Annotated in this window: 39 protein-coding genes and 1 tRNA gene; 21 read left to right on the forward strand and 19 right to left on the reverse strand. The window is 69.8% G+C overall.

Going from position 1 to position 45,323, the window contains the following annotated elements; all coding sequences use genetic code 11:
* Together D1J51_RS16485 and D1J51_RS18245 are read left to right on the forward strand one after the other, a co-directional pair.
* On the forward strand, positions 1 to 2,021 hold a 2,021-nt coding region (locus D1J51_RS16485), incomplete at its 5' end, for an HtaA domain-containing protein (protein ID WP_205547995.1).
* A gap of 62 nt (positions 2,022 to 2,083) precedes the next feature.
* Positions 2,084 to 2,986, forward strand: coding sequence for an HtaA domain-containing protein (locus D1J51_RS18245; RefSeq protein ID WP_240423395.1), 903 nt, complete (start codon positions 2,084 to 2,086; stop codon positions 2,984 to 2,986).
* Positions 2,987 to 3,089: 103 nt separating this feature from the next.
* Here D1J51_RS18245 and D1J51_RS16495 read toward each other — a convergent pair whose 3' ends face one another.
* On the reverse strand, positions 3,090 to 3,905 hold the full coding sequence (locus tag D1J51_RS16495; protein ID WP_205548004.1) for a heme ABC transporter ATP-binding protein: 816 nt from the start codon (positions 3,903 to 3,905) through the stop codon (positions 3,090 to 3,092).
* Complete coding sequence (locus tag D1J51_RS16500; protein WP_119077001.1) at positions 3,905 to 4,972, reverse strand: FecCD family ABC transporter permease; 1,068 nt, start codon at positions 4,970 to 4,972, stop codon at positions 3,905 to 3,907. Before D1J51_RS16500 ends, D1J51_RS16495 begins: the two co-directional genes overlap by 1 nt.
* A 152-nt stretch (positions 4,973 to 5,124) precedes the next feature.
* Here D1J51_RS16500 and D1J51_RS16505 point away from each other — a divergent pair, with 152 nt between their 5' ends.
* From D1J51_RS16505 to groL, 3 genes are all read left to right on the forward strand, one after another.
* Positions 5,125 to 6,243, forward strand: coding sequence for a heme/hemin ABC transporter substrate-binding protein (locus tag D1J51_RS16505; RefSeq protein ID WP_119077003.1), 1,119 nt, complete (start codon positions 5,125 to 5,127; stop codon positions 6,241 to 6,243).
* A 194-nt stretch (positions 6,244 to 6,437) separates the two neighbouring features.
* Positions 6,438 to 7,271 (forward strand): LytR C-terminal domain-containing protein, encoded by an 834-nt coding sequence (locus tag D1J51_RS16510; protein WP_240423397.1) that lies wholly within the window; start codon positions 6,438 to 6,440, stop codon positions 7,269 to 7,271.
* 180 nt (positions 7,272 to 7,451) lie between these two features.
* Positions 7,452 to 9,074, forward strand: a complete 1,623-nt coding sequence (groL, locus tag D1J51_RS16515; RefSeq protein ID WP_119077006.1) for a chaperonin GroEL — start codon at positions 7,452 to 7,454, stop codon at positions 9,072 to 9,074.
* Between the two features lie 63 nt (positions 9,075 to 9,137).
* Here groL and D1J51_RS18085 read toward each other — a convergent pair whose 3' ends face one another.
* A complete protein-coding gene (locus tag D1J51_RS18085) occupies positions 9,138 to 9,329 on the reverse strand; it encodes a hypothetical protein (RefSeq protein WP_162903903.1) in 192 nt (63 codons plus the stop codon).
* Between the two features lie 25 nt (positions 9,330 to 9,354).
* On the opposite strand from D1J51_RS18085, the gene D1J51_RS16520 reads away from it, so the two are divergent.
* A complete protein-coding gene (locus D1J51_RS16520; RefSeq protein WP_119077008.1) occupies positions 9,355 to 9,717 on the forward strand; it encodes a hypothetical protein in 363 nt (120 codons plus the stop codon).
* 154 nt (positions 9,718 to 9,871) lie between these two features.
* Here the strand turns inward: D1J51_RS16520 and D1J51_RS16525 are convergent, their stop codons facing one another.
* A complete protein-coding gene (locus D1J51_RS16525) occupies positions 9,872 to 10,657 on the reverse strand; it encodes an ABC transporter permease (protein ID WP_240423399.1) in 786 nt (261 codons plus the stop codon).
* Positions 10,654 to 11,433, reverse strand: coding sequence for an ABC transporter ATP-binding protein (locus D1J51_RS16530; RefSeq protein ID WP_119077012.1), 780 nt, complete (start codon positions 11,431 to 11,433; stop codon positions 10,654 to 10,656). The genes D1J51_RS16525 and D1J51_RS16530 overlap by 4 nt, the downstream gene beginning before the upstream one ends.
* 111 nt (positions 11,434 to 11,544) lie before the next feature.
* Here D1J51_RS16530 and D1J51_RS16535 point away from each other — a divergent pair, with 111 nt between their 5' ends.
* Positions 11,545 to 12,666, forward strand: coding sequence for a sensor histidine kinase (locus tag D1J51_RS16535; protein WP_240423401.1), 1,122 nt, complete (start codon positions 11,545 to 11,547; stop codon positions 12,664 to 12,666).
* Entirely contained in the window at positions 12,663 to 13,307 is a 645-nt protein-coding gene (locus D1J51_RS16540) for a response regulator (protein WP_119077013.1), read from the forward strand. The genes D1J51_RS16535 and D1J51_RS16540 overlap by 4 nt, the downstream gene beginning before the upstream one ends.
* Before the next feature lie 20 nt (positions 13,308 to 13,327).
* Here D1J51_RS16540 and D1J51_RS16545 read toward each other — a convergent pair whose 3' ends face one another.
* The 11 genes from D1J51_RS16545 to D1J51_RS16595 all read right to left on the reverse strand — a co-directional run bounded on the left by D1J51_RS16545 (position 13,328) and on the right by D1J51_RS16595 (position 27,133).
* Positions 13,328 to 14,857 (reverse strand): sensor histidine kinase, encoded by a 1,530-nt coding sequence (locus tag D1J51_RS16545; protein WP_119077015.1) that lies wholly within the window; start codon positions 14,855 to 14,857, stop codon positions 13,328 to 13,330.
* Position 14,858: 1 nt separating this feature from the next.
* Positions 14,859 to 15,560 (reverse strand): response regulator transcription factor, encoded by a 702-nt coding sequence (locus D1J51_RS16550; protein WP_119077017.1) that lies wholly within the window; start codon positions 15,558 to 15,560, stop codon positions 14,859 to 14,861.
* On the reverse strand, positions 15,557 to 16,534 hold the full coding sequence (locus tag D1J51_RS16555; RefSeq protein WP_162903905.1) for a carbohydrate kinase family protein: 978 nt from the start codon (positions 16,532 to 16,534) through the stop codon (positions 15,557 to 15,559). The genes D1J51_RS16550 and D1J51_RS16555 overlap by 4 nt, the downstream gene beginning before the upstream one ends.
* A gap of 131 nt (positions 16,535 to 16,665) precedes the next feature.
* The gene (locus tag D1J51_RS16560) at positions 16,666 to 17,907 is read right to left on the reverse strand and encodes an AGE family epimerase/isomerase (RefSeq protein WP_119077021.1); all 1,242 of its coding nucleotides are present in this window, start codon (positions 17,905 to 17,907) and stop codon (positions 16,666 to 16,668) included.
* 88 nt (positions 17,908 to 17,995) lie between these two features.
* On the reverse strand, positions 17,996 to 19,123 hold the full coding sequence (locus D1J51_RS16565; protein WP_119077023.1) for a substrate-binding domain-containing protein: 1,128 nt from the start codon (positions 19,121 to 19,123) through the stop codon (positions 17,996 to 17,998).
* A 45-nt stretch (positions 19,124 to 19,168) separates the two neighbouring features.
* Positions 19,169 to 20,575 (reverse strand): multiple monosaccharide ABC transporter permease, encoded by a 1,407-nt coding sequence (gene mmsB / locus D1J51_RS16570; protein ID WP_119077025.1) that lies wholly within the window; start codon positions 20,573 to 20,575, stop codon positions 19,169 to 19,171.
* Positions 20,572 to 22,092, reverse strand: a complete 1,521-nt coding sequence (gene mmsA, locus D1J51_RS16575; protein ID WP_119077057.1) for a multiple monosaccharide ABC transporter ATP-binding protein — start codon at positions 22,090 to 22,092, stop codon at positions 20,572 to 20,574. The genes mmsB and mmsA overlap by 4 nt, the downstream gene beginning before the upstream one ends.
* 149 nt (positions 22,093 to 22,241) lie before the next feature.
* Positions 22,242 to 23,270 (reverse strand): LacI family DNA-binding transcriptional regulator, encoded by a 1,029-nt coding sequence (locus D1J51_RS16580; RefSeq protein WP_119077026.1) that lies wholly within the window; start codon positions 23,268 to 23,270, stop codon positions 22,242 to 22,244.
* A gap of 94 nt (positions 23,271 to 23,364) precedes the next feature.
* Positions 23,365 to 25,023 carry a DNA repair helicase XPB gene (locus tag D1J51_RS16585; protein WP_119077028.1) on the reverse strand — a complete coding sequence of 553 codons (1,659 nt, stop codon included), beginning with the start codon at positions 25,021 to 25,023 and terminating at the stop codon, positions 23,365 to 23,367.
* A 57-nt stretch (positions 25,024 to 25,080) separates the two neighbouring features.
* Complete coding sequence (locus tag D1J51_RS16590; protein WP_119077029.1) at positions 25,081 to 26,853, reverse strand: helicase-associated domain-containing protein; 1,773 nt, start codon at positions 26,851 to 26,853, stop codon at positions 25,081 to 25,083.
* Positions 26,854 to 26,866: 13 nt separating this feature from the next.
* Positions 26,867 to 27,133 carry a hypothetical protein gene (locus D1J51_RS16595; RefSeq protein ID WP_240423403.1) on the reverse strand — a complete coding sequence of 89 codons (267 nt, stop codon included), beginning with the start codon at positions 27,131 to 27,133 and terminating at the stop codon, positions 26,867 to 26,869.
* Between the two features lie 130 nt (positions 27,134 to 27,263).
* Here D1J51_RS16595 and D1J51_RS16600 point away from each other — a divergent pair, with 130 nt between their 5' ends.
* The 5 genes from D1J51_RS16600 to D1J51_RS16620 all read left to right on the forward strand — a co-directional run bounded on the left by D1J51_RS16600 (position 27,264) and on the right by D1J51_RS16620 (position 34,373).
* Positions 27,264 to 27,641 carry a cold-shock protein gene (locus D1J51_RS16600; RefSeq protein WP_119077033.1) on the forward strand — a complete coding sequence of 126 codons (378 nt, stop codon included), beginning with the start codon at positions 27,264 to 27,266 and terminating at the stop codon, positions 27,639 to 27,641.
* A complete protein-coding gene (locus D1J51_RS16605; RefSeq protein WP_119077034.1) occupies positions 27,634 to 28,371 on the forward strand; it encodes a DUF3027 domain-containing protein in 738 nt (245 codons plus the stop codon). The genes D1J51_RS16600 and D1J51_RS16605 overlap by 8 nt, the downstream gene beginning before the upstream one ends.
* Before the next feature lie 267 nt (positions 28,372 to 28,638).
* Positions 28,639 to 31,752 (forward strand): SpaA isopeptide-forming pilin-related protein, encoded by a 3,114-nt coding sequence (locus tag D1J51_RS18600; RefSeq protein WP_119077036.1) that lies wholly within the window; start codon positions 28,639 to 28,641, stop codon positions 31,750 to 31,752.
* 125 nt (positions 31,753 to 31,877) lie between these two features.
* On the forward strand, positions 31,878 to 33,347 hold the full coding sequence (locus D1J51_RS16615; protein ID WP_119077038.1) for a SpaH/EbpB family LPXTG-anchored major pilin: 1,470 nt from the start codon (positions 31,878 to 31,880) through the stop codon (positions 33,345 to 33,347).
* A 72-nt stretch (positions 33,348 to 33,419) separates the two neighbouring features.
* Positions 33,420 to 34,373, forward strand: a complete 954-nt coding sequence (locus D1J51_RS16620; RefSeq protein WP_305773788.1) for a class C sortase — start codon at positions 33,420 to 33,422, stop codon at positions 34,371 to 34,373.
* Between the two features lie 145 nt (positions 34,374 to 34,518).
* On the opposite strand, the gene serC is transcribed toward D1J51_RS16620, so the two are convergent.
* Positions 34,519 to 35,637: a phosphoserine transaminase gene (serC, locus tag D1J51_RS16625; protein WP_119077040.1), complete on the reverse strand. Its 1,119-nt coding sequence runs from the start codon at positions 35,635 to 35,637 to the stop codon at positions 34,519 to 34,521.
* A 100-nt stretch (positions 35,638 to 35,737) separates the two neighbouring features.
* On the opposite strand from serC, the gene D1J51_RS16630 reads away from it, so the two are divergent.
* From D1J51_RS16630 to D1J51_RS16665, 8 genes are all read left to right on the forward strand, one after another.
* Complete coding sequence (locus D1J51_RS16630) at positions 35,738 to 36,436, forward strand: metal-dependent transcriptional regulator (RefSeq protein WP_119077042.1); 699 nt, start codon at positions 35,738 to 35,740, stop codon at positions 36,434 to 36,436.
* 85 nt (positions 36,437 to 36,521) lie between these two features.
* Complete coding sequence (gene gdhA, locus D1J51_RS16635) at positions 36,522 to 37,874, forward strand: NADP-specific glutamate dehydrogenase (RefSeq protein ID WP_119077044.1); 1,353 nt, start codon at positions 36,522 to 36,524, stop codon at positions 37,872 to 37,874.
* A 441-nt stretch (positions 37,875 to 38,315) separates the two neighbouring features.
* Positions 38,316 to 38,963 (forward strand): NlpC/P60 family protein, encoded by a 648-nt coding sequence (locus tag D1J51_RS16640; protein ID WP_205547997.1) that lies wholly within the window; start codon positions 38,316 to 38,318, stop codon positions 38,961 to 38,963.
* A 164-nt stretch (positions 38,964 to 39,127) separates the two neighbouring features.
* A tRNA-Arg gene (locus D1J51_RS16645) sits at positions 39,128 to 39,200 on the forward strand.
* 302 nt (positions 39,201 to 39,502) lie between these two features.
* Complete coding sequence (locus D1J51_RS16650) at positions 39,503 to 39,856, forward strand: helix-turn-helix domain-containing protein (RefSeq protein ID WP_119077045.1); 354 nt, start codon at positions 39,503 to 39,505, stop codon at positions 39,854 to 39,856.
* Between the two features lie 11 nt (positions 39,857 to 39,867).
* The gene (locus D1J51_RS16655) at positions 39,868 to 40,299 is read left to right on the forward strand and encodes a PIN domain-containing protein (protein ID WP_240423405.1); all 432 of its coding nucleotides are present in this window, start codon (positions 39,868 to 39,870) and stop codon (positions 40,297 to 40,299) included.
* 491 nt (positions 40,300 to 40,790) lie between these two features.
* A complete protein-coding gene (locus tag D1J51_RS16660) occupies positions 40,791 to 41,900 on the forward strand; it encodes a fatty acid desaturase family protein (protein WP_119077049.1) in 1,110 nt (369 codons plus the stop codon).
* A gap of 68 nt (positions 41,901 to 41,968) precedes the next feature.
* On the forward strand, positions 41,969 to 42,829 hold the full coding sequence (locus D1J51_RS16665) for an NmrA family NAD(P)-binding protein (protein WP_119077051.1): 861 nt from the start codon (positions 41,969 to 41,971) through the stop codon (positions 42,827 to 42,829).
* Between the two features lie 42 nt (positions 42,830 to 42,871).
* On the opposite strand, the gene D1J51_RS16670 is transcribed toward D1J51_RS16665, so the two are convergent.
* Together D1J51_RS16670 and D1J51_RS16675 are read right to left on the reverse strand one after the other, a co-directional pair.
* Positions 42,872 to 43,663, reverse strand: a complete 792-nt coding sequence (locus D1J51_RS16670) for an ABC transporter ATP-binding protein (protein WP_119077052.1) — start codon at positions 43,661 to 43,663, stop codon at positions 42,872 to 42,874.
* A 69-nt stretch (positions 43,664 to 43,732) separates the two neighbouring features.
* A partial coding sequence (locus D1J51_RS16675) for a dipeptide/oligopeptide/nickel ABC transporter permease/ATP-binding protein (RefSeq protein WP_205547999.1) occupies positions 43,733 to 45,323 on the reverse strand: 1,591 nt, incomplete at its 5' end.

Genomic DNA, 45,323 nt, shown 5'->3' on the forward strand with positions numbered 1-45,323 from the left:
ATCCCGCGGGATCGGCCACCGACCCCGTCACCTTCGGGATCAACACGGAGGCGCCCGAGCTGACGCGCACCGCGACGACGCTCAGCGCCTCGACGACGACCGCCTATCGGGGAGAACGGGTCACCCTGACGGCTTCTGCGACGGATGCCGGCTCCGGTGCGGCAGTGTCCGGCGAGATCGCCTTCACAGCCGGCAGCAGGGTGCTGGGAACGGTGGCGACCGACAGCAATGGGACGGCGTCGCTCGCCGTCTCGGACCTCCCCGTGGGCGAGCACGGCATAGCTGCTTCCCTGACCCCGTCGGATCCCCGGTACTCCGGTTCGTCCTCCTCCCCGTTGACGGTCTCGATCATCGAGAAGACCGACGGCCGCGCCGTCGTCGGGAGCATGCAGTGGGGAGTGAAGGAGAGCTTCCGCAACTACGTGGTGGGACCCGTCGCGAATGGGAAGATCAGCGCGTCGAAGGGCGCGAGCCAGGCGAAGGACAACGGAGTCTTCACCTATCTCCAGGCCAAGAGCGGCACGCGCTGGAACGGCGAGACCGGCTCGGTGCAGTACGCGGGCAACGTGAATTTCCGGGGGCACGACGGCGTCATGGACGTGAATATCGCCAATCCCACGATCCGGGTGCTGAGCGCGTCGAAAGCCGAGATCCTCGTCCCCTCCGGCTCGCGGGGGTCCTCCGTCGCGCTCGCCACGATCGACCTCGCCTCGGCGAAGAGGGAGCGGCTCGCGGGCGACGCGGTCCGCTTCGCAGGCGCCGACGTCACGCTCACGTCGGACGGCGCCACGAAGATCTTCGCCAATGACAGCGGCCAGGGCCCCGCCGGAACGTTCTACAACCCCGGCGACGCGCTGGACCGGATCAGCTTCACGATCGGCGAGCCCAGCGGGTACGACATCGCGGATCCGCCGGCGCCTGCGCCGACGCCGAAGCCGGCTCCCGAGCCGAGACCCGCGCCGGCGCCGGTCTTGAGCGGACCGGCCGCCGGCTCGCTCAGCTGGGGCGTCTCCGCCCGTTTCGCGGCCTACACGACCTGCGAGGGCAAGGAGGGCTTCGGCATTTCCCACTGCGCCAAGGGCTCGATCTCCACGAGCGGAGTGGGAGCCGGATATCTCTTCCCGCAGGCGGCGGGATCCAGCTGGGATCGGAGCACCCAGACCGGCACCGTCAACTACTCGGGCACCGTGTCGTTCAGCGGCTACGGCATGACGATGTTCAACGTCACCAACCCGTCCATCACGGTCACCGGGCCCACGAGCGCGGTCCTGAACACGGGCAACTCGACCGCCTACGGCTCGACGTCGTACCAGCTCGACCTGGCGTCGGGCGGCAAGTCGGTCGGAGCCAACGGCGAGGTCACCTGGAGCAACGTGCCGGTGCTGGGCTCGCTCAGCAGCGGCGGGGCCGGAGGCAGCGGCAACCAGAGCATCGGGTTCGACGCGCTCACCTTCACGGTCGGTTCGGAGGCCAGGGTGAACTACGGCTCTACCCGGGCCGGCGCCGACACGAAGCCGAAGCGCACGCCGGCTGCCACGCCCCCCGCGACGACGGGCATCACCGTGCTCACCGACGCGGACAAGATCACCGCCGGCGGCCGCATCGAGATCGAGGCCTCGGGCTTCGACGCGGACGACGAGGGCGTGCTCGTGGTCCTCTACGGGGACGGCGGAGAGCCGATGGTGCTCGACGAAGAGGCCGGGGCCGATGCCGGCGGCGTCGTGCGCTGGTCGGGAACGCTGCCCCGGGACATCGAGGGACCGCACACGATCACGCTGCAGGGCAGCATCGACGCCGGAGCGGCGATCGACGTCACGGACGGGACGAAGAAGCCGGCCGCGCGGGCCGGGCTGGCCGCGAACGGCGTCGCGGACGATCGGCTCTCGGCCGCGGGCGTGCTGCCCGCGCCCGGTCCGGCCGGCACGGCGCTCTGGGAGTGGTGGGCCGGCGCACTGGGCCTCGCCGCGATCGCCGCCTGTACGACCCTGCTGGCTGTGCGCCAGCGCCGCGCCGCCGAGTGAGCCGGAGCCCCCGTGCAGCGCCCGACCCGTCAACTCGCCCGACCCATCGAGGAGGACACCCCGTGACACCCCGCATCTTCCGCCGTTCCGCCGCGATCCTGGGGGCGGCGGCTCTCGCAGGGCCGCTGCTGCTCATGCCGGCCGCGCCGGCCGCCCCGGCTGCGGCCGCGACCGGCCCCTGCGCGGTGACCGGCGGCACGCTCACCTGGGGCGTCAAGGAGAGCTTCCGCTCGTACATCAGCGGCAGCATCGCCAACGGATCCTGGGAGCCGAGCGGGGGCGCCACGTATGACACCCCGAACTTCCAGTGGAGCGGAGCGACGGGTGAGATCGACCCCCGCACCGGCACGGGTGCCGTCAGCTTCGTCGGGACCGTCAGCTTCACCGGTCATGACGGCGTGCTCTCCCTCACGCTCTCCAACCCGACCGTCGAGTTCGGGGGCGACGGCAAGGCCGCGCTGATGCTCGACACCCGCAGCAACGACGCCACCGGCAAACTCGTGGTCGATGCGCAGCAGGAGTGGGTGGGCGACGTGACGGTCGAGGATCCGGTCGCGCCCCAGGCGTCGAAGCTCGAGCTCAGCAAGATGCCGGCCGTGCTGACGAACTCCGGAGCGAAGGCCTTCGCCGGCTTCTACGAGGCGGGAGTCGATCTCGACCCCGTCAGCGTGGCGCTCGACTTCGAGGGCTGCGATGCCGCGCCGGCGCCCGCGAACGGGGCGGGCGGGAGCAAGGCTCCGACGGCCGCACAGGCCGAGGAGCCCGCCGGCGCCGCACCCGCCGCGTCGGCGCCGGTGCCCTGGCTGCCGATCGGAATCGGCGCAGCCGCGCTGCTGGTGATCGGCGTCACGGTGGGCATGCTCGTCGGCGGACGCAAGCGCCCCGCACCGCCCGCGGCCGAGCCCTCCGACGAGTCGCGGGCCGGTGGCGCCGAGGGCGCCGAAGGGTCTGCCCCCGAACGGTAGGCCGGAGCGCGTGGGCGCCGGGCCGCCTCCCTCGGCCGCGACCTCGAGCGGGGGAGCGCTCGGCGCGCGCCGATAGTCCGGCAGCGCAGTCGATTCGCCGGCTTCAGCTCCGCACGGGCATCACGATGCCCCTGCCGTTCACGGGGTGCGGGATCACCTCTACCGGGGTGCGGTACACCTCGCTGATGATCTCGGCGGTGAGCACCCGCTCGGGGGCGTCGCACGCGACGATGCGCCCTTCCTGCAGCAGCGCGATGCGATCCGCGAAGGCGCCCGCGAGGTTGAGGTCGTGCAGCACGACGATCACGGCGTCACCGGCGCGGGCGCAATCCTGAGCGATCCCCAGCACCGCCTCCTGATGCCCCAGATCCAGCGCCGCCGTCGGCTCGTCGAGCATCAGCACGCCCGTGCGCCCGGCCATCACGCGGGCGAAGGCGACGCGCGCCCGCTCGCCGCCCGAGAGCGACGGCACGCGTCTGTTGCCGAGGTGCGCGATGTCGGCGGAGCGGATCGATTCCGAGACGGCCTCCGTGTCGGCGTCCTCGAGCGGGGTACGGCGCCACGGCGCGCGACCCATCTCGACCACCTGATGCACGGTGAACGGGAACAGCAGGTGGTTGTCCTGCAGCAGCACTCCGCGTCGCCGCGACAGGTCTGCGAGCGACCACTCGGAGATGCCGCGACCGCCGAACGTCACCTCGCCCCGATCCGGAGCCAGGTCGCCGGAGAGCACGCTCAGCAGCGTCGATTTGCCGGCGCCGTTCGGTCCGAGCAGCGCGAGCACCTCACCGGCGCGCACCTCGAGAGACACGTCGTCGAGGAGCTTGCGCCCGCCGCGCTCGATCATCACCGAAGCGGTGCTGCAGACCACCTCGCCCGCCGCGGGGCGCTCGGGGAGACTGAAGCGCCCGCGGGCCATCACCCCCACCCCCCGGAGCGTTTGCGGGTGCGCCGCAGCAACCAGAAGAAGAACGGCCCGCCCACCAGTGCCGTGAGCATGCCGATGGGCATGTCGGCGTTCGGAACCACCGTGCGCGCGGCCAGGTCGGCGAGCGTCAGCAGCAGCGCGCCGCCCAGCGCAGAGGCCGTGATGAGGGGCAGGTGGGCGGGGCCGAGAATCATGCGCATGAGATGCGGGATCACGAGACCCACGAACGCGATGATGCCGGCGAAGGCCACCGCCGCCCCGGTGAGCAGGGCCACGACGAAGATCATGGTGACGCGCAGCACCTCCACGTTCACTCCGAGGTGTCGCGCGTTGCGCTCGCCGAGCGAGAGCAGATCGAGCTTGCGCGCGGCGAAATAGGCCGCCAGCAGGCCGAGCGCCACGATGGGTGCGACGATGAGCGCCTGCGACCAGCGGCTCCCCGCCAGGCTCCCGAGCTGCCAGAAGACGATCTGCTCGCGCGATTGCGTGTCGCCGAGAAAGGTGAGCAGCGCGATGCCCGCGCCCGCCACGGCGTTGATCGCGATGCCCGTGAGCACCAGCGTCACGACCTCCGTGCGGCCCTCCGCTCGGCTCATCGCGTAGACGAGCAGGGTCGCGACCAGTCCGGCGGCGAAGGCGAAGACGGCGGTGGTCCACTCGCCGAACACGGTGAGGCCGAATACGATGCACAGGCCGGCGCCGACCGCCGCGCCGGACGAGACGCCGATCACCCCCGGCTCGGCGAGCGGATTGCCGAATATGGCCTGCATGAGCAGACCCGCTACCGCGAGCCCGGCGCCCACCAGCGCCGCCATCGCCACGCGCGGGAAGCGGATCGCCCACAGCGTGGCATCGCCGGCCGGGTGCGCCGGCATCGGCAGCCAGTCGATCCCCACCCGCTGCAGCAGCGATCCGAGCACCTCCTGGGGCGGGATTCCCAGCTGCCCCGTGCCGGCCGACACGATGATCGAGACGACGAGCGAGACCGCGAGCGCCGCGAAGAGCAGGGTCCTCGTCGTCGTGCGCCGGGAGATCGCGACGGTCCGGGGGTGGGTCATACGAGTTGGGGGTCGCCTTCATGCAGACGCGCCGCGAGCGGCAGCTCGATCGGCGCGGCGATGTGCTGGATCTTCGAAGTCCGCTCATCATCCTACCTGCGTTGGGATAGTCTGGGTGGGTTAAACATCTGATGAAGAGGGGTCTGCTTCACATGGCACAGGCACGCGTGCGAAGAGGGTTGGTGCTGGCCGTGCTTGCGCTCGTCGGCGTTGGACTGGCGGGGTGCCAGACCGGGGCGGACCGGGGAAGCGCGCAGGCGGCCGAAGCGGTGGAGCTGCCGCCGCTGAGCGAGCTGACACCGCTCGAGGATCCCACCGCCTACCAGGGGCCGACGACCGCGGTCGTCGGCGGCCCGAGCATCCCGCCGCTCGCCGAAGCGCCCGAACCCGAGCTGCCCGCGACCGTCGTCTCGAAGGACAGCACGGGCGACACCGAGGTGACCGTCGAAGACATCTCGCGCATCGTGCCGCTGTCGCTGAGCGGCTCCGTCGGCGAACTCGTGTACTCGTTCGGCCTCTCCGACAACATCGTGGGGCGCGACGTCTCGACCAACTTCCCGGGCTCCGAGAACATTCCGGTCATCACCAAGGAGGGCCACTCCATCGACGCCGAGGGCGTCCTCGCGCTCAACCCCTCGGTCATCGTCACCGACGGCAGCATCGGCCCCACCGACGTGATCCTGCAGCTGCGCGACGCCGGGATCCCGGTCGTCACGGTCGGCCGGGCCATCGACCCCGAGACGAGCTACGCGACCGCGCAGCAGGTCGCCGATGCGCTGGGCGTGGGATCGGTCGCCCCCGCGATCATCGAAACGCTCGGGCAGGCCATCGCCGACAAGGAGGCCGAGGTGCGGCGGCTGCTGCCCGCCGACGAGTCCAAACGGCCGCGCGTCGCCTTCCTGTACGTACGGGGCACGGCGGGCATCTTCTACCTGTTCGGAAAGGGCAGCGGCGCGGACAGCCTGATCCGCTCCATCGGCGCCATCGATGCGGCAGAGGAGATCGGCTGGGTCGGGGAGAAGCCCATGACCGAGGAGGCGCTCGTCGGCATGAATCCCGACATCATCCTCGTGATGACGAAGGGTCTCGAGAGCGCCGGAGGCGTCGACGGGCTGCTCGCGGCCCAGCCGAGCATCGCCCTCACGACGGCGGGCAAGAACAAGCGCATCATCGACGTGGACGACGCCGTGCTCTTCGCGGGGGGCACGCGCATTCCCGACGTGATCGACGGCCTCGCCCGCGCGGTGTACGCACCGGATTCGCTGAAGTAACGCGCCGGCGTTACACGATCCGGTGCTGGCCCGCAGGCCGGCCGATGCGCGGAGCACGGAGGGCGACTCGCTGAAGTGATGCGCCGCGTCGCGCGCAGCGCGGCCCGGTTGTCACCGTTCTGGCAGCCGCATCGATGTACCCTGGTGGCGAATCGCCGGGCGGGCGGTCCTCGAGCAGACCCAGGGAGACGAGCGTGACGCAGACGAGCGAGCACACGGCCGAGCGTCGTGACGCACGCCGCGATCACCCCCAGGATCGCTTCGACCTCGTCCGGCGCAGCGGCAGGGTGGGCGCGCACCGCATCACGGCCCGGCCGCGCTACGTCTGGCAGTACCTCGTCGCGGCGCTGCTCGGGTTCGCGCTGCTGACGACCCTCGGCATCATCGCGGTGCAGAACATCGGCGGATCCGGGAGTCTTCCGGGCGCCCGGCCGACGACCGGCTCGACCCCGTCCCAGACGGCGCAGGCCAAACTGAACCCCGATGCCACGGTCGCCGTGCTCAACGGCACCGAGACGCCCAACCTCGCCGCCGCCGTCGACCAGATCATTACGGCGAAGCAGTGGGGCCAGATCCGGTTCTCGGGCGCCGCGGCCGCCTCCGATGTGACGATCTCGGCCGTCTTCTACACGGATCCCGCCGACGCGTCGGCGGCCGCCGGGCTGGCGGCGGAACTGGGCGGGCTCTCCACCTACGTCACGGAGGACTACGCGAGCTACGAGGTGCAGCTCGTCGTGCTGCTCGGCTCGGACTACGCCGGTCCCGGCCTCAAGGAGGCGCAGCAGATCACCGACGGCAGCGGGGAGGGGGCGGGTTCCTCGGGGCCGGGGGTCAATCCCGAGACCGGGAACCAGATCAACCCGGAGACGGGCAACGACATCAACCCCGCGACGGGCAACGACATCAACCCCGCGACGGGCAATGACATCGACCCCGCCACCGGTTGGGACATCGACCCGGCGAGCGGATGGCCCATCGATCCCGCGACGGGGGCGCCGACCGACCCCGCGACGCTCCCGGCGCCCTGACCGCGGTGCGATCGTTCATGGACTGTTCGCTCCTCGCGAGCAGAGCTGCTTGCACTCGCGGGGTGTGAGTGCCAAGATTGGTTTAGCAGTCGAATCGACTGAGTGCTAACCATCCGTGCAGGTCGCCAGGCGCCGGCACGGTGCTGACCACTACGAGAACGTCCGGGAGGGGCGAAGTACATGGCAAAGATCATTGCGTTTGATGAGGAAGCGCGTCGTGGGCTCGAGCGGGGTCTGAACATCCTCGCCGACACGGTGAAGGTGACGCTCGGCCCGCGCGGCCGCAACGTCGTGCTGGAGAAGAAGTGGGGCGCCCCCACCATCACCAACGACGGCGTCTCCATCGCCAAGGAGATCGAGCTCGACGATCCCTACGAGAAGATCGGCGCCGAGCTGGTCAAGGAGGTCGCCAAGAAGACCGATGACGTCGCGGGCGACGGTACCACCACCGCCACCGTGCTCGCCCAGGCGCTCGTGCGCGAGGGCCTGCGCAACGTCGCGGCGGGCAGCGACCCGATCGCGATCAAGAAGGGCATCGAGAAGGCTGTCGAGGCGGTCTCCGCGAAGCTCCTCGAGAACGCGAAGGAGGTCGAGACCACCGAGCAGATCGCCGCGACCGCGTCGATCTCGGCCGCCGACGATCAGATCGGCGCGATCATCGCCGAGGCGATCGACAAGGTCGGCAAGGAGGGCGTGGTCACCGTCGAGGAGTCGAACACCTTCGGCACCGAGCTCGAGCTGACCGAGGGCATGCGCTTCGACAAGGGCTACCTGTCGGCCTACTTCGTCACCGACGCCGACCGCCAGGAGGCCGTCTTCGAGGATCCCTACATCCTCATCGTCAACAGCAAGGTCTCCGCGATCAAGGACCTGCTCCCCGTCGTCGATCCCGTGATCCAGTCGGGCAAGCAGCTCCTCATCATCGCCGAGGACGTGGAGGGCGAGGCGCTCGCCACCCTCGTGCTCAACAAGATCCGCGGCATCTTCAAGTCGGCCGCTGTCAAGGCCCCCGGCTTCGGCGACCGCCGCAAGGCCATGCTGCAGGACATCGCGATCCTCACCGGCGGCACCGTGATCAGCGAGGAGGTCGGCCTCAAGCTCGAGAACGCGACCCTCGACATGCTCGGCACCGCCCGCAAGGTCATCATCACCAAGGACGAGACCACCATCATCCAGGGCGGCGGCGAAGAGGAGCAGATCCAGGGTCGCGTGCAGCAGATCCGCCGCGAGATCGACACGACCGACAGCGACTACGACCGTGAGAAGCTCCAGGAGCGCCTCGCGAAGCTGGCGGGCGGAGTGGCCGTCATCAAGGCGGGCGCGGCCACCGAGGTCGAGCTCAAGGAGCGCAAGCACCGCATCGAGGACGCCGTTCGCAACGCGAAGGCCGCCGTCGAGGAGGGCGTGCTGCCGGGCGGCGGCGTCGCTCTGATTCAGGCGGGCAAGGACGTCTTCGACGGCCTCGGCCTCCAGGGCGACGAGGCCGTAGGTGCGAAGATCGTGCAGACCGCCATCGAAGCCCCGCTGCGCCAGATCGCGCAGAACGCCGGCCTCGAGCCGGGCGTGGTCGCCGATCGCGTCGCCGGTCTGCCGCTGGGTCAGGGTCTCAACGCCGCCACCGGCGAGTACGGCGACCTGGCCGCGCAGGGCATTCTCGATCCCGCCAAGGTGACCCGATCGGCGCTGCAGAACGCCGCCTCGATCGCCGGTCTCTTCCTCACGACCGAGGCCGTCGTCGCCGACAAGCCCGAGCCGGCCTCCCCGGCTCCGGCGGGCGACCCGACCGGCGGCATGGACTTCTAAGAGTCCCGCCCCTCAGCGGGGGTCGCGCCTTCGGGCGCGGCCCCCGCTTTCGTGTGCGCGGTGCTACGCCTCGAGCGCATCGATGCCGGGGAGATACGCCCACTTAACCGTGTCGGCGATCGAGGTCGTCTCGCTGGAGGCGACTCCGGGGGTCGAACGTTCGTATCGATCTCCCAATACGCCGGAGTCTGGCTCGCCAATGTCGAACAGCTGCTGCTCTGCACCAGCGCGTTCGCCGCAGCTCTGGCGTTCCACAACCCGCGTCGAGAATCACTTCACGATGAGGCGCGAAGGACTGCTGCCGGCCCGCGTCGGGGCGGTCGGTGCCAGACACGGGTCGCCCGTCGGCGGAGCCGGGGGGCTCGGGATTCTCCTGCTCGAGGTGCCGACGGCGATCGCGATCGTGTCTTTCTTCTGGAAAGACAGGAGGGGCTTCTCGCTCGCGCGGGTGATCATCGCTCCCGCGATCTCTGCCGTCGGACTGGCCGTGCCGATCGCACTGGCGATGAGTCAGATGGATCTGCCGACTGCGGCGCCCGGCCCCGTCAACGCAGCTCTGCTCCTGCCCATCCTGATCGCATTGGTGCACGGCCTCTTGGTCGCGCTTCGCCTGAGACGGCGACTTATCGGAGTCTCAACATGATCGCCGTCGAACAGGCGGATCTCACGGAGCTCGCGTCGCCGAGACGCCATGATTCTTCCGGGACGCCATGAAATTCGCGTGGATACCGTGGTCTCTCGGGAGAATCATGGCGTCTCGGCGGGTTTGGGCGGTCGGGGGCTCCGGGCAGGGCGGGTCACTCCCAGCGGAAGAAGAGGGCGCCGACGCCGGCTCCGACCGCGGCCGAGACCGCGAGGCTCATGAGGTGCGCCGGATCCACCGCGGCGCCCGCCCACGCCGACGTCAGCGCCTGCGCCCCGGCGCCGAACGGCAGCGCCTCGCCGATCGTCGCGAGCCAGTCCGGCAACGCGTCGCGCCCGCCGAACATGCCCCCGAGCGCGCCGAGTCCGAGGAAGCCGATGAGCCCGATCGCGACGGCCGAGTTCGGCGTCGGCGCGAGCGAGGCGACGACCATGCCGACGCCGTACATGGCGAGCATGGTGAGCAGCAGCACGCCGAGTGCCGCCCACGGGTGCACGGGCAGCTGCGTCCCGAAGAACACGGCTGCCACGCCGTAGGCGAGGGCGATGCCGAGCGCCGCCTGCACCAGGCTGACGGTCACCTGCGCCGCGAGCACCATGAGCGGCGAGAGCGGGGTCGTGGCGAGACGACGCAGGATTCCCGAGCGGCGGTAGTAGGCGAGGAAGCTCGGCATGTTGAGCACCCCGATCAGGGTGGCGACCATCACGAAGACGACCGGCAGCACGTAGAGGTCGAGCACGCTGCGCCCGTTCGCCACGATCTCGGTGCTCGTCGAGGCGGCCGACATGAGCATGATGATGAGCGGCAGGCCGAGCGGGATCACGAGTCCAGCGGTGTCCCGGGCCGTCATCCTCGCCTCGCAGGCGCACAGCCGCAGCCATGCCCGCAACCCGGGCCGCCGCGCCGCGCCGGCCGCCCGAGCGGTCGTTGCGGCGCTCACGGCTCCTCCTCCGGCTGCTTCCCGGTGAGCGAGACGAATGCCTCGTCGAGATTCTTCGCCCCCGTCTTCGACACGAGTCCGGCCGGGGTGCCCGTCGCGACGACCCGGCCCCCGTCGAGCAGCGCGACGCGGTCGCACAGCCGCTCGACCTCCTCCATCGCGTGGCTCACCAGCAGGATCGTGCACCCCTCGTCGCGCAGGCGCTCGACGGTCTCCCACATCCGCCTCCTGGCCCGCGGGTCGAGCCCGGTCGTCAGCTCGTCGAGGATCACCACTCTCGGGCGCCCCGCGAGCGCGAGCGCGATCGAGAGGCGCTGCCGCTGCCCGCCGGAGAGCCCGTCGAAGCGCGTGCGCCGCTGCTCATCGAGCCCGACGAGCGCGACGAGTTCTTCGGCCGGACGCGGATCCGGGTAGAACGCCCGGTAGAGCCCGACCAACTCCTCGACCGTGAGCGCCCCGTGCAGCTCCGCCTCCTGCAGTTGCACCCCGAGCACCTGGCGCACGGCCGCGCGGTCGCGCACGGGGTCGAGGCCGAGCACCGCGGCTCGACCCCGATCCGGGCGGCGCAGCCCGGCGATCATCTCGACCGTCGTGGTCTTGCCCGCCCCGTTGGCGCCGAGGATCCCGAAGATCTCGCCGTGCTCCACGCGCAGGCTGACCTCGGCCACGGCGACCCGTCGCCGATAGCTCTTGCGGAGGCGTTCGGCGGTGATCGCGGCGGTCCCGGTGCTCCGGCGCGCCGCGGTGCCGACCTCTTCGCTCTGTCTCGCGTCCATGCCCCTCACGGTAGATTCGCGGAAGCCCGCGCGCCCGTGCCGCCGGTCACGATATCGGAGGTGACTTCCGGCACCTGTACAGCTCCGCCCCGAGGCCCCTAATCTGAGAGGATGCGCCGCTTCGATCCAGAGGTCTGGTCGGGGGTCGCGATGCTCGCGGTCCTGCTGATCGCCGCGGGGCCCTCCCTGTCCGGCGTCGCTCCGACCCGGATACCGCAAGGCTGGTGGATCGCGCTGTTCTGCGCAATGGTGCTCGCGCTGCTGGGGGCCGTCTGGGATGCTCCGCCCGAGCGTCTGCCGTGGCAGCGCGCGGCGTTCGGACTCGGCGTGCTGACGTCGTGGGCGCTGGTGATCACGGGAATGGGGATCGGGCTGCTGCCAGTGGTGCTGGTGGTCGTCGTCTCGGTCGGCCCGTACCTCGCTCCGACGTGGGTCGGCTTCACGCTCACCGCGCTCAATCTCGTGGTCATCGCGGCCTCGTTCGGACCCCGGGCATGGTCCGCGGCCTGGATGACCGAGGTGTCGATCATGCTCGGCTTCTACCTGCTCATCCAGGTGGCCGCTCTGCTCAGCTCGCTCGCGCTGCTGCGCGAGCAGCGGTCCAGGCGGGAGCTGGCAGAGGCCCACGTCGAACTGCAGGCGCAGGCGGAGCTGCTGGCCGAGTCCGCCCGGTCGGGGGAGCGGCTGCGCATCTCCCGGGACCTGCACGATCTGATCGGTCACCAGCTGGCCGTGCTCACGCTCGAGCTCGAGGCCGCGAAGCACCGCGATCCGGGTTCCGCGGCGGCACCCCACATCGAGCGAGCCGGGCACGTGGCGCGCGAGCTGCTCTCCGATGTGCGGACGACGGTCGGAGAGCTCCGGGGCGCGCGCTCGGACCTGCGGGGCACGCTGCAGCGGGTGGTGCAGGATCTCACCCGGCCGAGTGTCGCGCTCGAGGTCGACGACGGGCTCGAACCCGATGAGGAGCGCACCGTGCTGCTGATCCGGGCGGTGCAGGAGATCGTGACCAACACGATCCGCCACGCCGACGCCAGGGAGCTGCGCATCGAGGTGCGCGCCGAGGGCGAGGGGATCGTGCTGCGGGCCCGCGACGACGGGCGCGGCGCGCGGGAGCTGCGACCCGGCAACGGTCTGCGCGGCCTCCGCGAGCGCTTCGAGTCGCTCGGCGGAGACGTGGCGTTCGACGGGTCTCGGGGATTCGGCGTGACGGCGAAGGTTCCCACGGCGTGAGGCGGGTGGTGTTGGTCGACGACCAGGCGCTCGTGCGGTCGGGCATTCGCGCGCTGCTCGAACTCGCCGGGGTCGAGGTCGCGGGCGAGGCGGGCGACGGGGAGGCCGCGCTCGGGGTCATCGCGGCGACCCGCCCCGAGGTCGTGCTCCTCGACCTGCGGATGCCGCGTCGCGACGGGCTCTGGACGCTGCGGCAGCTGCAGGAGCTGGGCGGCGAGGTTCCGGTGCTCGTGCTCACGACCTTCGAGGACGACCGGCTGGTGCTCGAGGCCCTGCACGCGGGCGCGCGCGGCTACCTGCTCAAGGACGTCACCCTGGAGCAGCTCACCCGCGCCGTGGACGTGCTGGCCCACGGGGGAAGCTACATCGCGCCGTCCATCACCGACCGACTGCTGCGCGCGCTCCGGTCGGAGCCGCCGCGTACGGGCACGGACGCCCCTCCGATCGAGGATCTCACCGCGCGAGAACTGGAGGTGCTGCGCCTCATGGCCGAGGGGTACAGCAACCGGGAGATCTCAGAGGCGCTCTTCCTCGCGGAGGGCACGGTGAAGAACCACGTCTCGACGATCCTGACGAAGCTCGGGGTTCGGGATCGCACTCGCGCCGTGCTGCGCGCGCTCCGCGAGGGGATCCTCGACTGAGGAGCTCCGGTCGCGGGTTGCTACTGCAGCCGCGTGATCGGGATCGTGTCGTCCGACGAGGGCGCGCACGGGAGATCGACGCGGAAGGTCGCTCCTCCACCCGGGGTCTCGTGCACGCTCACGGAGCCGCCGTGCGCGTCGACGATCGACTTCACGATGGCGAGCCCGAGGCCGGAGCCGCCCGTCTCGCGGTTGCGGGAGGTGTCGGCCCGCCAGAAGCGGCCGAAGATCTTCTCCCTGATCTGCTCGGGGATGCCCTCGCCGTGGTCGACGATCTCGAAGCGCGCTACCCGCTCCCGGCCCTCGGCAAGGGGCGGCGAGGAGACCACGATCTCGATGGGGCTGCCCGGCGGGGTGTGGCGCATGGCGTTGCCGAGCAGGTTGGTCATAAGCTGCCGCACCCTGTGCTCGTCGCCGATCACCTCGGGTGCCGCGGGGTCCTCGATGACCGACACCTCCCGATCCGGGGCCTGCGCCCGGGCGTCGAGCGCGGCGTCGCGAGCCAGACGGTCCAGCGGCAGCGGTGCGAGCTCGAGGGGCCTCCGCTCGTCGAGCCGTGCGAGGGCGAGCAGATCCTCCACGAGCGAGGTCATGCGGATCGACTCCTTCTCGATGCGCTCCATCGCCTGGGCGATCTGCTCGCCGTCCTGCAGCGCGCCCATGCGGTACAGCTCGGCGTAGCCGCGCACCGAGACGAGGGGCGTGCGCAGTTCGTGGCTCGCATCGCCGATGAAGCGGCGCATGCGCTCGATGGTGCGCGCCCGATCCTCGAGGGATCCGTCGAGGCGGTCCAGCATGACGTTGAGCGACTCGCCGAGGTGCCCCACCTCGGTGTGCGGGCTCGTGACCATGATGCGCTTCGAGTAGTCTCCGCGGGAGATCTCGAGCGCGGTCTTCTCGACCTCGGCCAGCGGCAGCATGGTTGCGGTGACGAGCAGCCGCGTGAGTGCCGCGCCGAGCAGGATCACGGCGATGCCGAAGGCGGTGAAGATGACGATGTAGCTCGCGATGGCCTGTGTGATGAGCGCCGTCGAACTGGCGATGAGCAGCGTGCCGCTGGGCTGTCCCTTGTTGTCGAGGACGGTGGAGACGATGGCGCGCCACTCGGTGCCGTTGGGGCTGGTCAGCGGGATGAACTCGTTCCGCTGCTCCTTCTCCACCACGACGTCGAGCGACAGCGGCTGCGGGGGCAGCCGGGGGCGCGCTCGCTCACGTTCCTTGTTCTCGGCGGCATTCGGCCCGCTGCCGCCGCTGTTGTCGTAGAGCAGGTTGCCCTCGGCGTCGAGTATGGCCACGTAGTACCGCTGGTTCGCGTAGAGCACGTCCTCGCGCATGAGTTTGCCGGAGTCCGCGGTCGGAGCGAGCGCCCGCGTGGGATCGCTGCGCAGCTGGGCCAGCTCCGTCGTCTGATTGTTGATGAGCGTCGGCCGCAGCAGCGCCATCGTTCCGACGCCCGCCACGATGAGTCCGAGGAACAGGATGAAAACCGTGACCCCGGTGATCTTCGCGCGCAGTGAGACGTCGGTCCAGCGATCCGCGAACCGAGGCACCCTACTTCGTCTCGGTCTTGAGCATGTATCCGAAGCCGCGCTTGGTCTGGATCAGCGACTCCTCGGTGAGGGGGTCGAGCTTGCGGCGAAGGTACGAGATGTACGACTCGACGATGCCGGCGTCGCCGTTGAAGTCGTACTCCCAGACGTGGTCGAGGATCTGCGCCTTCGACAGCACGCGATTGGCGTTCTGCATGAGGTAGCGCAGCAGCTTGAACTCGGTGGGGGAGAGTTCGACCGAGGCGTCCTCGACGGTGACCTCGTGGGTGTCCTGGTCCATGGTGATGGGGCCCACGGTCAGCACCGACTCCTCATCCTCCTGGATGGTGCGGCGCAGCACGGCCTTGATGCGGGCGATGATCTCGTCGAGGCTGAACGGCTTGGTCACGTAGTCGTCGCCCCCAACCGTGAGGCCCTCCACCTTGTCCTCGGTGTCGTCCTTCGCGGTGAGGAAGATGATGGGTGCGGTGTAACCGGCCGAGCGCAGGCGCTTGGTCACGCTGAAGCCGTTCATGTCGGGGAGCATGACGTCGAGGATGATGAGGTCGGGTTCTTCCTCGAGCACCGCCGAGATGGTCTGGGCGCCGTTGGCGACGGCGCGAACGCCGAAGCCGGCGAAGCGCAGGCTGGTGCTGAGCAGTTCGCGGATGTTGGGCTCGTCATCGACGATGAGGATCCGGGGTCCTTTGTTCTGCGTAGTCATGATCTCAGTCTCTGATTGTTTGCTATGAAGTTGCTGGAAACAGTTGCGGCGCGTCGGCTCTCCATCTCGTCCGACCTCGGGGGGTTGGATCCCACGCGCGACGACGTGATGCCCGCCGCGTGAGCGGCATACGCGAGAGCGGCGGTGACGTGCGCGGGATCCGGCGGTGCCGCCGAGCGCAGAGCGACGGCGAGCGGCCCGTCAAGTGCGGCTGCGAGCAGCGCCGCCATGAACGAGTCTCCGGCGCCGACCGTGTCGGCGACGACGACGCGCTCGGCGGGGACGGTCACGGTGCGGTGCGCAGTGCCGGCGATGCAGCCCGCGGCGCCACGAGTCAGCACGGCGAGCTTCGCGCCGAGATGCAGCAACCGGTCGAGTACGGCTTCGGGTGCAGCGCCGGGGTAGAGCCATTCGGCGTCTTCGTCGCTCAGCTTCACGATGTGGCTGCGTGAGGCGAGGTGCTCGACCTGCGCGAGCGTCGCCGCGCGGTTGGTCATGAGGTCGGGGCGGATGTTGGGATCGTAACTGCGGAGGAGGTCTCCCGGCGCGTCGAACGCCTGTGCGACGGTCTCGGCTCCGGGAGCGAGCACGGCGCCGAGAGAGCCTGCGTGCACCAGTTCGAAGCCGTCGAGCGGGGTCTCGGGCAGCGCCGAGTCGAGCGTGAAACGGTAACGCGCCTGTCCGGCTTCGTTCAAGAAGACCTCCGCTCGAGACGTCTCGGCGCCGGCGACCGGGGCCGAGAAGCGGACGCGCGATGCTCGAAGGTGCTCGGCGATCTGCTCGCCGTGGGCGTCGTCGCCGAAGCGCGACGCGAGCTGCGTCGGAATGTCGAGGCGGCTCAGGCCGACGGCGACGTTCAAGGGCGACCCGCCGGGAAACGCGACGCCGTCGATCACGTCGACGAGCGCTTCGCCGAGGACGAGGGCTCGAGGTGCCGAGGGGAGGCGGGGCGTGCCCGCGGTTGCAGTGCTCATCAGAGGGCAGTGTACCCGCAGCCCATCGCGATCGGACGCGCCGTCGGGTGCGATGACGCGTCCGGGGCCGGTTCGGGGGAACTGCTTCGTCACGTTCGGCAGGAAGGGATCCGGTGCGGGCGTGCGCGGGCCTACGCCAGCCCGCCCGCGCGGAGCCCGTGGGTGAGGCTGTGCGTGGCGGGGAGGCGCGCGAACAGGGTCGCCTGCAGCGCGTGGTACAGGTCGGGCTTGCCGCTCCACGTGCCGTTCGCCCGAGCCCCGCCCGCGTCGAGTTCGTGGATCCAGCTGCCGTCGGCCTCGATGTGGCGGCTCGCCGCGTACTCCCAGAAGCGGGCGTACCACTCGGCGTACGCCGGGTCGCCGGTCACCCGATAGAGCACCGCCGACGTTCCGACCGCCTCCGCGATCACCCAGTGGAAGCGGTGATCGTTCAAGACCTCACCGCGCCAGTTCGTGCTGAACGCGAAGCCTCCGCGATCCTCGTCCCAGGCATCGGCCACCGCACGGGCGAAGAGACGTTGCGACGCGTCGATCAACCACGGATCCGCCGCGCCGAGCGCCTCCCGCTGAGCGGTCTCGAGCGCGACGAGCAGGCGCGCCCACTCGAGCCAGTGGCCGACGGTCGCGCCGTAGGGCCTGAAATGGCTGTCGGGCGAGTCGGCGCCGTACTCGGGGTCGGGGGTCCAGTCCTCACGGTAGTGCTCGGGCAGGCGCCACCCGTTGCCGGCGGTCACCTCGCCGATGAGCCGACGCGCGACCGCTGTCGACCGCTCGATGTGGCGCGGGTCGCGGTCGGCCTCGTAGGCGAGCAGGCCGGCCTCGACGAGGTGCATGTTCGGGTTGGCGCCGCGGTACGGGTCGAGCACGGTGAACTCGCGGTTCCAGGTGTCGGCGTACATCGCGGGATCCGCCTCCCACCAGCGCTCGAGCTCCGCGAGCACGTCGGCGTACAGGTCGTCGGCGTCGAAGCCCGCGAGCTTGGCCGAGGCCGCGGCGAGCAGCACGAACGCGTGCCCGTAGCTCTCCTTCGTCTCGGAGTTCGACTCCGGGTCGGCGGCTCCCGCAGTGACGAACCAGCCGCCGTGCTCGGCATCGCGCAGCGCACCCGAGCGGAGGAAGGCGAGCCCGTGCTCGACGCGCTCCGCCTGTTCGGGGAAACCGAGCAGGTGCCCGAGTACGGCGCAGTAGGTGTAGCGGCCGGTGAGCCAGAGCTGCGAGCCCTCCGCGGGCACCGGGGCACCGGCGTCGTCGAGCCAGGAGAAGCCACCGGTCGGGTCGAGCGCGGGCTTCGAGAACTCGAGCAGTTTCGCCGTCTGAGTTGCGAGCCACGCGCGGTGCGCGTCGGTATCGATGGAGTACGGGTGGTCGGTCATGCGCGGCCTTTCGAGACGACGCCGCGCCGGGGGCGGAGGGATGGCCCTGCCGCACCCGGCGCAGCTCAGCGCGGGAGATCCGCGACGATTACTGGTATTCCTTCACGATCTCGAGCAGGTTCGGCACGTTCTGGTAGGCCTCGGCGGCGTTCTTCTTCGTGACGATCACCGGGTCGAGGAGGTAGGCCGGCACGACCTTCGCGCCGTTGTCGTACTGCTCGGTGTCGTTGACATCGACCTTCTCGCCCTTCTGCAGCTGGTCGACCATCTTGATGCTCTGCTCGACGAGCAGCGTGGTGTCCTTGTTGATGGTCGAGTACTGCTTGCCCTCCAGGATGGATCGCACCGACTCGACCTCGGAATCCTGGCCGGTGACGACCGGGAGCGGCTTACCGGCCTGCTCCACCGAGGTGAGGACGGCGCGGGCGAGCGTGTCGTTCGGAGAGAGGACTCCGTCGAGATCCTGATTGCTGTACGTCGCGGTCAGCAGCGTGTCCATGCGGCTCTGGGCGTTCTCCGCCTTCCAACCAGCCGTCGCGGTCTGCTGGATATCGGTCTGGCCCGAGCCCACGACCAGCGTGCCGTCGTCGATCTTCGGCTGCAGCACGTCCATCGCGCCGTTGAAGAACACCGCAGAGTTCGCGTCGTCGGTCGAGCCCGAGAACAGCTCGATGTTGTACGGCGCCTTGCCGTCGGAGCGCTCCGCGAGACCGTCGAGCAGGGCCTGACCCTGCAGCTGACCCACCTGGAAGTTGTCGAACGCGACGTAGTAGTCGACCGCTTCGGTGTTCTCGATGAGCCGGTCGTATGCGATGACGGTGGCGCCCGCGTCCTTCGCCGCCTGCACCTGGGTGCCGAGCTGCCTGCCGTCCTTCGCGCCGATGATGATGACCTTGGCGCCGCCCGTCACCATCGCCTGGATCTGGTTCTGCTGCTCGGCGACGGTGTTCGAGGCCGGGGCGTATTGCACGTCGGCCTTGTACCCGGCCTTCTCGAGCCCTTGCTTGAACAGATTGCCCGCGAGCACCCAGTTCTCGCTGGTCTTGTCGGGCAGCGCGACGCCGATGGTCGAGCCCGCCTCGAAACCGGTCGAGGTCGCGGAGGAGCCGGTCGAGTCACCGCTGCCTCCTCCGCCGCGCTCGGAGGAGCAGCCGGACAGTGCCAGGGCCGCAGTGGCGAGCAGCGCGCTCGCCGAGAGGAGCATTCTCTTGTTCATGGATTCCGTTCGCTTTCTGTAGTCGTGATCGTCGGGTGACCCTCGTCAGCGAGAGCCGGGTTCCCTCGTCGCACGGTCGGCGGCGGGAGAAGACTGGGGCGACGCCTCGTTCGGCGACGGTGGGGTGGGGCGTGTCCGCTCCATGGCGCGCGCTCCGATGGGAGTGGTGTCGATGGCCGCGAACTCGCCCGCCGGCCTGCGCCGCTTCGTGAGGAAGCCGAGCACCGACGGGCGGCCCTGCTGCTTGTTGTAGGCGTCGATGCCGACGGCGACCAGCAGCACGGCGCCCTTGACCATCTGCACGGTATCGGCGCCGAAGCTGAGCAACTGCATGCCGTTGTTCAGGAAGGCCATCACGAGACCGCCGATGATCGAGCCGATCACAGTACCGATCCCGCCCGAGACCGCTGCGCCGCCGATGAAGACCGCCGCGATCGCGTCGAGCTCCCAGCCGTTGCCGTCCTGCGGGCCCGAGGCCTGCGAACGGGCGACGAAGATCATCCCAGCGACGGCCGCGAGCACCGACATGTTCATCATCACGAAGAAGTCGACGCGGCGATCCTTCACGCCCGACAGCTTGGCCGCCTGGCGGTTGCCGCCGACCGCGTAGATGTGGCGGCCGAAGACGGTGTGGTTCGTGACGAAGGAGTAGATGATGACGAGGGCGAGGAGGATCAGGCCCGAGACCGGGAAGCTCGTGCCGGGGCGACCGCTGCCGAAGAGCAGCGCGGCGCCGAGGATGACGGCGCACAGCAGCACGACCTTGGTGACGCTGACCCAGAGCGGCGCCCGATCCGTGCCCATCTTCTTCTGCTGGCGGCGCACGCGCCACTCGAAGAACACGAGCCAGGCGGCGGCCAGCACGCCGAGGATCAGGGTCGGCACGTTGTAGGGGATCGGGATCCCGCCGATCTCGGGCAGGTAGCCGGCGCCGATGACGACGAACTCCTTGGGCACGGGCACCGAGATCGAGTCGCCGATCCACTGGTTCGCGCCGCGGAAGAAGAGCATGCCCGCGAGCGTCACGATGAACGCGGGAACCCCCACGTACGCGACCCAGAGCCCCTGCCAGGCGCCGACGAGGGCGCCGAGGCCGAGGCCGAGGACGATGGCGGCCCACCACGGAAGGTTCCACTCCGCCATCGACTTCGCGACGACGATGCCGACGAACGCCGCCACCGAGCCGACCGACAGGTCGATGTGGCCCATGATGATGACCATGACCATGCCGATCGCGAGGATGAGGATGTAGGAGTACTGCTGCATCACGTTGATGACGTTGCCGGGGGAGAGCGTGAGCCCGCCGGAGAAGATCTGGAAGATCAGGATGATGGCGATGAGGCTGCCGAGAATACCGAACTGTCGCAGCGTCGATTGCCCGCCGCCGAACATCTTCCGGATGTCGGAGAATCGGAAGCCGCGCTGCTCCGTCGTCGAGTCGGTCGTCGTCATGCGTGTGCCTTTTCGTTCAGCGACGTCATGCTGCGCATGAGCGTCTCGGGTGTTGCCTGTGCGGCGGGGACGCAGTCGGTGATGCGGCCCTCGAAGACCGTGTAGATGCGGTCGCAGATGCCGAGCAGCTCGGGGAGCTCGCTCGAGATCACGACGACGCCCTTGCCGGCGTCGGCGAGTTCATTGATGATCGAGTAGATCTCGTACTTGGCGCCCACATCGATACCGCGGGTGGGCTCGTCGAGGATCAGCAGGTCGGGATCCGTGAACATCCACTTGGCGAGCACGACCTTCTGCTGGTTGCCGCCTGAGAGGCTCGCGACGCCGTTGTTCACATCGGGGGTCTTGATGCGCAGCGACTTGCGGTAGCGCTCGGCGACGATACGCTCCTCATGCGCATCGACCATGCCGCGATGGGTGATCTTCGAGAGCTTCGCTGCGACGACGGAGCGCTTGATGGAATCGAGGAGATTGAGGCCCAGGGTCTTCCGATCCTCGCTCACATACGCGATGCCGTGGCGGATCGCGGCGGGCACGTCGGGCACGACGATCTCAGCGCCGTCCTTCACAATGCTCCCTGAGACGAAGCGCCCGTACGAGCGGCCGAACACGCTCATGGCGAGCTCGGTGCGACCGGCCCCCATGAGCCCCGCGATGCCGACGACCTCGCCGCGGCGCACGTCGAAGCTCGATCCCTTGACCACGAAGCGCTCGGGCACCGTGGGGTGCTGCACGATCCAGTCGCGGACCTCGAAGAAGACCTCTCCGAGGTTCGGCGTGCGATCCGGGTAGCGATGCTCGAGCGAGCGGCCGACCATGCCGTGGATGATCCGGTCCTCATTGATGCCGCCGTGCTGCACGTCGAGCGTCTCGACGACGCGGCCGTCGCGGATGATCGTGATGTCATCGGCGATCTGCTCGATCTCGTTGAGCTTGTGGCTGATGATGATGGAGGCGATGCCGCGCTCGCGGAGGTCGCGGATGAGGCCGAGCAGGTGCTCGGAGTCGGAATCGTTGAGCGCCGCGGTCGGCTCGTCGAGGATGAGCAGCCGCACGTTCTTGTTCAGCGCCTTCGCGATCTCGATGAGCTGCTGCTTGCCGACGCCGAGCGTCTTGACGGGGGTGTCGGGATCTTCGCGGAGCCCGACGCGATGGAGCAGCTCGGCGGTGCGCGACCGGGCCTCCTGCCAGTCGATGGCGAGGCCGCGGCGGAGCTCGTTGCCGAGGAAGATGTTCTCGGTGATCGACAGCTCGGGGATGAGCGCGAGCTCCTGGTGGATGATGACGATGCCGGCCTCTTCGCTCGCGCGAATGTCCCGGAAGCCCGTCTCTCGGCCCTCGACGATGATGTCGCCCGTGTAGGTGCCGAAGGGGTAGACGCCCGAGAGCACCTTCATGAGGGTGGACTTGCCGGCGCCGTTCTCACCGCAGATGGCATGGATCGTGGCCGGTCGTACCGTGAGCGATACGTTCGAGAGGGCCCTCACGCCGGGAAAGACCTTGGTGATGTCCCGCATCTGCAAGACGGGATCCTGATCCGTCGTGCTCGTCTGGGTATCCACTCGATTGACCTCGCCGTCAGCTCTGTCGTCATTAATGTGACCGTTCACATCGTGGATGATGCGACGCTCGCGTGTCAAGGCGTTGTCGGGTGGTGACAGAATCGTTACGGACGTGTTGCCCGGCGCGTTGTGGACTCCCGCACGATGAGCTCCGGACGGAGCATCTCGAACACCGGCGCGTCCTGCCGGTCGATGATCGCGAGCAGATGGGTGACGGCGCGTCTGCCGAGCTCCGCGAAGTCGACGCGCACGGTCGAGAGCGTCGGCCAGATGTGCGCGGCGACGGGGATGTCGTCGAAGCCGATGACGCACACGTCGTCGGGCACGCGCGCGCCCGCCTCGCGGAAGCCGTGCATGAGGCCGATCGCCATGAGGTCGTTGGCGGCGAAGACGGCCGTGATGTCGCGGCGAGCAGAGAGCTCCCGACCCGCGAAGTGCCCGAAGTCGGCCGTCCAGTCGCCCCGGATCGGAGGGAGCGCCGGGAGGTCGGCCTCGAACATCGCGTCGAGGTAGCCGCGCATGCGCGATTCCGCCTCGATCCAGTCTTGCGGGCCGGCGATGTGCAGGACGTCGGAGTGGCCGAGCCCGATGAGGTGCTCGACGGCCATGCGGGCCCCGAGCATCTGGTCGGCGGCGACGCTCTCGGCGTCGCCGCCGGTCGAGGTCTGCAGGCTCACGACCGGTACGGTGAGGCCCAGGCCCCCGATGACGTTGTAGACGCGCACCTGCGGCGCGAGCACGATGATGCCGTCGACCTGTTCGTGCTGCAGCAGCCTCACGGCCTCGCCGATCGCCGCCGGCGTCGAGTCGGGCAGGTTCAGGGTGCTGATCGAATAGCCGCGTTCGCGCGCCGCCCGCTCGATCGCGACGATCGCCGAGGTCGTGCCGTATTCGCCCACGGTCGCCGAGAGGATGCCGAGGAGGTTCGTTCGGGAGGAGGCCAGCGCGCGGGCCGCGGGGTTCGGCCGATAGTCGAGCGTGCGGATCGCGTCGAGCACCCGCTGGCGCGTCTCCGCGCGGATGCTCGGGTGCTCGTTGAGCACCCGGGAGACGGTCTGATGCGACACGGAGGCGAGGCGCGCGACATCGCGGATGCTGGCCGGCCTGGCCCGCGCCTCTCCGTTTGCGGGCATCAGGGCCTCCGCGTTGAAATTCGAATGTGCACGTTCACATTACTCGACAGGGCCGGGTTTCGGAACCGCGCGGCGCGGAGGCGAAACCGGCGCCCTACACCTGGTCAGCGTCGAGGATCGTATAGCTGTACCCCTGCTCGGCGAGAAACCGCTGGCGGTTCTGCGCGAAGTCCTGGTCGACCGTGTCGCGCGCGATGAGCGTGTAGAAGGAGGCGGTGGTTCCGTTGCTCTTCGGCCGCAGCAGTCTTCCGAGACGCTGCGCCTCCTCCTGCCGGGATCCGAAGGATCCCGAGATCTGAATCGCCACGGACGCGTCCGGGAGGTCCACGGAGAAGTTGGCCACCTTCGAGACGACGAGGATTCGCTCCTCGCCGTCGCGGAAGGCCTGGAACAGCCGCTCGCGCTCGTCGACGGGGGTCTGGCCCGTGATGAGCGGCACCCGCAGGGCTTCGGCCATCGACTCGAGCTGGTCGATGTACTGCCCGATCACCAGCACGCTCTCGTCCGGGTGCTTCTCGACGATGCGGCGCGCCACCGGCTGCTTGACGAGCGTGGACGAGGCGATGCGGTAGCGATCCTGGTCCTCGGCCACCGCGTAGTCCATGCGCTCCGACTCGGCCATGTCGATGCGCACCTCGAAGCAGGCGGCGGGCGCGATGAAGCCCTGCGCCTCGATGTCCTTCCAGGCCGCGTCGTAGCGCTTGGGGCCGATGAGGCTGAACACGTCGCCCTCGCGGCCGTCCTCGCGCACGAGCGTGGCGGTGAGTCCGAGTCGGCGGCGCGCCTGCAGTTCGGCCGTGAGCTTGAACACGGGGGCGGGCAGCAGGTGCACCTCGTCGTAGACGATCACGCCCCAGTCCTGCGCGTCGAGCAGGGAGAGGTGGGCGTACGCGCCCCTCCTGCGGCTCGTGAGGATCTGGTAGGTCGCGATGGTGACGGGCTTGACCTCCTTCACCTGGCCGGAGTACTCGCCGATCTCCTCCTCGGTGAGCGAGGTGCGGCGCAGCAGCTCGCTGCGCCACTGGCGGGCCGAGACCGCGTTGGTGACGAGGATCAGCGCCTTCGCGTCCAGCGCGGCCATCGCCGCCGCCCCGACGATCGTCTTGCCGGCGCCGCAGGGCAGCACGACCACGCCCGAGCCGCCCCTCTGAAACGCCTCGACCGCCTTCGCCTGGTAGTCGCGCAGCTCCCACCCCCGCTGCACGAGCTCGATGTCGTAGGGCTCGCCCGGGCGGTAGCCCGCGAGATCCTCGGCCGGCCATCCGCGCGCCACCAGCTGCTGCTTCAACTCGCCGCGAGCCCATGAGACCACCGGATAGGTGCGGTCGTCGAGCCTGTTGCCGAGCAGCGGGGCGATCTTCTTCGCGCTCACCACCTCGCGCAGGATCGCGGGGTCGTCGCAGCGCAGGATCAGTTCGCCCTCGCGCTCGCCGCCGTACTCCTCGTTGGCCGCCCGCTCGATCGTGAGGCGCCCGTAGCGCCGCATGGTGTCCTCGATCTCGCTCGCGACCCCGGTGGGCACCGGGAACTTCGCGTGGCGGTTCAGGGTGTCGAGGATCTCATCCGCGGTGTGCCCGGCCGCTCGGGCGTTCCAGAGGCCGAGCCGTGTGATGCGATAGGTGTGGATGTGCTCGGGCGCCCGCTCGAGCTCCGCGAAGACCGCGAGCTCGTGGCGGGCGTCCTCCGCGTCGGAGTGCGCGACCTCGAGGAGCACGGTGTGGTCGCTCTGCACGATGAGGGGACCGAGAGTCATAGCGTGCCAGTCTACCCGGACTCGGTGAGGAGCAGGGTCGAGCGCAGCCTGCGGGGATCAGGCGGGCTCGACCGAGGTGATCATGCTCACCGGCAGCGTGCGCTCGACGCCCGCGGCCTGGTCGGTCGCGCGGAGACGGCCCGCGTTGAGCGAGGCCGGCAGCAGCACGAAGGTGCGGGCCTGCCCGCGCGCCTCGGCGGTCACGCGAACGGGGGCGCGGTCGCGGATCGCGAGCTCCAGGCGGCGGGTGAAATCGCCCGTGCCCGGCTCGGAGCGCGCGGCGCTGTGCACGCGCTCGACCAGTTCCTCGAGCGCTTCGGGGAGCCGATCCGGCTGCGAACCCCCGCCCTCGGAGACGTGAGCGGCGGGCGCCGCATCGTCGGTGCGCTCCCTGCGCGGCCCCGATGCGTGGTAGCGCGCGTCGGTGAGCGCGGCGAGCACGTGATCGGCGCGCAGCCGCGAGGTCAGGGTCTCGGCGTCGGAGCGCTGCAGCTGCAGGTGCTGCAGCGCTCGGTCGACGAGCAGCGTGTCGGCGAGCTCGCCGCGGCTGACCGCGATGCGGGTGCGTCCCTCGTCGCCGGTGTGCTCGCTCACCACGATGTTGCCGACGCGCTCGGTGAGCGACCTGAGCAGGTAGTCGAGAGGCTGGGGGATCCCGGTGAGCGAGATCCGCTCGAAGATCTCGCGGGCCCCGGCGGGGGTGACCCCCCGCTCGAGGGCGTCGGCGAGCGACGCCTCCGTGATGCGCCGGGTGGAGGCCACCCCGATGTGCTCGGGCACGGTGAGCGACGTCAGATCGGCCTCGTCGCGCGGTGCGAGCGGGCCGGGCACGATCACGCTGAGATCGGGTTGCACGTAGACGCCGGGCGCGGTGCCGGGCAGCCGCCGCTCGGCGAGCTCGTCCGCCGCGGGGCGATCCCCGGCGTACAGCAGTTCGGAGAGGCGGCTGAGGCGCCCCTCCGCGGCGAGCCCGAGGTAGTCGGCCGCGGCGGCGAAGCGCTCAATGGTCGCGATCTCCGCAGCGGGAAGCAGCGGGAACATCGTCTGCATCGCGGCGGCGGCCGCGGCGAGAGACCCCGAGCGCTCGAACGCCGTGCGCAGCGGTCCCGGCATGGCGTCGAGCGTCTTCGCGGCGAGTTCGAGCCACCGGGAGCGGTGATCGAGGCGCAGCCAGTCGTCGGCGCCACCCGACGCGACGAGCGTCGATTCCGCGGCGGCGACCAGCGCGGCCCGCTCGATCGCGGCGAGGGCCTGGGCCGCCTGCGCGGGCTCCGCACCGATGGTCTCGGCCAGGCCGCGCACGGTCAGCACCGCGACGCCGCCGTTCCGGTTCAGCCGTCCGGGCCGCTCTCGCAGCACGCGCAGGCACTCCGCGGCCTGGGCCACGGCGGTGAGCGCCGCGGTCACCCAGGAGCCGGAGTCGGGTTCGGGGTCCGGTGCCGCCGCAGCGGGCTCGGCGGCGGAGTCCACCGGGCGTCGATCGAGCTCGACGCCCGCCTCTCGAAGCGCCCGCCTCAGCACCTCGGTGACCTCCGGGAGGAGCACGGGGCGCGACTGTTCGACGCCCAGCAGGCCGAGGCTGCGCAACTCGGCGAGCACCGGGCCCTCGGGGTCGGGTGCGCCGCCGAGATCGAGCAGCGTCGAGAGGGCGCGGCGCTCGAGCGACGTGATGGCGCGCAGAATCGCCTCCGGCCGCAGCAACTCGGCCGCGAGGCCGATGGGATCCGACACGTTGGCGGGCGCCTGCGGGCGCCGCAGCCGTACGAGAGACCGGAGCGCGGCCCGGTCCATCTCCGCGATCGCGGAGGCGAGCGCCAGAGTGCCGCTCATAGCGCGCTCGCTCCTATGAGCGCTTGCCGCGCCGGAACTCGGCGCGACGGCGCCGCTGGCTGAGCAGGATCAGCAGGATCAGCAGCACGAATCCAACGGGCAGCCCGATGAGCGAGACGCCGTACACGAACGGCCACAGACCCTGCGCCATCGTCTGGCGATCGTTCAGCCCGATGATGAGCGTGGCGAAGAACGAGAGCAGCGCGACCGCGATGATCGTGAGCGACGCGTAGGCGAGGATCCTCTCGAGGATCGACGGGGTGCTGGGTTCAGAGGACATCCTCGCCATGCTATCGGGTGCACCGCTGAGACGACTGGAGGTTTGCACGGTAGACTTGAGCGGGTATGCGAGCGCTCGGCGCTCGCGAGGACGCGTGGGCGGAGCGAACTCCGCTGGAGAGGGACGAGGCATGCCGAACGGCAAGGTCAGGTTCTACGACGAGGCGAAGGGCTTCGGTTTCATCCAGGGCGATGACGGGGATCAGGTGTACCTGCACGCCTCGGTGATCCCCGAGGGCGCCGATGTGCAGCCCGGCACGCGCTTGGAGTACAGCGTGGCCGACGGCCGCAAGGGCCCGCAAGCGCTCTCCGTGCGCGTGATCGACACGCCCCGCCTGGCGAAGCGCAATCGCAAGTCGGCCGATGAGATGGCGGTCATCATCGAGGATCTGGTCAAGCTGCTCGACGGGCTCGGCGAGCGGTTGAAGCACGGCCAGTACCCCGATCGGCCGCAGTCGCGCAAGGTGGCGACCATGCTCCGTCGGGTCGCGGACGACTTCGATGTCTGAGCAGGCGCAGCCCGATCCGGCGGTCGGCGAGGAGGAGCGGCGCCTCGCCGGTGCGGAGAACGCGCCCGATGAGGTGCTGCTGGCGGCTCGGGATCAGGCGCGCGCTGCGCTCGCCGAGATCACCGACCCTCAGACCATCGGGGCCGATGACGGGCACGAGGTGCACGAAGCGCACGTGCTCACCCTGTTCTTCGAGTGCCGCCTGCCCGGCTACCCGGGGTGGCGGTGGGCGGCGACGCTCACGCGCGTCGACGAGGAGTCTCCGGTGACCGTGCTCGAGGCCGAACTGCTGCCCGGCGCGGGCGCCGTCGTGGCGCCCGAGTGGGTGCCGTGGTCGGTGCGCCTGGCGCAGTACCGCGAGTCCCAGGCGCGCCAGGCCGTGGAGGAGGCCGCCGCCGCCGAGGCCGCCGCTGCCGAGCTCGGCGACGACGACGCGGCCGCCGAGGACGACCTGCTCGCCGGCGACATTCTCGACAACGACTTCAGCGACTTCGACGACGAGATCGACGGCGTCGAGCTCGACGAGGGCGACGCATCGCGCACGGATCCCGCCGACGCGGATGACGCCGACGCGGATGACGCCGACGCGGATGACGAAGACGCCGACGCGGACGACGCCGACGCGGACGAGGATCTCGCCGACGACTCGGACGACACCGAGCTGTTCGACGACGATGAGGACGACTCCGACGACGACGAGGACGAGGAAGACGACTCCGACGACGAGTAGCGCGTCCGGCGTCGAGCGGCATGCCCGGTGCCGTCTGCCCAGCCTCAGGCTCAGGGCGGGCGGCACCGGGCTTTCTTGCGCCCCGGCGCACCCGACCGGTTCCGCCGTGATCGGTTCGATCGGGCGGCGGCGGCCTCGCTGACGCGATCTACGTAATTTTCCCGGATCCGTGTGTTCGCGGGTCTCAATACCGTTTCAAGTGCAGACGGGGAGTGCGGCACGACGTGCAGTGGTGCGTCCTCGATGAACGCTTGAGACGAGGACGCTATGGAGCTACACGGCCATCGGCAACGGGGACGACACCGCGGCGACGGCGCCGCGCCGCGCCGCGCGAGGGCGCGCCGCAGGAGCCGCTCGACGGAGCTGATCGCCGTCGTCGCCGCGTGCGCGATCGCGCTGCTCGGCGCCGCTCCGGCCTTCGCGCAGGAGGACGCGACCGCGGCGGAACGCGTCCAGACGAGCCCGTCAGCCGAAGCGCCCCCGGCCGAGAGCGGTGAGGCGGCCGATCCGGCGCCAGCTCCCGAGAGTCCGACGGGCGAGTCGCCCTCGACGCCGGCCCCCGAGCAGCCGGCCGCAGACCCGGCCCCCGAGCAGCCCTCTGCAACCGCGGCGCAGGATCCGGCGACGGAGTTGCCGCCGAGGATGCGGGCGCCCGAGGCGAAGGCGCTGGAGATTCCGCAGACGGCGAGCGCCGCCGCGGCGCCGAACGGGGCGAGCGCGCCCTACGCGTACTGGAACGTCGTCGACACGGACGGGAACGCGGTCCCCGGCGCCACCTTCTCCCTCGAGCGCCGCAGCGGCCATGGCTGGACCGGCACGAGGAACGTCTCCGACTGCACCGCGGGCACCTGCGCCGCGGTCGACCGGGACGGCGATGCCGGCGACTACCTGGCGAAGTGGATCGGCAGCGACACCCCCGGGGCCAACCCGAGCGGCACCGGCGCTTCCAACGTGATCCAGGCCGACTCGCAGTACCGCATCCGGCCCGGCGAGCCGCCCGCGGGCTACGTCTGGTCCAGCAGCACGGCCTGGGTCGATTCGAACGCCGTCGGCTGGTCCGGGGCGAGCGGCAACCGCACCCTGAGCTTCGGCACCTTCGTGCTGAAGAAGCTCAAGACGCAGCCGACCTGCGAAGCGGGATACGTGTACGCGATCAGCACGACGGGGCAGATGCAGGAGGTCGCGCCAGACGGGAGCGTGAGCGACATCGGCCGGCGGGCGCCGGACGTGTCCGTCTTCAACGGTCTCGGCATCGGCGCCGGCGGTCAACCGGTCTACGGCCTCCTGCGCAGCTCGGGATCCGGAACCTCGCAGAACGGCACCGTCTACTCGTACGACGTGGCGACCGGGGAGTGGGCGTCGACCGGCGCCAGTACGAGCGCCCTCGGCGGCAACACCGGCACCAACCTCATCGGCGGTGCGGTCGACCTGAGCAACGGCCTCTACTACTTCGGCGGTTTCACCAGCGACGGCGACTTCAAGCTCTACGAGTACGACCCGAGCGCCACCCCGCGGATCAAGCTCAAGGGTACGATCGACATCGCCGCCGATTCGAGCGCCAACGGCGACCTCGCCTTCGACGCCGTCGGCAACCTCTTCGTCGTCCACGGGGAGGGCACGACGACGACCGTCTACAGCGTCACCGCGGCGAACGTGGCCGCGGCGAACGGCGGCACGATCCCGTCGTCGATCTCCAGGTCCGTCACCACGATGAGCAACGTCAACGGGGTCTCGTTCGACGCCGGCGGCAAGGCGTATCTGGGCTCGGAGGGGCAGATCCGCTCCTTCAACATGCCGGGCTGGGGGGGATCCTCCACCGTCGTCAGCTCCGGCATCACCAGCACCGATCTCGCGACCTGCTCGTCTCCGCCCACCATCACCGTCGAGAAGTACATCGACGGCCAGCGGGTCAACGCCGGCGATCAGTTCAAGCTGACCCTGAAGCAGGGCGGGCAGACCATCGGCGAGGCGACCACGGAGGGGACGTCCCCCGGTCTGCAGGACAAGCGCATCGGCCCGCTCCCCACCGTGCGCGGCGTCGAGCTGGCCTTCTCCGAGACGGCCTCGGGCAGCACCGACCTCAACCAGTACGTCTCCAGCTACCGGTGCCTCGTCGACGGGGTGCAGACGAGTCAGGCCGAGAACACGACGACGGGAAGGATCACGATCCCCGAGGGCGGCCAGACCGTCGAGTGCCGCTTCTTCAACGCGCCCCTCGTCGCCCAGGTGAGCATCAATAAGAAGGTCACCGACGCTCAGGGAGCGAACCCGGTGCCGCGCCAGGGATGGACGGTCGGCGCGAAGGCCGTCTCCGCCCCGGGGTCCTCGGTGACGTCGGCGCCCGGCACGGCCACGCAGACGACGAACGCGGCCGGGAACGCCGCGTGGGCCTTCACATTCGGAGCCAAGGACCAGACCGCCACGGTGTCGGTCGAGGAGGCGGTGGACGACGGCTTCGTCTTCCAGAGCGGGCAGTGCACCGTGACGAGCCTCGACGGGACGACCTCGTCGACCGCGCTGACGGGGCCCTCGAGCACGCAGCTGCCGGGGATCGTCCCCGGTGACCGGGTGGACTGCAGCTACGTCAACAGGGTCAACGCCGCCTCGCTGACGCTGGTCAAGCGGGTCGAGAACCGCTACGGGGGCACTGGCGGGATCGCCGACTGGACGCTCACCGCGGCCGGGCCGACGCAGGGAGTCGCCGGACGGACCGGGGAGCCCGCGGTGACGGGACGCACGGTGGCGCCGGGCGAGTACACGCTCTCCGAGAGCAGCGGCCCCGGCGGCTACGAGGCGAGCGGCTGGGAGTGCGTGAACACCGGCGCCGGCGGCGCGCCCGCCGTGAACGGCGACCGGGTGGCCGTTCCGCTGGGAGGCGCCGTCACCTGCACGGTCACCAACTCCGACAGCCCGGGTGCGATCGCCTGGTCGAAGGTGGCGAAGGGCACGTCCGACACGCTGCGCGGATCGCAGTGGAGGATCGACGGGCCGGGCTTCACGCCGGCCAACAGAGAGATCTCCGATTGCGTCGAGGCCTCCGCGACCTCGTGCGAGGGGCTCGATAGGGACCCGTCGGCCGGACGGTTCAAGCTCGAGCAGCTGAGGTGGGGGGACTACACCGTCACCGAGACCGTCGCCCCTCCGGGGTACGTCGGGGGCGCCTCCTTCACCTTCGCGGTGAATGCGGGCACCGCCGGGACGACGATCGACCAGGGGCCCATCGAGAACGCGCAGCAGGCGGGCCTCGCGATCCCGTTCACCGGTGGCATCGCCAGCGACCTGTTCACGCTGGGAGGGCTCGGGCTCGGCACCCTCGCTGCGCTCGCGGCGGGACTGCTCGCCTACCGGCAGCGCGTCCGGCGTCAGGTAGCGACCATGTGACGGCGCGAGAGCTGCGGCGCGGCGCCGCCCGCGGCCGGCCCACGACCACCACCCACCCTCCGAGAGAACACAGCAACACATCGAGTACCGGATGCGCGGCAGCATCCAGAAGAAAGGAATCCATCATGAGTCAGCAGAATCGGGGAGCGCTCGTCAGACGCTCACTCGCCGTCATCGGAGCCGCGGCGATCGCGCTCGCCGGCATGGCCGCGGGCGGATCGGCGGCGTACGCGACCGATGCCCCCCAGCCCGGCCCGGGAGACATCACGGGGACGACGGGCACGCTCACGATCCACAAGCACGCGGGCGACCCGGGAGCGCAGGGCAACGGCACGGAGATCACCGATCCCGCCGCGCTCGCCGCGCTCGGGGCCGGCCTCGAGGGCGTCGAGTTCAGCGTTCAGCGCGTCAACTACGACGGTTCCCCGATCGACCTGACCACGGATGCGGGCTGGAACCAGGCGCAGGGCGCGCAGGCGGGGAACGTCTCGTCGGCGCCGTACAGCCTGACGGCCCAGACCACGACGACGACCGGAGCGGGCGGCGACGCCATCGTGCCGAACCTGCCGTACGGCCTCTACCTCGTCACCGAGACGAGCCCGGGGGCGAACCCGGTCGTCTCGCCCGCGCAGCCGTTCCTCGTGTCCGTGCCCTACCCCAACAGCGAGGACAGCACCTGGCTCTACAACGTGCACGTCTACCCGAAGAACAAGCTCAACACCACCACCCCCACCAAGACCGTCTCCGAGCCGGGCAACCCGGTGCTCGGGCAGGAGCTGACCTGGATGATCACGGCGCCGATCCCGCCGCTCGCCGAGGGCGACACCTACCGCAAGTTCGTCGTGACCGACGACCTCGATGAGCGCCTCGACCTGACCGGCGTCGTGGTGAGGCTCGACGGCGCGGAGCTGACCGAGGGCACGGACTACACCCTCGCCCCCGCAGCGCTTCCCGCCGCGGGAGGCCCGAACACGACGATCACGCTGACCGGCGCGCTCGCCGGCCTCGCGGGCAAGGGGAACGTGACCGTCGAGCTGAAGACGAAGGTGACCTCTCTGGGGGCCGACGGCAAGATCTCGAACAAGGGCCTGGTGAACGTCAACGATTCGCTGCGCGAGACCAACGACGAGCAGGTCAACTACGGGCCGCTGAAGATCGTGAAGAAGGCCGCGCAGAACCCGAACTACACCCTCGCTGGCGCCGAGTTCACCCTGCACAAGTCGAAGGACGGCGCCGCCCTCGACGCCCCGGGCACGCTCACCACCAACAGCGCCGGCGAGATCGTGGTCGACGGCCTCTGGACGGGCAGCGGCGCGGACCTCACGGAGACATACTGGCTCAAGGAGACGAAGGCCCCGGCCGGGTACGCGCTGCCCCAGGGCGACGCGGCCTGGACCCAGGTGACGGTCACCGCGGGATCCGCGGCGAGCGTCGTCCCCGTCGCCATCACCAACACCCAGCAGCAGGGACCGAACCTGCCGCTCACCGGCTCGTCCGGGACGGCGATGTTCATGGCGGGCGGACTCGCCCTGCTGCTGACCGCCGGCGGATCCGCTCTGATCGCGGCTCGACGCAAGCAGGCGTCCGCGAGGTAGCCCGCGACACAGCGGGATCAGGGGGCGGGGAGCCGTCGGCTCCCCGCCCCACCACCACCGGAGGGAGAGATCGTGAGCATCGCACGCGTCGATTCGAAGCGAGAGACGCCGCAGCGCGTTTCCGCGCGCCGGTGGCGATTCCCCCGCGCGGCCTTCCTCATCTCACTGCTGGCCCTTGTCGGCGTGCTCGTGCTCCTCTACCCGACCACGGCCGCGTGGTTCTCGCAGTACAACCAGTCCCGTGTGATCGAGATGGTCGAGGGCGCGGTCCAGAAGGGGCCGAGCAGCCGGCTCGAGGCCGAGATCGAGCGGGCGCGCGACTACAACGACGCCCTCGTCGGCGGGGCGCTCGTCGAGCCCAACACCAGTGTCCCGACCGGCACGGGCGCCTCGGGCAGCGCCGACGCGTACGAGAGTCTGCTCCGCGCGGACGCCGAGGGCGCGATGGCCCGGCTGCGCATCCCCGCGATCGGGGTCGACCTGCCGATCTATCACGGCACCTCGGAGCAGACCCTGCAGCGCGGAGTGGGGCACCTGCAGGGAACCTCGCTGCCGGTCGGGGGCGCTTCGCAGCACTCGGTGCTCACCGCGCACCGGGGGCTGGCGAGCGCCGAGCTCTTCACCCAGCTCGACAAGGTGGGCGTCGGCGACACCTTCACCATCGAGGTGTTCGGCGAGGTGCTCACGTACCGCGTGCGAGACACCCGGGTGGTCGATCCCGACCAGACCGAGTCGCTGTACCCCTCGTACGGGGAGGATCTCGTCACCCTCGTCACCTGCACGCCCCTCGGCATCAACACGCATCGCATCCTCGTCACCGGCGAGCGCGTCACGCCGACGCCGGTCGCCGATGTCGAGCGCGCGGGCGACCGCCCCGATATCCCCGGGTTTCCCTGGTGGGCCGTCGGCCTCGGAGCCACACTGCTGCTGCTCTCGGCGTACGTATGGCGCGCGGGCGCGACTCGGAGATCCGAGCAGACAGACTTCACGCGCGACGACCCGGGCGGTGTCCCGACGCGCGCGTGATCGGACCCGGGGCAGCGGCGAGGTCTCCCCGCTTCGCCGCTGTCCCGCGGAATGCGGAGCCGGTCTCCGCGCCGTCGGACCCGGCTCCCTCGCTTCCCCGAGGGGGCCGGGTCCGACGCTTCTCAGCGTCCCAGCGGGCCTCGCGTCAGACGAGACGCCCGAGCACGTAGTCGATCGCGCCCGTGAGCCTGCGCACATCGTCGGGATCGATCGCCGTGAACGTGGCGATGCGCAGCTGGTTGCGGCCCAGCTTGCGGTACGGCTCCGTGTCGACGATCCCGTTCGCGCGCAGCGCCTTCGACACGGCCGAGGCGTCGACGCTGTCGTCGAAGTCGATCGTCACGACGACCTGCGAGCGATGTTCCGGATCCGCCACGAACGGCGCGGCCGCCGCCGTGCGCTCGGCCCAGTCGTAGAGCACGCCCGACGACTCGGCCGTGCGGGCGGCGGCCCAGGTCAGGCCGCCCCGGCCGTTGATCCAGCGCACCTGCTCGTCCATCAGGGCGAGCGTGGCGAGCGCCGGAGTGTTGAGGGTCTGATTCTTGCGCGAGTTCTCGATGGCGCCCGCGAGGTTCAGGGTCTCGGGGATGTAACGGCTCGAGCCCGTCACGCGCTCGATGCGCTCGATCGCGGCGGGGGAGACGAGGGCGAACCAGAGGCCGCCGTCGGAGGCGAAGTTCTTCTGCGGCGAGAAGTAGTAGACGTCGACCTCGTTCGCGTCGAAGTCGATGCCGCCGGCGCCGCTCGTCGCGTCGACGACGGTCAGCGATCCCGCGTCGCCCGCGACTCGCCGCACGGGCGCCATGACGCCCGTCGAGGTCTCGTTGTGCGGGTAGGCATAGACGTCGACGCCAGCGACGGCCTCGGCCCGCGAACGCGAGCCGGCCTCGGCCGTGCGCACGTCGGGATCCTCGAGGAACGGCGCCGCGGCCACCGCTTTCGCGAACTTCGCGCCGAACTCGCCGAACGCCAGATGCTGGCTGCGGCGTTCGACGAGCGAGTGGGCCGCCGCATCCCAGAACGCCGTCGCCCCGCCGTTCGCGAGCAGGATCTCGTAGCCCGCGGGAGCCCGGAACAGAGCCGCGAGACCCTCCCGCAGACTGCCCACGAGGTCCTTCACCGGAGCCTGCCGGTGCGAGGTGCCGAGCACGCCCGGCTGGAGCGACGCCAGGAAGTCGAGCTGCTCGCCCCGCACCTTGGAAGGGCCGCATCCGAAGCGACCGTCGGCGGGCAGGAGTTCGGCGGGGATGATGATGTCGGCCATATGCACGATTCTACCGAGCGCGCGGCCGGGAACGCGGATCCCGGGTTCGCCCCCCGATGCTCTAGGCTGTGAGGCGAGCCTAAGTCAAGAGAGGGCGGCGATGACGGATCTGATCGACACGACCGAGATGTACCTCCGCACGATCCTCGAGCTCGAGGAGGAGGGCATCGTTCCTCTGCGCGCCCGCATTTCGGAGCGCCTCGGACACTCCGGCCCCACCGTCTCCCAGACCGTCGGCCGCATGGAGCGCGACGGCCTTGTCGTCGTCACCGACGATCGCCGACTCGAACTCACCCTCGACGGACGCACCAAAGCCGTGCACGTCATGCGCAAGCATCGCCTCGCCGAGCGCCTGCTCGCCGACGTGATCGGCCTGGAATGGGCGTATGTCCACGAGGAGGCGTGCCGCTGGGAACACGTCATGAGCGAGCGGGTCGAACGCAAACTGCTGGGCATCCTCGACCACCCCACCGAGTCGCCTTACGGCAACCCGATCCCCGGGCTCGACGAGCTCGGCGCGCCGCGCGCCGGGTCGTTCCAGTCCGGTGTCGCGGGCATCTCCGAGTTGCTGATCGACCAGGAGCAGCCGGTGACCGCCCGCATCAAGCGGCTGGCCGAGCCGCTGCAGGTGGATCCCCAGCTGCTCGAGCAGCTGGGGGGCGCGGGCGTGCTGCCCGGCCGCACGGCGACCTTCACCCGACGCGGCAACACGGTGCGCGTCGAGGCCGATGAGTCGAGCGAGGCCCTCGATCTGCCGCTCGATATCGCAGGCCACATCTTCGTCTCCGTGTCACACTGAGACGTGTCCGCGAACGCGGAGGAATCGAGGGGCTGCCCGTCAAGGCCGTCCGCTACATGGAGTTGATAGACCGAGGAGACGAACGTTGTCACTGCCCACCCCTGAAGCCCACCTCCGTTCGGTGGCTGAGGTCGTCGAACATCGCAGCCAGGGCGAGCCCGAGTTCTTGCAGGCCGTTCACGAGGTACTCGAGTCGCTGGAGCCGGTGCTCGCCGAGCACCCCGAGTTCATCGAGGGCGGCATCCTCGAGCGGCTCGTGGAGCCAGAGCGGCAGCTCGTCTTCCGGGTGCCCTGGACCGACGACGAGGGATTCGTGCGGGTCAACCGCGGGTTCCGGGTGCAGTTCAACTCTGCGCTCGGCCCGTACAAGGGCGGTCTGCGCTTCCACCCGTCGGTGAACCTGTCGGTGATCAAGTTCCTCGGCTTCGAGCAGATCTTCAAGAACGCGCTCACCTCGCAGCGCATCGGCGGCGGCAAGGGCGGATCCGATTTCGACCCGAGCGGCCGCAGCGACGCCGAGGTGATGCGGTTCTGCCAGAGCTTCATGACCGAGCTGGTGCACCACATCGGCGAGCACACCGACATCCCCGCCGGTGACATCGGCGTGGGCGGGCGCGAGATCGGCTTCCTGTTCGGGCAGTACCGCCGCATCACGCAGCGCTACGAGGCGGGCGTGCTCACGGGTAAGGGCGTGGGCTGGGGCGGAGCCGAGGTGCGCACCGAGGCCACCGGATACGGCGCCGTGTTCTTCGCGGAGGAGATGCTGCTGCGCGCCGGCGAGGGGATCGAGGGCCGCCGCGCGGTCGTCTCGGGGTCGGGCAACGTCGCCACCTACGCGATCGAGAAGATCCAGCAGCTCGGCGGCAGGGCCATCACGGCGTCCGACTCCGGCGGGTGCATCGTCGACGAGGACGGCATCGACCTGGACCTGCTGAAGCAGATCAAGGGCGTGGAGCGCGCCCGCATCTCGGCGTACGCCGACCGTCGCCCCTCGGCTCGGTTCGTGCCGGGCGGTTCCGTGTGGGACGTGCCGGCCGAGCTCGCATTCCCCTGCGCCACGCAGAACGAGCTAGACGAGGCGCAGGCCCGCACCCTGATCGCGAACGGCGTGCGCGCCGTCGCCGAGGGCGCCAACATGCCCACCACTCCCGGCGCGGTCGAGCTGTTCCAGGAGGCCGGAGTGCTCTTCGGGCCCGGCAAGGCGGCCAACGCCGGCGGTGTGGCCACCTCGGCGCTCGAGATGAGCCAGAACGCGGCGCGCTCGCGCTGGGATCGCGACAAGAGCGAGACGCGCCTGCACGACATCATGCGCGACGTGCACGGCGCCGCTTACGCGGCCTCCGAGCGCTACGGCCGACCGGGCGACTACGTGCTCGGCGCCAACTCCGCCGCGTTCGTCACGGTCGCCCAGGCCATGCTCGAGCAGGGAGTGATCTAGGGTCCTGCGCCGCGGCCTTGCGCCGCCTGGCCGCCCCGGCGCCGCCCGCCCCCGCCCTCCTCGTCATGTCCTACTCGCGTGACGCGTGCGGTCGCCGTGTCCGCGCCGACGGACGACCGCGCGCGTCATCTGCGAGGTGGAGGGCGGACGCCCATCGGGGCGTCCTCGATTTCTCGACGTCGAGAGATCCCGGATCCCGGCCCCGCCGGAGAAAACGCCAAGTTTCGAACCGCGTTGAAGGTTCCGTGACCAGAACGTGACATTATCGTGATCATCGGTTACCCTTGAACGGTCGCGGCCCGCAGGGGTCGTTTCTCGAAGTGGGAACCGTAAGCGAACGTTAGGCAGATTATTCTCGTGATTCAGAACCCCAGCACGGAAGTCGTGGTATCGGGCACCGCCGAGAAGCCGGCTTCGGCAAAGGCGAAGCGAATCGCTCAGATGGCCGGCGCAGCCACGCTGAGTCTCGGTCTCGTGGGTACGTTCAGCATCCCGGCCTATGCCCTCGCACCAGAGCCCGAGGGGGCGCCGGACGGCGTCGCAACCTCGCAGACGCTGCAGACCGTCAGCTTCGAAGAGACCGCGCTCCCGCTCACCGCGCCCGAGGGCGAGGTGGGCGCGGAGATCCTCGCACAGGAGCAGAAGGCGGCCGAGGAGAAGGCGGCGGCCGAGCGAGCGGCGAAGCAGCAGCGGGAGCAGGCCGCGGCGGCTCAGCCTCCCCAGGGCGGCGGCGCGGCCCCCGGGCAGGATGTGCCGGCCGGCGCGGGAGCGCAGGGCATCGTGAACGCGGCGCTCGCCCAGCTCGGTCAGTACCAGGACTGCACGCGCCTGATCGAGCGCGCGCTGCAGGCCATCGGCATTCCCGCGGGCGACCTCGGCACGCAGGTCGCCGAGCACACCGCGCTCGGCGGCGTGCTCGTGACCGACGGCTCGTACGCGCCCGGTGACGTCCTCGTCTGGCCCGGTCAGCACACCGCCATCTACCTCGGCAACGGCCAGGCGGTGCACAGCGGATGGGGCGGCAACCAGACCGTGATCGCCACCTACGCTTCCCCGAGCGCGACTCCGTACGTGGTGCGCTTCGGCTGAATCAGGTGTTCCGAGAGCGGGCGGGGTTTCGACCTCGCCCGCTCTCGTCTTTCGGGGGTGGCGGCACGAGCAGCACCGCCGTGCCGCCTGCGCGAGGCGGCGGCACGGGCGACAGCTGCTAGACTCGATCCTCGGTGCGGCGTTCCCTCCCGTTCGCGCCCCACGCCTCAGTAGCTCAGTGGATAGAGCACCGCTCTCCTAAAGCGGGTGTCGTAGGTTCGATTCCTATCTGGGGCACGAAAAGTCCGTGGTAACCCGACCGCGATGTCTTTGCGCCCGAGCGCGCGTGTGTCGATGACGGGATGGCGCGTTACCCCAAACTGCAAGATCCGCCGCTTGCGAGAGCGCTACCGGTGCTTCAAGAGCCCCGTGGGAGATGATTTCCCGGATATCGCTCGAATGCCTGTCCGCCATGCCCAGATTAGTGACGACGGGCGTGCTGAGATCGCGAATGCCATCCGCTGCGCGGTGCCCGCAAGGCGCGCACCTACCTTCCGGAAGCCGACGCCCGCGAGGAGATCCTCGACTTCGCCGAGTTCATGCGGAAGCTCGAGTCCTTCCCCTCGCAGAACTCTTCCAAGGCCGCGCTCGCTTCCGGTGAGGACATCACGGTCGTGCCGCAGGGCATGACGATGACGACGCAGCAGGCGGCCGACTTCCTCGGCATCAGTCGCCCTACGCTGGTGCGCCTGCTCGAGGCGGGCGAGATCCCGTTCGAGCAGCCCGGCCGCCACCGCCGTGTCCGTCTGGAGGATTTGATCGCGTACCAGTCGACGTCCCGGGCTGAGCGCCGCGACGCGCTGCGCGAGCTTCGCCGGGCGAGTCTCGACGCGAGCATCCAGGTCGGAAACCCGGATGATGTCCGGCGACGCTCGGAGCTCGACGCGGAGTGAGATTCCCGGCCTTGTTCGACACGAACGTCCTCTACGGGGCGCTGCTGAACGACCTCATCTTGGAACTCGCCGACCGCGGCCCGTTCCGGCCGCTGCGGTCGCAGGACGTGCTGTTCGAGCTGGCGAAGAACCTCGTGAAGAACGACGAGGAGGATCGCCATGTGCTGGCGGCCGCCGTCCGCGGCGGTGCCGAGGTGCTGGTGGCCTTCAACCTGAAGGACTTCCCGGCGTCCTCGGTCGAACGGTTCGACCTCGAGATCGTCCACCCCGACGACTTCCTCCTCGACCAGCTCGATCTCTACCATGCGACCACGCTGCGCGCCCTGGTGGAGCTGGTCGAGAGCTACGATTCCCCGGCGATGACGATGGACGACTACCTCATAGCGCTCATCCGTGCCGGCGTGCCGAAGTTCGCGGAGACCGCACGAGACCGACTGTACTGATCCTGGTGGCGCACAGGCGGCCTGATCCCGGATCCGAACGACTCGGCGACTGCGCGGATCGGGGAGCCGGCCTCGGAGAGGGCGACCATGTCGATGGACAGCTGAGTGGCGACCGAGTTGTGAACATTCTCAGTAGACGCGACAGCCCGGTTCGCGCTTCAGCTTGATCCCGGCCTTCGCCCCAGAAATCAGCGATTTCAGGCACGGGGCGACTTTCGAGCGTCGTCTGGTATGGGCGCTTCGCCTCGATTCGCAGACGGCGCTGGGCGCCGGAGTGGCGTTACGGCATCAGCGCCGCGATCAACGGCTGCGGCTACCGCAGCTTCGAAGAGCCGAAGGCCTGATGCCATCCTGAGCGCGAGCCGGAGAGTCAGCTGTGTATTCGCTGCCCTGCATGGGGGATGCCGTAGCGTTGAGGAAGCGATCGGCATCTGCCTTGAGCTTTCCACACCAGTTGCACACCGGCCGCTGCTCATAGAAAAGATGCACATATCTCCGCGAAGACCGTTGACACCGTCAGCACGCTTGGGCCCATCCGACAGACCTACGCTCGTAAAGAGGACTTCCCGTCGATCGCGCGTGCGTACACCCGGCTGTCCGAGGTGATTCGCGAAGCGGGCCTGCTGCGCCGCAGCCCCGTGTTCTACCTGGCGACCGGCATCGCGATCGCTCTCGGCTTCGGCGGTGCGATCACGGGGTTCATCCTGCTCGGCGACAGCTGGTTCCAGCTCCTCATCGCCGCGTCGTTGGGGCTCCTCTTCACTCAGGTCGCGTTCCTCTCCCACGAAGCAGGACACCGGCAGATCCTCTCGACCGGACCTGCGAATGATCGCCTCGCCCGCGTGCTCGCCGCGTTCGTCGGGGTGAGCTATTCCTGGTGGGATTCCAAGCACAGTCGCCACCACGCCAACCCCAACCGGGTCGGTAAAGACCCCGACATCGAAGTCGACACCATCTCGTTCCTCGACGAGGACGCCGTGCAAGCGCGCGGGCTGCGTCGGCTCATCACCCGAAAGCAGGGATGGCTCTTCTTCCCGCTCCTGACGCTTGAAGGGCTGAACCTCCACTTCCACAGCCTCAAGCACCTGCTCGGGCGCGGCCCGGTCAAAGCACGATGGGTTGAACTCGCAATGATCGCCGTACGGTTCGCGCTCGTCTTCACGCCCGTGTTCCTGCTCCTTCCGCTCGGCACGGCATTCGCGTTCTCCGGAGTGCTGCTCGCCGTCTTCGGCGTCTACATGGGGGCGTCGTTCGCCCCGAACCACAAAGGCATGCCGGTGATCGCACCCGATGCCAGGCTCGATTTCTTCTCGAAGCAGGTTCGCACGTCGCGCAACATTCGTGGCGGCTGGTGGGCCACTGTTCTGATGGGTGGCCTGAACTACCAGATCGAGCACCACCTCTTCCCGAGTATGGCCAGACCCCAGCTCGCGAAGACGCGCGAGATCGTCCGCGAGTACTGCGCCACCCATGACGTGCCGTACACGGAGACCTCCCTCTGGCGCTCTTACGCGATCGTCATCGACTACCTCAACACCGTCGGACTTGCCGCACGCGACCCCTTCGAATGCCCCATGGTCGCCCAGTACCGGAGGGTGTGAGCTCTCTTCCGACCCTATTCCTTTAGTGCAGTTGACGTAACTAGTGCTTGGTATGCACTAATAGAGGCATGGTCTATATCATCCATGGCGCGACCGGCGCCCAAGGCTCCCCCGTCCTCACCGCCCTGAACGTTGCGGGCAAACACGCCGTGGCCGCCGTCCGCGACACCGGCAAAGTGCCGGCCGGTGTCGACGCCGTCGCCGTCGACCTGACCGACCGCGAAGCCCTGACCGAGGCTTACGCCGGGGCCGAGGGCGTGTTCATCCACCTGCCGATGGGCGCGCCCGTCGAGTCTTCTGCGCAGGCGCGCGCCATTGCCGCCGCCGTCGCAGCCGCGCGGCCGGCTCGGGTGGTGATCTCGACCAGTGGCCAGATCGTCGACCAGCCCGGATCGCCCCTCCTGGCGCCCGACGACAGCCCGATCCAGACGCTGATCCGCAGCGTCTCCGAGACGGGTGTCTCAACCGCTGTCGTCGCTCCGCGCCTGTACCTGGAGAACCTGCTGCTCCCCGTCATCGCCGAGCCCGCTCGCGCAGAGGGCGTCCTGCGGTATCCGCTGCCGGCGGATTACCCGGTGTCATGGAGCTCGCATCTGGACGTCGCCGAGGTCGTGGTCCGTCTGCTCGCCGACACCGCTGTTACCGGTACCGTCGCGGTCGGGCACTACCCGGGTCTGACGGGGGCAGACCTCGCCGAGAGCTTCGCCGCGCATCTCGGCGGTGAGGTACGGTTCGAGGGGATCACCCCGGATGCGTTCGGCGAGCTGATCACGCCGCTGTTCGGCCCCGCTGCTGCGCCGGTCGTGGATCTGTACCGCGCTCTGAACGCACAGGACAGGAACACGATCAGTGACACGAATAGCGCGCAGACGGTGCTCGGCCTCGCTCCTCGTCCCGTGACGCGGTGGCTGGCTGAACTCGGAGTCTGAGAGACCTCGTGCCCCCGAGCCTCGCGCGCAGCGGCACCGTCGCTATCGCCCTTCCTGCCGGCGGGGAGATGGCAAGCGGGGGATGGCCCGCAGGAGTGAACGGGTGTACTCGTTCTGAGGGGAACGGAGGAGAGTCTCCGTCTCGCCGCTCTCGACCACCTCGCCGCGCTGCATGACGACGATCTCGTCGGAGACGTAGCGCACCACCGCCAGGTTGTGAGAGATGAAGACCATGGTGATCGAGGTGCGCTCGCGGATCTCGTCGATGAGGTTGAGCACCGCGCCCTGCACCGACGCGTCGAGGGACGAGGTGATCTCGTCGGCCACGAGCAGGCGCGGCTCGACCGCGAGCGCGCGCGCAATGCACACCCGCTGCCGCATGCCGCCCGAGAGCTCCCGCGGAAGCAGGGGGGCGGCGCTCCGGGGGAGCCGCACCAGGTCGAGCAACTCGTCCCGGCGGGCCGGCCAGGCCCGCCGGTCGAAGCCCGGTTGATTGCGCAGCCCCTCCTGGATCGCCTCGCTCACCGTCATCTTCGGGTTGAGCGACGAGTAGGGATCCTGGAAGACCATCTGAACCTGTCGCGCGCGCTCGGATCGGCTCAGCCCCTGCTGCGCCGTGACGGATACGCCGTCGATGGAGACGGTGCCGCTGTCGGGGGAGAGGAGGCCGGCTATGGCGCGCCCGACCGTGGATTTACCGCTGCCGGACTCGCCGACCACGCCGAGCACTCTTCCCTTGCGCACGTCGAAGCTGACGCCGCGTACCGCGTGCACCCGGGTCCGCCCCGCCCCGAAGCCGATGTGGAGATCCCGCACCGAGAGCATCTTCGTCATGCCGCGCCCCTTTCTCCGCCCGTTGCTGCCACGCCCCCGCAGCGGGCGAGCGCACCCCGGCCCTCAGACTCATCCCGCACGTCGCACCGCCTGTTCGACATCGAACTCCGGGGGGATGGTCATGAGGGGCTTGTCGCGGTCGGTCTCCAGCGTGGGGAAGGAGCTGACGAGAGCCCTGGTGTAGGGGTGCGCCAGCCGCTCCGGGGCGGCGAGCTGCTCGACGGCGAGGTCCTCGACGATCTCGCCGCGGTACATGACGAGGATGCGCGTGCAGATCTCGGCGAGCACCGCGATGTCGTGCGAGATGACGAGCGCACCCGCCTGGAGGTCCCTGATCTCCTCCTGCAGGAGATCGAGCACCTTGCGCTGGACGCTGACGTCGAGCGCGGTGGTCGGCTCGTCAGCGATGAGTAGGCGAGGATACGAGAGGTTGGCCATGGCGATGAGCGAGCGCTGCCGCATGCCGCCGGAGAACTGGTGGGGGTACATCCTCGCGCGCTGCTCCGGCTCCGGAATGTCGACGCCGGCCAGCGCGTCGACGGCCTGACGCCTCGCCTCCGCCCACCCGGTCGAGGAGTTGTAGCGCGGCACCTCCGCGAGCTGAGTGCCGACCGCGATGGCCGGGTTCAGTGCGGTCAGCGAATCCTGGAAGACGACGCCGATGCCGCGCGGAGGTTGCGCGTCGTCGGCGCGGGAGGATATCTCGGAACCATCGAGACGGATGGAGCGCGCCTCCATCCGCGCGCCCTGAGGGAGCAGGCCGGCGATCGCCATCACGGTGAGGGTCTTGCCGCTGCCGGACTCGCCCACGATCCCGACGATCTCTCCGCGACGGAGCGAGAGGCTCACGTCCCGGACGGGCGTGTGGGCGGCGCCCGAGGGATGCGTCACCGACACCGAGAGCCCGTCGACGACGAGCAGCGAATCGCCATCCTCCGGGGGCTCCGCGCGCGTCGGGACGACTGCGGCGCGCGCACGAGCGGCCGCGCCGGCCGGGGGCCGTTGGCGTTCGCGGAGGGCCGCCGCGATCGACTCTCCGAGCATTGTGACACTGAGGCCCGCGATGACGACGGCGAGGGCGGGGCCGAGAACCTGGGCGGGTTGCGTGTAGACCTGCTTGAAGCCCTCGTTGAGGAGCCGCCCCCAGTCGTAGGCCGGCGCGATGACACCGACGCCGATGAAGCTGAGGCTCGAGAGCGCGAGCAGCGACGCGCCGAACGAGAGCGTGAGATTGACGATGAGCGGCTCGGCGACGTTCGGCAGCACGTAACGTGAGAGCAGACGACTCCTGGACGCGCCCAGCATACGCGCAGCCGCGATGTAGTCCGCACCGCTGATCCTCAACGTGAGCGTCTGGGTGAGACGGGCGAAGACCGGTGTCATGGCGAGACCCATCGCCAGGATCGAGGTGAGCGGTGAATTGCCGAGCAGTACGAGCAGGAACATTGCGATGAGCAGCATGGGGAAGGCGAGCCAGGTGTGCAGCAGTCCTGAGAAGAAGCGCTGGGAGCGAACGCCGAACAGCGCGGGCACCGCGCCCAGCAGCACGCCGAGTACGGCACCGAGCCCCACCGAGGCGAGGGCCATGAGCATTGAGGTCTGCGTCGCCACCAGGGTGCGTGCGAACAGGGCGGATTCAATTGGTTGTCGCAACACCCTG

Origin of the sequence: Leucobacter sp. wl10 (assembly GCF_003569785.1) — a bacterium.
Taxonomy (GTDB): domain Bacteria; phylum Actinomycetota; class Actinomycetes; order Actinomycetales; family Microbacteriaceae; genus Leucobacter.

Bases quoted from the DNA above. Each gene is read 5' to 3' on its own strand.
- D1J51_RS16495 (WP_205548004.1), bottom strand. From the start codon at position 3,905: ATGGCCCGCGGGCGCTTCAGTCTCCCCGAGCGCCCCGCGGCGGGCGAG.
- D1J51_RS16500 (WP_119077001.1), bottom strand. From the start codon at position 4,972: ATGACCCACCCCCGGACCGTCGCGATCTCCCGGCGCACGACGACGAGG.
- D1J51_RS16505 (WP_119077003.1), top strand. From the start codon at position 5,125: ATGGCACAGGCACGCGTGCGAAGAGGGTTGGTGCTGGCCGTGCTTGCG.
- groL (WP_119077006.1), top strand. From the start codon at position 7,452: ATGGCAAAGATCATTGCGTTTGATGAGGAAGCGCGTCGTGGGCTCGAG.
- D1J51_RS16520 (WP_119077008.1), top strand. From the start codon at position 9,355: ATGAGGCGCGAAGGACTGCTGCCGGCCCGCGTCGGGGCGGTCGGTGCC.
- D1J51_RS16530 (WP_119077012.1), bottom strand. From the start codon at position 11,433: ATGGACGCGAGACAGAGCGAAGAGGTCGGCACCGCGGCGCGCCGGAGC.
- D1J51_RS16535 (WP_240423401.1), top strand. From the start codon at position 11,545: ATGCGCCGCTTCGATCCAGAGGTCTGGTCGGGGGTCGCGATGCTCGCG.
- D1J51_RS16550 (WP_119077017.1), bottom strand. From the start codon at position 15,560: ATGACTACGCAGAACAAAGGACCCCGGATCCTCATCGTCGATGACGAG.
- D1J51_RS16555 (WP_162903905.1), bottom strand. From the start codon at position 16,534: ATGAGCACTGCAACCGCGGGCACGCCCCGCCTCCCCTCGGCACCTCGA.
- D1J51_RS16560 (WP_119077021.1), bottom strand. From the start codon at position 17,907: ATGACCGACCACCCGTACTCCATCGATACCGACGCGCACCGCGCGTGG.
- D1J51_RS16565 (WP_119077023.1), bottom strand. From the start codon at position 19,123: ATGAACAAGAGAATGCTCCTCTCGGCGAGCGCGCTGCTCGCCACTGCG.
- mmsB (WP_119077025.1), bottom strand. From the start codon at position 20,575: ATGACGACGACCGACTCGACGACGGAGCAGCGCGGCTTCCGATTCTCC.
- mmsA (WP_119077057.1), bottom strand. From the start codon at position 22,092: ATGCGGGACATCACCAAGGTCTTTCCCGGCGTGAGGGCCCTCTCGAAC.
- D1J51_RS16580 (WP_119077026.1), bottom strand. From the start codon at position 23,270: ATGCCCGCAAACGGAGAGGCGCGGGCCAGGCCGGCCAGCATCCGCGAT.
- D1J51_RS16585 (WP_119077028.1), bottom strand. From the start codon at position 25,023: ATGACTCTCGGTCCCCTCATCGTGCAGAGCGACCACACCGTGCTCCTC.
- D1J51_RS16590 (WP_119077029.1), bottom strand. From the start codon at position 26,853: ATGAGCGGCACTCTGGCGCTCGCCTCCGCGATCGCGGAGATGGACCGG.
- D1J51_RS16595 (WP_240423403.1), bottom strand. From the start codon at position 27,133: ATGTCCTCTGAACCCAGCACCCCGTCGATCCTCGAGAGGATCCTCGCC.
- D1J51_RS16600 (WP_119077033.1), top strand. From the start codon at position 27,264: ATGCCGAACGGCAAGGTCAGGTTCTACGACGAGGCGAAGGGCTTCGGT.
- D1J51_RS16605 (WP_119077034.1), top strand. From the start codon at position 27,634: ATGTCTGAGCAGGCGCAGCCCGATCCGGCGGTCGGCGAGGAGGAGCGG.
- D1J51_RS18600 (WP_119077036.1), top strand. From the start codon at position 28,639: ATGGAGCTACACGGCCATCGGCAACGGGGACGACACCGCGGCGACGGC.
- D1J51_RS16615 (WP_119077038.1), top strand. From the start codon at position 31,878: ATGAGTCAGCAGAATCGGGGAGCGCTCGTCAGACGCTCACTCGCCGTC.
- serC (WP_119077040.1), bottom strand. From the start codon at position 35,637: ATGGCCGACATCATCATCCCCGCCGAACTCCTGCCCGCCGACGGTCGC.
- D1J51_RS16630 (WP_119077042.1), top strand. From the start codon at position 35,738: ATGACGGATCTGATCGACACGACCGAGATGTACCTCCGCACGATCCTC.
- D1J51_RS16640 (WP_205547997.1), top strand. From the start codon at position 38,316: ATGGCCGGCGCAGCCACGCTGAGTCTCGGTCTCGTGGGTACGTTCAGC.
- D1J51_RS16650 (WP_119077045.1), top strand. From the start codon at position 39,503: ATGCGGAAGCTCGAGTCCTTCCCCTCGCAGAACTCTTCCAAGGCCGCG.
- D1J51_RS16665 (WP_119077051.1), top strand. From the start codon at position 41,969: ATGGTCTATATCATCCATGGCGCGACCGGCGCCCAAGGCTCCCCCGTC.
- D1J51_RS16670 (WP_119077052.1), bottom strand. From the start codon at position 43,663: ATGACGAAGATGCTCTCGGTGCGGGATCTCCACATCGGCTTCGGGGCG.